The 50,060-nt window shown below is 69.5% G+C and carries 47 protein-coding genes; 15 read left to right on the top strand and 32 right to left on the bottom strand.

Going from position 1 to position 50,060, the window contains the following annotated elements; all coding sequences use genetic code 11:
• Window positions 1-250: 250 nt before the first annotated feature.
• Window positions 251-1,585: a helix-turn-helix domain-containing protein gene (locus tag ACZ7SW_RS44945; protein ID WP_470236498.1), complete on the top strand. Its 1,335-nt coding sequence runs from the start codon at window positions 251-253 to the stop codon at window positions 1,583-1,585.
• On the opposite strand, the gene ACZ7SW_RS44940 is transcribed toward ACZ7SW_RS44945, so the two are convergent.
• Complete coding sequence (locus ACZ7SW_RS44940) at window positions 1,582-2,295, bottom strand: hypothetical protein (RefSeq protein ID WP_470236497.1); 714 nt, start codon at window positions 2,293-2,295, stop codon at window positions 1,582-1,584. The genes ACZ7SW_RS44945 and ACZ7SW_RS44940 overlap by 4 nt on opposite strands.
• Between ACZ7SW_RS44940 and ACZ7SW_RS44935 the strand changes: the two genes are divergently transcribed.
• Window positions 2,268-6,023 carry a TIR domain-containing protein gene (locus ACZ7SW_RS44935; RefSeq protein WP_470236496.1) on the top strand — a complete coding sequence of 1,252 codons (3,756 nt, stop codon included), beginning with the start codon at window positions 2,268-2,270 and terminating at the stop codon, window positions 6,021-6,023. The two genes, ACZ7SW_RS44940 and ACZ7SW_RS44935, sit on opposite strands and share 28 nt — an antisense overlap.
• A gap of 278 nt (window positions 6,024-6,301) precedes the next feature.
• On the opposite strand, the gene ACZ7SW_RS44930 is transcribed toward ACZ7SW_RS44935, so the two are convergent.
• Window positions 6,302-7,213, bottom strand: a complete 912-nt coding sequence (locus tag ACZ7SW_RS44930; RefSeq protein WP_470236495.1) for a LysR family transcriptional regulator — start codon at window positions 7,211-7,213, stop codon at window positions 6,302-6,304.
• Window positions 7,214-7,327: 114 nt separating this feature from the next.
• Here ACZ7SW_RS44930 and ACZ7SW_RS44925 point away from each other — a divergent pair, with 114 nt between their 5' ends.
• The 6 genes from ACZ7SW_RS44925 (at window position 7,328) to ACZ7SW_RS44900 (ending at window position 15,934) form a co-directional block, all read left to right on the top strand.
• Window positions 7,328-8,401: a tartrate dehydrogenase gene (locus ACZ7SW_RS44925; protein ID WP_470236494.1), complete on the top strand. Its 1,074-nt coding sequence runs from the start codon at window positions 7,328-7,330 to the stop codon at window positions 8,399-8,401.
• Window positions 8,402-8,425: 24 nt separating this feature from the next.
• The gene (locus ACZ7SW_RS44920) at window positions 8,426-9,730 is read left to right on the top strand and encodes a 2-hydroxycarboxylate transporter family protein (RefSeq protein WP_470236493.1); all 1,305 of its coding nucleotides are present in this window, start codon (window positions 8,426-8,428) and stop codon (window positions 9,728-9,730) included.
• A 15-nt stretch (window positions 9,731-9,745) separates the two neighbouring features.
• The gene (locus ACZ7SW_RS44915; protein ID WP_470236492.1) at window positions 9,746-10,834 is read left to right on the top strand and encodes a glycerate kinase; all 1,089 of its coding nucleotides are present in this window, start codon (window positions 9,746-9,748) and stop codon (window positions 10,832-10,834) included.
• 80 nt (window positions 10,835-10,914) lie between these two features.
• A complete protein-coding gene (locus ACZ7SW_RS44910) occupies window positions 10,915-11,781 on the top strand; it encodes an aminoglycoside phosphotransferase family protein (protein WP_470236491.1) in 867 nt (288 codons plus the stop codon).
• Window positions 11,782-12,740: 959 nt separating this feature from the next.
• The gene (locus ACZ7SW_RS44905; RefSeq protein WP_470236499.1) at window positions 12,741-14,078 is read left to right on the top strand and encodes an amino acid permease; all 1,338 of its coding nucleotides are present in this window, start codon (window positions 12,741-12,743) and stop codon (window positions 14,076-14,078) included.
• Window positions 14,079-14,152: 74 nt separating this feature from the next.
• A complete protein-coding gene (locus tag ACZ7SW_RS44900; RefSeq protein ID WP_470236490.1) occupies window positions 14,153-15,934 on the top strand; it encodes a serine/threonine-protein kinase in 1,782 nt (593 codons plus the stop codon).
• On the opposite strand, the gene ACZ7SW_RS44895 is transcribed toward ACZ7SW_RS44900, so the two are convergent.
• From ACZ7SW_RS44895 to ACZ7SW_RS44885, 3 genes are all read right to left on the bottom strand, one after another.
• Entirely contained in the window at window positions 15,931-16,737 is an 807-nt protein-coding gene (locus tag ACZ7SW_RS44895) for a M15 family metallopeptidase (protein WP_470236489.1), read from the bottom strand. The two genes, ACZ7SW_RS44900 and ACZ7SW_RS44895, sit on opposite strands and share 4 nt — an antisense overlap.
• Window positions 16,738-16,811: 74 nt before the next feature.
• Window positions 16,812-17,711: an MBL fold metallo-hydrolase gene (locus tag ACZ7SW_RS44890; RefSeq protein ID WP_470236488.1), complete on the bottom strand. Its 900-nt coding sequence runs from the start codon at window positions 17,709-17,711 to the stop codon at window positions 16,812-16,814.
• Between the two features lie 109 nt (window positions 17,712-17,820).
• Window positions 17,821-18,729: a hypothetical protein gene (locus ACZ7SW_RS44885; protein ID WP_470236487.1), complete on the bottom strand. Its 909-nt coding sequence runs from the start codon at window positions 18,727-18,729 to the stop codon at window positions 17,821-17,823.
• Window positions 18,730-18,979: 250 nt separating this feature from the next.
• Between ACZ7SW_RS44885 and ACZ7SW_RS44880 the strand changes: the two genes are divergently transcribed.
• Window positions 18,980-20,590: an amidohydrolase gene (locus ACZ7SW_RS44880; RefSeq protein ID WP_470236486.1), complete on the top strand. Its 1,611-nt coding sequence runs from the start codon at window positions 18,980-18,982 to the stop codon at window positions 20,588-20,590.
• 21 nt (window positions 20,591-20,611) lie between these two features.
• Entirely contained in the window at window positions 20,612-21,025 is a 414-nt protein-coding gene (locus ACZ7SW_RS44875) for a GNAT family N-acetyltransferase (RefSeq protein WP_470236485.1), read from the top strand.
• Window positions 21,026-21,027: 2 nt separating this feature from the next.
• Here ACZ7SW_RS44875 and ACZ7SW_RS44870 read toward each other — a convergent pair whose 3' ends face one another.
• The 5 genes from ACZ7SW_RS44870 to ACZ7SW_RS44850 form a co-directional block, all read right to left on the bottom strand.
• Window positions 21,028-21,651: a response regulator gene (locus ACZ7SW_RS44870; RefSeq protein WP_470236484.1), complete on the bottom strand. Its 624-nt coding sequence runs from the start codon at window positions 21,649-21,651 to the stop codon at window positions 21,028-21,030.
• Window positions 21,648-22,919 carry a sensor histidine kinase gene (locus tag ACZ7SW_RS44865; protein ID WP_470236483.1) on the bottom strand — a complete coding sequence of 424 codons (1,272 nt, stop codon included), beginning with the start codon at window positions 22,917-22,919 and terminating at the stop codon, window positions 21,648-21,650. The genes ACZ7SW_RS44870 and ACZ7SW_RS44865 overlap by 4 nt, the downstream gene beginning before the upstream one ends.
• Window positions 22,920-22,922: 3 nt before the next feature.
• Entirely contained in the window at window positions 22,923-23,657 is a 735-nt protein-coding gene (locus ACZ7SW_RS44860; protein WP_470236482.1) for an ABC transporter permease, read from the bottom strand.
• A 10-nt stretch (window positions 23,658-23,667) separates the two neighbouring features.
• Window positions 23,668-24,576 (bottom strand): ABC transporter ATP-binding protein, encoded by a 909-nt coding sequence (locus ACZ7SW_RS44855; RefSeq protein ID WP_470236481.1) that lies wholly within the window; start codon window positions 24,574-24,576, stop codon window positions 23,668-23,670.
• Between the two features lie 107 nt (window positions 24,577-24,683).
• Entirely contained in the window at window positions 24,684-25,763 is a 1,080-nt protein-coding gene (locus tag ACZ7SW_RS44850; RefSeq protein WP_470236480.1) for a cation diffusion facilitator family transporter, read from the bottom strand.
• A gap of 116 nt (window positions 25,764-25,879) precedes the next feature.
• Between ACZ7SW_RS44850 and ACZ7SW_RS44845 the strand changes: the two genes are divergently transcribed.
• Window positions 25,880-26,260 (top strand): ArsR/SmtB family transcription factor, encoded by a 381-nt coding sequence (locus tag ACZ7SW_RS44845; RefSeq protein WP_470236479.1) that lies wholly within the window; start codon window positions 25,880-25,882, stop codon window positions 26,258-26,260.
• A 1-nt stretch (window position 26,261) separates the two neighbouring features.
• On the opposite strand, the gene ACZ7SW_RS44840 is transcribed toward ACZ7SW_RS44845, so the two are convergent.
• Complete coding sequence (locus tag ACZ7SW_RS44840; protein WP_470236478.1) at window positions 26,262-26,648, bottom strand: DUF2267 domain-containing protein; 387 nt, start codon at window positions 26,646-26,648, stop codon at window positions 26,262-26,264.
• Window positions 26,649-26,710: 62 nt separating this feature from the next.
• Between ACZ7SW_RS44840 and ACZ7SW_RS44835 the strand changes: the two genes are divergently transcribed.
• Window positions 26,711-27,067, top strand: a complete 357-nt coding sequence (locus ACZ7SW_RS44835) for a hypothetical protein (protein WP_470236477.1) — start codon at window positions 26,711-26,713, stop codon at window positions 27,065-27,067.
• Between the two features lie 65 nt (window positions 27,068-27,132).
• Window positions 27,133-27,489 (top strand): hypothetical protein, encoded by a 357-nt coding sequence (locus ACZ7SW_RS44830; protein WP_470236476.1) that lies wholly within the window; start codon window positions 27,133-27,135, stop codon window positions 27,487-27,489.
• A gap of 228 nt (window positions 27,490-27,717) precedes the next feature.
• On the opposite strand, the gene ACZ7SW_RS44825 is transcribed toward ACZ7SW_RS44830, so the two are convergent.
• From ACZ7SW_RS44825 to ACZ7SW_RS44815, 3 genes are read right to left on the bottom strand one after another with little or no spacing between them, the layout of a single operon-like run.
• A complete protein-coding gene (locus tag ACZ7SW_RS44825; protein WP_470236475.1) occupies window positions 27,718-28,929 on the bottom strand; it encodes a glycosyltransferase in 1,212 nt (403 codons plus the stop codon).
• Window positions 28,929-29,129, bottom strand: a complete 201-nt coding sequence (locus tag ACZ7SW_RS44820) for a hypothetical protein (RefSeq protein ID WP_470236474.1) — start codon at window positions 29,127-29,129, stop codon at window positions 28,929-28,931. Before ACZ7SW_RS44820 ends, ACZ7SW_RS44825 begins: the two co-directional genes overlap by 1 nt.
• 59 nt (window positions 29,130-29,188) lie before the next feature.
• On the bottom strand, window positions 29,189-29,365 hold the full coding sequence (locus ACZ7SW_RS44815; protein ID WP_470236473.1) for a hypothetical protein: 177 nt from the start codon (window positions 29,363-29,365) through the stop codon (window positions 29,189-29,191).
• Window positions 29,366-29,664: 299 nt separating this feature from the next.
• Between ACZ7SW_RS44815 and ACZ7SW_RS44810 the strand changes: the two genes are divergently transcribed.
• Window positions 29,665-30,162 (top strand): alpha/beta hydrolase fold domain-containing protein, encoded by a 498-nt coding sequence (locus ACZ7SW_RS44810; protein WP_470236472.1) that lies wholly within the window; start codon window positions 29,665-29,667, stop codon window positions 30,160-30,162.
• Between the two features lie 8 nt (window positions 30,163-30,170).
• On the opposite strand, the gene ACZ7SW_RS44805 is transcribed toward ACZ7SW_RS44810, so the two are convergent.
• From ACZ7SW_RS44805 to ACZ7SW_RS44770, 8 genes are all read right to left on the bottom strand, one after another.
• On the bottom strand, window positions 30,171-30,401 hold the full coding sequence (locus tag ACZ7SW_RS44805) for a DUF2188 domain-containing protein (protein WP_470236471.1): 231 nt from the start codon (window positions 30,399-30,401) through the stop codon (window positions 30,171-30,173).
• Between the two features lie 276 nt (window positions 30,402-30,677).
• Window positions 30,678-30,884 (bottom strand): hypothetical protein, encoded by a 207-nt coding sequence (locus tag ACZ7SW_RS44800; RefSeq protein WP_470236500.1) that lies wholly within the window; start codon window positions 30,882-30,884, stop codon window positions 30,678-30,680.
• Window positions 30,885-30,903: 19 nt separating this feature from the next.
• Window positions 30,904-31,464, bottom strand: coding sequence for a hemerythrin domain-containing protein (locus ACZ7SW_RS44795; RefSeq protein WP_470236470.1), 561 nt, complete (start codon window positions 31,462-31,464; stop codon window positions 30,904-30,906).
• A gap of 144 nt (window positions 31,465-31,608) precedes the next feature.
• Window positions 31,609-32,049, bottom strand: coding sequence for a fumarylacetoacetate hydrolase family protein (locus ACZ7SW_RS44790; RefSeq protein WP_470236469.1), 441 nt, complete (start codon window positions 32,047-32,049; stop codon window positions 31,609-31,611).
• Window positions 32,049-32,348, bottom strand: a complete 300-nt coding sequence (locus tag ACZ7SW_RS44785; protein ID WP_470236468.1) for a hypothetical protein — start codon at window positions 32,346-32,348, stop codon at window positions 32,049-32,051. The genes ACZ7SW_RS44790 and ACZ7SW_RS44785 overlap by 1 nt, the downstream gene beginning before the upstream one ends.
• An 11-nt stretch (window positions 32,349-32,359) precedes the next feature.
• A complete protein-coding gene (locus tag ACZ7SW_RS44780; RefSeq protein WP_470236467.1) occupies window positions 32,360-35,239 on the bottom strand; it encodes an FAD-binding and (Fe-S)-binding domain-containing protein in 2,880 nt (959 codons plus the stop codon).
• Complete coding sequence (locus ACZ7SW_RS44775) at window positions 35,236-36,549, bottom strand: MFS transporter (protein WP_470236466.1); 1,314 nt, start codon at window positions 36,547-36,549, stop codon at window positions 35,236-35,238. The genes ACZ7SW_RS44780 and ACZ7SW_RS44775 overlap by 4 nt, the downstream gene beginning before the upstream one ends.
• Window positions 36,550-36,628: 79 nt before the next feature.
• Window positions 36,629-37,795 (bottom strand): pyridoxal-phosphate-dependent aminotransferase family protein, encoded by a 1,167-nt coding sequence (locus ACZ7SW_RS44770; RefSeq protein WP_470236465.1) that lies wholly within the window; start codon window positions 37,793-37,795, stop codon window positions 36,629-36,631.
• 95 nt (window positions 37,796-37,890) lie between these two features.
• On the opposite strand from ACZ7SW_RS44770, the gene ACZ7SW_RS44765 reads away from it, so the two are divergent.
• Window positions 37,891-38,628, top strand: a complete 738-nt coding sequence (locus tag ACZ7SW_RS44765) for an IclR family transcriptional regulator (protein WP_470236464.1) — start codon at window positions 37,891-37,893, stop codon at window positions 38,626-38,628.
• Between the two features lie 90 nt (window positions 38,629-38,718).
• Here ACZ7SW_RS44765 and ACZ7SW_RS44760 read toward each other — a convergent pair whose 3' ends face one another.
• From ACZ7SW_RS44760 to ACZ7SW_RS44715, 10 genes are all read right to left on the bottom strand, one after another.
• Window positions 38,719-39,489, bottom strand: coding sequence for a maleate cis-trans isomerase family protein (locus ACZ7SW_RS44760; protein WP_470236463.1), 771 nt, complete (start codon window positions 39,487-39,489; stop codon window positions 38,719-38,721).
• Entirely contained in the window at window positions 39,486-40,532 is a 1,047-nt protein-coding gene (locus ACZ7SW_RS44755; RefSeq protein WP_470236462.1) for a 2,5-dihydroxypyridine 5,6-dioxygenase NicX family protein, read from the bottom strand. The genes ACZ7SW_RS44760 and ACZ7SW_RS44755 overlap by 4 nt, the downstream gene beginning before the upstream one ends.
• A gap of 117 nt (window positions 40,533-40,649) precedes the next feature.
• Window positions 40,650-41,498, bottom strand: a complete 849-nt coding sequence (locus tag ACZ7SW_RS44750) for an alpha/beta fold hydrolase (protein ID WP_470236461.1) — start codon at window positions 41,496-41,498, stop codon at window positions 40,650-40,652.
• Between the two features lie 20 nt (window positions 41,499-41,518).
• The gene (locus tag ACZ7SW_RS44745) at window positions 41,519-42,178 is read right to left on the bottom strand and encodes an isochorismatase family protein (protein ID WP_470236460.1); all 660 of its coding nucleotides are present in this window, start codon (window positions 42,176-42,178) and stop codon (window positions 41,519-41,521) included.
• A complete protein-coding gene (locus ACZ7SW_RS44740) occupies window positions 42,165-42,812 on the bottom strand; it encodes an SRPBCC family protein (RefSeq protein ID WP_470236459.1) in 648 nt (215 codons plus the stop codon). Before ACZ7SW_RS44740 ends, ACZ7SW_RS44745 begins: the two co-directional genes overlap by 14 nt.
• Complete coding sequence (locus tag ACZ7SW_RS44735; protein ID WP_470236458.1) at window positions 42,809-43,315, bottom strand: (2Fe-2S)-binding protein; 507 nt, start codon at window positions 43,313-43,315, stop codon at window positions 42,809-42,811. The genes ACZ7SW_RS44740 and ACZ7SW_RS44735 overlap by 4 nt, the downstream gene beginning before the upstream one ends.
• Complete coding sequence (locus ACZ7SW_RS44730; protein ID WP_470236457.1) at window positions 43,312-45,702, bottom strand: xanthine dehydrogenase family protein molybdopterin-binding subunit; 2,391 nt, start codon at window positions 45,700-45,702, stop codon at window positions 43,312-43,314. Before ACZ7SW_RS44730 ends, ACZ7SW_RS44735 begins: the two co-directional genes overlap by 4 nt.
• 58 nt (window positions 45,703-45,760) lie before the next feature.
• Window positions 45,761-46,639, bottom strand: a complete 879-nt coding sequence (locus ACZ7SW_RS44725) for an FAD binding domain-containing protein (protein ID WP_470236456.1) — start codon at window positions 46,637-46,639, stop codon at window positions 45,761-45,763.
• A 25-nt stretch (window positions 46,640-46,664) separates the two neighbouring features.
• A complete protein-coding gene (locus ACZ7SW_RS44720; RefSeq protein WP_470236455.1) occupies window positions 46,665-48,053 on the bottom strand; it encodes an MFS transporter in 1,389 nt (462 codons plus the stop codon).
• A gap of 40 nt (window positions 48,054-48,093) precedes the next feature.
• A complete protein-coding gene (locus tag ACZ7SW_RS44715; RefSeq protein WP_470236454.1) occupies window positions 48,094-49,362 on the bottom strand; it encodes an FAD-dependent monooxygenase in 1,269 nt (422 codons plus the stop codon).
• Window positions 49,363-50,060: the final 698 nt, after the last annotated feature.

The raw sequence follows: 50,060 nt of genomic DNA, 5'->3' as shown, positions 1-50,060 counted from the left end.
TACGAACGCAAACCCAGCCACTACCTCGCCTTCCTCGCCCTCGGCGCCGCCATCACCTGCTACAAGAAACTCACCAAATGAGACATGCTCTTAGCTGGGAATAATGTCCGTTTTCTCGTGTCGGTCGCCGACCGACGCAATCAGTGAAACGCAGTTCGCAGTTCTCCGCGAATGGGCCGCCTTCGCCATAAGGTACCGTCCTGACGCCCCGCCGACGGCGCGGGCTGCCGCGCCGCGAGGGGGAACAGGGATGGCCAGTGAAGACCTGCCAGCAGTGCTGGCAACTTCTCTTCCCGACAGCTTCGGCGCCAGGCTTCGCACGATTCGGCTCGCACGGGGGATATCGGTAAACGCTTTGGCGCGCCGCGTCCACTACAGCAAGGCACAGATCAGTGGAGTGGAAACTGGTGCGCGAGCACCGTCCGTTCAGCTTGCCCGGATGTGCGACGCCGAACTTAAGGCAGAGGGCGCGCTGTCCGCGTTGGTGCCGATGCGGGCATTGGCCGGCTCGCCAATACCAGCGGGAGCTTCCGGCGGCGAAGAGGTCTGGGCAATGACGATGCTGCCGGACGGAACCAGCTCCTTCGGCCTCGCCGACCGCCTCGACTCGCTGCCCGGCGCCACGATGTTCCAGATCGGCCCGATGGCCGCGGAAGCGGGACACGACGTCGAAAGGGCCGAGGAGCAGCTTCCATACCACCTCAAGATCCTCGACACGATGCGCGAGATGGGACAGACCTCGTCCCCGGCAGTCGTCCTGCCGCTCGTGGCCGCCGAAGCACATGTGCTGCGCGGGCTGGTGAGCGGGCCCGGAGCCAAGCCGGCCGCCGGTTTCACGACGCTGGCCGCGAGGGTGGCCGAGTACACCGGCTGGATGGCGCAGGAGGCAGGAGACGATCAGGCAGCGATCTGGTGGACTGAAAGAGCTGCGCGGATCGCCGCCGCTGCCGGGAACAACGACGCGATGAGCTACGCGCTCGTCAGGCGGGGGCTGATCGCGCTCTACCGGAAAGACGCCGCGGCCACGATCTCGCTCGCGCAGAAGGCACAGGCGAGGCCCGGCGTCCCGGACCGGATCCTCGGCCTCGCCGCTCAGCGCGAGGCACAAGGACACGCGCTGGCGGGAGAATACGACGCGTGCCTGCGCACCCTGGACCGGGCGCGCAGGCTCCTGCAAGGCGTCGTCGCACACGAACCGGCCAGTCTGATGATCGGCACCGCGCACCTGCCCGACCCGGTCAGCGTCGTCACCGGCTGGTGCCTGTACGACTTGGGCAGACCGCGAGCCGCGGCCGAGGTCCTCGACCGGGAGATCACCCGGATTCCGCCCCGCGCGGTACGAGCCCGGACCCGGTTCGGAGTGAGGCAGGCATTGGCTCACGCGGAGTCGGGAGAACTGGACCGGGCCTGCGACCTCACCCGCGTCGCGGTGAAGGACGCGGCACGGATCGATTCGGCGACTGTGCGTTCGGACCTCGCCTGTTTGGCCGCGACGCTGCGACGCTGGCACAAGCATCCCCAAGTCCGTTCCCTGGAACCCGAGTTGACCCTCGCTCTCCGGCGGCGCGCGCGGCAACCGGTCTAGCGGTCAGCCCGGCCGAAATACTCAAGGAGTTTGTGCTCGGCGCGCTTGCGCACCGCAGCGCCCTGACCCGGCGGATATCCGAGACCTGCGGCGACCGTGGACAGCGCGACTCCTTCGACCCGGGTTTGCGCGATCAGCTCCACCTCGGAGCGGGTCAGGAAATGGCGCTCAATCGCGTCGGCGAGAACCAGGTCCACATGGCCCGGGCACGGCACCAGCGACGTCGCCCGCACCGGCCGGTTGCCGTCGTAGCTGATCTCCAGCTTCGACGAACCCGCCATCGCCCGCGATCGCGCGATCCGTTTCAGGTGAACGGCCAGCCTCGGCATCCGGGGGTCGGCGATCTGCAGGGCCTCGAGAAATCCCGCCAGCAGATCTCCTTCCGCGTCGTCCCGGTCGATCCCCCGTTCGTCGGCGACCTTCCGCGCCAGGAAGCCGAGCGAAGGCACCACGAGGATCACCGCCGTGGCCCGCCAGGGCCACGGCTCGAGCTGTCCGCAGCGCACCACCTCGGACCACACTGCTTGTTTCGCCTCCGGGGAGATCTCCGCCGACTCCGCCAGATCGACGAGTTCCGCCGGCGAAAGAAGGCGCTTCGGCAGGTCGTCGGCGAGCGACCAGCCGTCGACCACGGCCGGCGACGCCGCGATCCTCTCGTACAACCGCCGCCGGATCTCCTGCAATGACCGCGCCCGGGGTGTCCTGTCCACGATTCGACCTCCTGTTCGGCAGACCGTTCTCGCCACGAGTTTCCCGCGCCGCCAGTGTTGCCAATAGGTGTTTCCCGTTTCCTGTTCCGGCCGAAGGAGTGCATCTCGGGAACCTTTCGTGGACCATGGGGCGGTCGGAACCCGGTCACGAAAGGACACGGATGGCCACGTTCGAAGGAACAGTTTTCGTGAACTACCGGAAAAGCGACCAGGGAGTCGCTGCCGCGCTGCTCGCCGAGCAGCTCAAGGTGAAACTGGGAGCGGCCGAGGTATTCCACGTTTCGCAGGAGGCGAAAGCCGGAAGCAAGTTCGCCCCGAAAATCGAAGCCGCTCTAGAGCAGTGCTCTGTCGTGATCGTGGTGATCGGGAAAGCCTGGCTGGGCAAGGACCGCCGGCTGCACGACCCCGAAGACTGGGTGCGCAAGGAGATCCGGATCGCGCTCGCCGCGGGGAAGACGATCGTCCCGCTCCTCGTCGACGGGGCTGTCCTGCCGAAACCGGAAAAGCTGCCCGCGGACATCCGAGGACTGCTGGACCATCAGTACCGGCTGCTCCAGACTCGCAGCATTCCGCAGGACATCGACCGAATCGTCGCCGATCTCGTCCACGAAGTGCCCGAAGTGGCCGCAATCCGGCTCCCCGGGACGCAGGAACTGTCCGCGTGGTGGGGCGAGTGGTGCCGCCGGACCGATCCGGTGCTGCCGCCCGGCGTGCTGCTCGCCGGGCGCGCGAAAGAGGTCGAAACGATTCGCGGTATCGTTCAGGGCGCGGCAGCGTGCACATCAGTTCAGGATCAATCCGAAGAACAGGCACTGGCTTTCCTCGCGGCTGTTTTCGGAGTCGGCTCGACTCGAGCGCTGGTGGTTTCCGATCCGGAAGCGTGGACCCGATGCGTTGCGATCGCGCGATCCTGTCTGCTGGTTCCTCGCTATCCCGACCCGGATGTCAGCGCAGCGCTCCGGCAGGGTCACCACGTCCTGCTTCCGACCGGCCCCGGCCGTATCCTGCCGACGGCCCCGGTAAGGCTGTCTCCCCTGCGACTCGACGAAGTCTGTTCGGCGTTGGAAGCGGCCGGCACGTCGCCGGAATACGCGCAGCTCTACGCCGCAGCGATCTGCCGCTCCGTTTCCGAGTTCCGGCACAGGTTCTGTGTGGACCGGCCGCCCGCGACGATCGCCGGCCCGGCCGCGGCGACCGACCGCGACGCACTGAGCGACGCGGTCAGCCGCGGGCCGCTCCGGCGTCTCGGGCTCGAATTGACGCACGCCGCGGCTGACGCGATGGCCGAAGAAGACCCGGCGGCAGCGGCCGACAACTATCGAGAAGCAGCCGATGGCCTGGTCGAAGCGGGTTTCGCAATCCATGCCCAGGACATCCGGTCGAGCCAGGCACGAGCACTCGTCCGGGCCGGCCGGATCGACGACGGCGCCGAAGTCCGGCTTGATCTGATGTGGACCACTTCGAACAGTGCCGGCGAGTCCGCCGAGCATCTGTCTTTCCTCGATGCGCGGGGCCCGACGCATGCCGAGGGATGCCGATTCGGTCGCGCCCTTGCCGTCGCACGGGCCGCCGAACAGGTCCTCACCGGGCAGACCAGTGTGCGGGGAGAACTGGCCGGCTCTTTCGACGCGCTCCGGGACGACGATCCGCATCTGCTGGACGCGGCGGTCTTCCTGGCTGAGCATGCCCTCGCGGACGGGGACAAAGGCGTGGTCGAAGCACGCCTCGGCCGCTTGAAGAAACTGGCTCTTTCGCTGGAGAGGTCCGGCTCTCGCGAGGAGCAACTGCTCGTCCGGCTGAGCATCTGCGTCGCCGAGGTCACCCATGAGTGGACGGAGCTGCACCACCGGGCGATGACCCAGTTCACTCCGCTCGACCGGATTTGGATCCTGGCACGGAAAGCCCGGTATCTGTCCTTCACGGACGACTTCGACGGCGCGGCCTGGTCCTATCGGAACGCGATCGCACTGGCGCTCGCCGAAGGCATGAACGACGAGGCGGCCGATTGGCTGTACAGTCTCCGGGCGCTCCGGGTGCGGCAAGGATCGTTTCTCGCCGCGGGAGATCCCCAGCACCCCTTCGCGCAACACCTGCGGAACGGGCCGCGGCTGCACCGCCTTCCCGGCAGCCCGACGGTGGAGGAGCGAGCGCTCCGGAGTCTCCGGGACAAAAGGGGCCAGGCGTCTGTGCGCTTGTTTTCCCAGTGGCGCTGGAAAGCCTACGTCCGGGCTGATCTGGCCGGGGAGAACGACGCGTCGCGCACTCTCGGCTCCGTGCTGGTGAGGAACCGCGAGCCGATGGCCGGTCTGACACAGCTCGTTCGGGCAGAATCCGGTCAGACCGCCGCGACCGCGGCCGCGTCGCTTCCCGATGCCCCGGTGCGCTGGCCGGCAGCCGCCCCGGAAAGCACAGCGGGGCAACTCGGCGCGGCTCTCGAAGTCGCTGCCGCAGCGGCCGACTTGCTCACCGACGACGATGCCGCCGCCTGGATTCCCGTCGCGCTCGACGCCGTCGAGGGCCGAGGTCCGCGCCCGACCTACTTCAGCAATCTGGCCACACGCGGCGTCCGGGCGCTCGCCGCGCTCGCCCCTTGCATGGACGAGTCTCAGGCCCGCAGGGCGTTAGCTGCCACGGCGCCCTGGATTCCGCGGGACCCGCGGACCGGCCGGGAGACGGACGCCGATCATGCGCGGCTCCTCGTCAGGATCGCCGGCGAACAGCCCGCTCTGGCCGAAGCGGCTGTCGACCAGCTGCTGGCAGGCATCCCGTTGAACGACCGCTTCGGCGACACGGCTTTGACCACGGGCCTGCCGTTCATCGAGAAGTACCGGGACCGCGCCATGACCGCGCTGACCGGCCCAGCCGAAGCCGGGAACCGTCATGCGTGTTCGGTGCTCGCCATGATCGGGGCCGCCACGGACCGAGTCCGCGAGCACGCGGCGGCAACCGCGCGAAAGGTGATCGCGCGTACAGCTCCGCAACCCGGCACGCTGTCCGTCTGGGGCTTCGACACCATGCTGGTCGCGACAGCCGATCTGCTGGAGGACGACCTCAGGATCGAACTCCTCTCGGCGCTGGTGCGCCAATCGCTCGATCGCTCGGATTCGGTGCTCAACCGGAGGAACGCGCTCACCGAACTCAGCAGCATCGCACCGGACCTGTCGCCGGTCGAGCGCAGACGGGCGTTCAAAGCCGTGCTTCCGCTGACCAGCGGCACGCGCTCGACCAGCGCCCATGACCAGCGGCTGGCCGGGTTGCGGCATCCGCTGAGCTTCTGCCGCGCCGACTTCGGGCCGGACACCACAGCCGACGCGGCCGTGCAGGCGTGCGCCGAGCTGGCCACGACCGACCAGAGCCGACGGACCGTCCGCAGCCGTGCGATCCAGTTGCTGAGCCGTCCGGGCGAAATCGACGTCACGACGATCGCGCGGGCCCTGTTCGCGCTGGACTCGTCGGCAGACGAGCTGCCTCCCGACCTCCTGGCGACGCATGCGCATCCGGACGTCCGCGCACTCGCCGCGGTCCTGTGGGCGCGGCATCCGGCCGTGCCTGAGACTGGCTTGTCGCTCGCGCGCGACCCGGCACGCATCGTGCGGGCCAGCCTGGCCGACACGCTCACCCTGCGGCCTGAACACTCGCCGGTGCGGCGGATCCTGGCCGACGATCCCCGGCGGAGCATCCGCGACGCCGTGGCACACCACGCACGAGCGGCAAGAAATACTCGCTGATCACGATTCCTCGCTCACTGGCATGGTCCGGCGTTGCTAATGTCGGCATCAGTCTCCCGGCCGGTGAGCCTTCCGCGGGCACCTCCCGCGGGAGGCTCATCGGCGTCAGGAATTCGCCGCGCAAACTCTGTTCCAGGAGAACACGCAGCTCGTCGTCCAGGTCTTTGGCCGAATGCGACGCCGTCCGGCTGCTCTCCCAGCAGCTTCAACCCGGGTCGACCCGAGTTTCGTCGCAGCTCGACAATCGCGAACGTCCGCGTCGGTGCCAGCCGGGTCCTCTAAAGCAGCGCCCCGAGCCGGTCCGCAAGTCCACTCGCGAGATAGTCGATAGCCATCCGGGCCCGATGCGGCACCGAATGCGCGGAGGGATAAACCGCGTAAACCGGAGCCTCCGGAGTAGGCACGTCGGCGAGGACTTGGACCAATTCGCCGCTCCGCAGCATCGGGGCGACATTCCACAGTGAACGCATCAACAGCCCGTGCCCGGCTAGGCACCACTGGGTCGCGATCTCGCCGTCATTGCTGATCATCGCACCCGGGACCTTGACCGCCGCTTCATCGCCGTCCGTGCCGAAGCGCCAGATCGCGTAGTCCGAGTCGTTTTCGCGGATCACAAGGCAATCGTGCCCTGGCAAGTCCTGAATGGACTGCGGCGGCGGACGGTCCCGCAGGTACTCGGGCGCGGCGCAGACCACCCGGCGGTTCGGGTGCAGCAACCGGGCGTGCAGGTTGGAATCCCGTTGCCGCCCGACGCGAATCGCGAAATCGAACGGAGTTCCCGCGATGTGCAGCGGCAGATGCGAAAGCTCCAGGTCGATCTCGACGCCGGGGTGCTGCCGCTGGAACTGTCCCAGCAGCGGTGCGATGTGCGCCCGGCCGAGCCCGATGGTCGAATGCACCGCGACCCGCCCGCGCACGCCGTGGCGGAGCCGGCCGACCTCGTCTTCCAGGTCGGTGATCTCGGGCAGCAGCCGAGCGGCGCCGGCGGCGTAGCGCTCCCCCTCGTCGGTGAGGTTCAGCCGGCGCGTACTGCGCGTGACCAGCTGCACGCCGAGCCGCCGCTCCAGCTGGGTCAGCCGCTTGCTGACCGCCGACGGCGAGACGCCCCAGCGGCGCGCGGCCTGCGTCAGCGTCTCCGAACGGGCGATCACGTCGAAGAACTGGAGATCGTCCAGTCCGGGCAGATCCATGCCGCTCCTTTCGCCTGACGCAACAGTGTCGTGCGAGTTCGGGGGTTTTTCCCAGATTTCGTGCTTCATACGATACGCACCACCCCCTGACCTCGACCCTCAAGGACTTCGACGATGACGACCACCCACCGGATCGCGGTGATCCCCGGCGACGGGATCGGCAAGGAAGTCGTGCCCGAGGGCGTGCGCGCGCTCGCCGCGGCGGCGAAAACCGGCGGCTTCGACCTCGACCTGGTCGAGTTCGATTTCGCGAGCGCCGACTACTACCTCGAACACGGCAAGATGCTGCCGGACGACTGGTTCGAGCAACTGCGCGAGTTCGACGCGCTGTTCTTCGGCGCCGTCGGCTGGCCGGACGCGGTGCCCGACCACGTGTCGCTCTGGGGCAGCCTGCTGCAATTCCGCCGCCGGTTCGACCAGTACGTCGCGCTGCGTCCGGTCCGGCTGCTGCCGGGCGTCGCCGGCCCGCTGGCCGGCCGCGTCCCGGGCGACGTCGATTTCCTGGTCGTCCGAGAGAACACCGAGGGCGAATACTCCAGCATCGGCGGCAAAATCTTCGAGGGCACCGACCGCGAAACAGTGGTGCAGGAAACGGTCATGACGCGCACCGGCGTCGACCGGATCCTGAAGTACGCGTTCGACCTCGCGCGTGCGCGGCCCCGGCAGCGGCTGACGTCGGCGACGAAGAGCAACGGGATCTCGATTTCCATGCCCTACTGGGACGAACGCGTCGAGCGCATGGCGGCGAGCTACCCGGACGTGGCGACGGACAAGTACCACATCGACATCCTCGCCGCGAATTTCGTGCTGCATCCCGACTGGTTCGACGTCGTTGTGGCCAGCAACCTCTTCGGCGACATCCTGTCCGACCTCGGCCCGGCCTGCACCGGCACGATCGGCGTCGCGCCCAGCGCCAACATCAACCCCGAGCGGACGTTCCCCAGCCTCTTCGAACCGGTCCACGGCTCCGCGCCGGACATCGCGGGCAAGGGCATCGCCAACCCGGTCGGACAGATCTGGTGCGCCTCGATGATGCTGGACCACCTCGGCGAACCCGCCGCGGGGGCTGCCGTCCTGCGCGCGATCGAGGACGTCCTCGGCCGCGCCGACGCCCCGCGCACCCCGGACCTAGGCGGAAACGCCACCACCGCAGACCTCGGCACCGCCATCGCCGACGCCATCCGCTGACCCTTTTTTTTGCTGGAGAACTCAATGACGAGCACATCCACGACAGACCGTCCGGACATCGAGCGAAGAACCTGGAATCCCTTCAAGGCCAAGGTCGGCGGCGTGCCGCTGCCCGTGCCGGTAATCCTCACTTCGCTCGTCGTCATCGCCGGTGCAGTGCACCGCATCCCGGAAGACATGATCGGCGGGCTGGCGGTGATCACCGGCTTCGGAATGCTGCTCGGCCCTCTCGGCAACCGACTGCCGGTCATCTCCAAGATCGGCGGCGGAGCGTTACTGTGCCTGATGATCCCGTCGGTGCTCGTCTACTTTGGAGTGTTCGACCAGAACATCCTCAACGCCACCACGGCCCTGATGAAGAAGGCGAATTTCCTCTACTTCGTGATCTCCGCCTTGGTCGTCGGCAGCATCCTGGGCATGCGCCGGACGACAATGCTCAAAGCACTCGTGAAGATCTTCCCTCCACTCGTGATCGGCACGATCGTCGCCGTCGGGGCTGGAATCGGCGTTGCCATGCTGTTCGGGTATTCCTTGCACCGGGCGTTCTTTTTCATCGTCGTGCCGATCATCGGCGGCGGCATCGGCGAAGGCGTCGTCCCACTGTCCGCGGGCTATTCCCATGCGCTAGGCGGCGAGCCCGCTTCCTTTGTCGCACAGCTGATCCCGGCCGCTGTGATCGGCAACATCGTCGCCATCATCACCGCTGGTTTGCTTCGCCGCTTGGGCAACCGCCGACCCCACCTCGACGGCGGCGGCGACCTGGTCAAACACAATGCCACCGGGTTCGAGGACGCACCCGTTGCCGTGGCGAATTACGGCACCGGAATCCTGGTCATCTGCACTATGTTCGTCACCGCGACCCTCTGCGCACCCGCGCTGCATTTGCCAGCGCCAGTCCTCACCATCGTTTTTTCCGTGCTGGCCAAGCTTTCCGGCGCGGTGCCGATCAGCGTCGAGCAAAGCGCCCGGGCCTGTTACGACCTGGTCGCCGGACATTTCATCTATCCGGTCATGGTCGGGCTCGGCATGCTCTACGTCCCGCTCGCGAGCGTCTTCGGCGTGCTCTCCGTCGGTTTCGTAGTCACCTGCGCGACGGTGGTCCTCGCGATGGCCGCTTCCGGTTTCCTTGTCGGCAAACTGCTGCGGATGTACCCGGTCGACGCCGCTTTGGTCACCGTGTGCCACAGCGGGCTCGGCGGCACCGGGGACGTCGCCATCCTGTCCGCCTCCGACCGGATGGTGCTCATGCCGTTCGCGCAGATCTCCACCCGCATCGGCGGCGTCGTGACCGTGATCAGCGCGGCGTCGCTCATCCAAGCTTTCCACTGACCTCTGAGGACGGCCATGAAGGTCCTGCTGGCTCCGGACAAGTTCAAAGGCAGCCTCAGCGCCGCCGAAGTCGCCGCCCATCTGGCCGACGGCCTGGCCGACCGCGGGATCGACAGCCGCACCCTCGCGCTGGCCGACGGCGGTGACGGCAGCGTCGCCGCCGCCCTGGCCAACGGCTTCCGCCCGGTGCCGGTAACCGTCTCCGGCGCGACCGGACAGCTCCGCCGGTCGACCATCGCTTTCGACGGCACCACCGCCGTCGTCGAGGTCGCCGACACCTGTGGTCTGCAAACCCTGTCCGCTGGGCTCGCTCCGCTTTCCGCCTCAAGCCGCGGTTTCGGCGAGGCGCTGCGACGCGCACTGCAGCTCAACCCGCGTCGCGTCGTACTCGCGCTAGGCGGCTCCGCCAGCACCGACGGTGGCACCGGCATGCTGGCCGCTCTCGGTGCCGTTTTCACCGATTGCCATGGCCGGAAGATGGAAACCCTTGACGGGCGAACACTTCCCGCCATCGCCGCGATCGACCTGCCGCGCCTGGAGGTCGAGATCGTCGTCGCCACCGACGTCCGGAATCCCTTGCTGGGCCCGGCCGGCGCGGCGACGGTGTATGGACCGCAGAAGGGCGCGACCCCGGCCGACGTCGAGTGCCTGGATGCTGGCCTGCGCCACTTCGCCCAGCTCGCCGACGCCAGTTCTTTGGCCGACATACCCGGTGCCGGAGCAGCTGGCGGCATCGGTTTCGCCGCCCTCCTGCTGGGCGGGCGAGTGGTGTCGGGGGCCGACTTTTTCCTTGACCTGCTGGACTTTCCGACCGCACTGCACAGCTGCGACCTCGTCGTCACCGGAGAAGGCCGGATCGACAGCCAGACCGCCGAGGGGAAGCTCGCGGCTGCGGTCGCCCGGCGAAGCAACGGCGTGCCGGTGATCGCAGTCGTCGGACACTCCGACCTGGAGCGGGAGGATGCGTCAGCGCTGGGTTTGTCCGCGGTGCACGCGCTGACCGACCACAGCGCGGCCGATCCTTCCGCGGATCCGCAGTTGTCGGGTGAGCTTCTTCGGCAGATCGCGCGCACTGTCGAGCTGCCGGGGAACAAAAACCGTTAGACAAGCGCCGCACGGCCTGGTGTGATCAATGCGAACGTCCCGGCTTACCGAGAGATTTTCCTTTGCCTGCAACGCATCCCGTGTTGGTCAAGCGCCTCCTGGCCGCTCAGCTGCCGGAGCTGGCGGCGCTCCCGCTGACGCGATTCGACCCGGCCGGATCGGACAACGTCCTCTACCGGCTCGGGGCCGGGCTGTCCGTGCGCCTGCCGCGCGGCGAGTGGGCGGCGGGGCAGCCGGAGAAGGAAGCTTGGTGGCTCCCCCGGCTCGCGCCGCACCTGCCGTTGGCGATTCCCGAGCCGATCGCGCTCGGATCGCCGGGCGAAGGCTATCCGTGGCACTGGTCCGTGTCGCGGTGGCTGCCGGGCTCTCCGCCGGAGATCGGCGGTCTCCCCAGCCCGGACGAGACCGCTGCAGAGCTCGCGCGTTTCGTCGCGGCTCTGCACCGGATCCCCGCCGACGCCGCGCTCGCTCCGGGGCGGCACAACGGGTTCATCGGCGCACCGCTCGCCCGCCGGGACGCCGATACTCGCGTCGCGATCGCCAAGACCGCCGACGTTTTCGACAGCTCCGCCCTCACCGCGGTCTGGGACGCCGCACTCGCCGCGCCGCCGTGGCCGCATCAGCCAGTGTGGGTGCACGGCGACCTCCACCCCGGCAACCTGCTGATGGCCGACGGACGAGTCAGCGCTGTTCTCGACTTCGGCGGACTCGGCGTCGGCGATCCGGCGTGCGACGCGCTGATCGCGTGGACGCTCCTCCCGCCCGAGGCACGAGAGATCTTCTGCGCCGAGTCCGGTCTCGACGAGGGCGCCTGGACCCGCGGGCGCGGATACGCGTTGAGCACCGGGCTCAACGCCTACACCGCTTACGCGGCAACGAATCCCCGGGTGGCCGCGAGCACGAGGCACCAGATCACCGAGACGCTGGCGGACTTCCGGCGAGGCTGAACGACGGATTCCGCACCGCAGCTCGCCGATAACCGACAAATCCGGCGTGCACCGCTGCTCCATTCGGATGATCGACAACTCGCTCGCCCGGCATCCGCCCCCGCTCGCACCTAGCCTCGACGGACCCGGCGGCCGCACACTGTCCCCGCGTCAGCGAGGCCCAGCTCCGCGGCTGTTTCCGACAACGTTGTCGGCCGGGGGCGCGACCGCGGGACGGCACGGCCGAACGAGAGGAAGATCGATCGATGGCTGATCGGATCACCGGGCAGGGCCAGGGAAGCCCGGACACTCCGGGCGAGGCGACCTCGGGCGAAGCGGCCGCAGGAACGACGACCCCTGGTGAGGCGGCGGGGAGGGCGGTGCCAACGGAGGCGGCCGAGCGCACAGCCATCCCAACCGAGCCGACCCCGTGCAACCCAACCCCGGCCGACACGACCGAGGGCAAGGCCGCCCCAGCCGCGAGCCAACCGGCTCCAGCCGAAGCAACCGCACGCGCAGCAACCCCGGCGGAAACGCCCTCCAGCGGAGCACCCTCAGCCAAGACAACCGCCCACACAGCAGCCCCGGGCGAAGCGACCGCAGGCACGACGTCCCCCGGCGAGGTCGCGGCGAGGAGGGCAGTGCCAACGGAGGCAGCCGAACGCACAGCTACCCCAACCGAGCCGACCCCACGCAACCCAACCCCGGCCGAGGACAAGGCCGCCCCAGCCGCGGCAACCGCGAGCCGAACGGCTCCAGCCGAAGCAACCGCCCACACAGCAATCCCAGGCGAAGCGGCCTCAGGCACGACGCCCCCCGGCGCGGCGGCTGCAGGCAAGGCAGTCCCAGCAGAGACAACCGAACGCACGGCCTCCCCAGGCAAAGCGCCTGCAGGCGACGCGGTCCCACCCGAACCCACCCCAGCCGACCCCACCCCACCCCAACCGACCCCCGGCCCCAAAAAACTCCGTTCCCGCCACATCACCATGATCGCTCTCGGCGGGATCATCGGGGCCAGTCTCTTCGTCGGCTCCGGAAACGTCGTGCGCGCCGTCGGACCGGCAGCCGTCCTCTCCTATCTCATCGGCGGGCTGCTCGTCTTCCTCGCGATGCGGATGCTCGGCGAGATGGCCGCGGCGCGGCCGGCGATCGGGTCGTTCATGGAGTACGCCCGGGTCGGGCTCGGCGAGTGGGCGGGGTATCTCGTCGGGTGGCTGTACTGGTATTACTGGATCGGCGTGATCGCGTTCGAAGCGGTCGTCGGCGGTTCGGTGCTCGGCGGGTGGTTCCCGGCGGTGCCGCAGTGGGTGTTCTCCGTCGTGCTGCTGCTCTTCTTCACCACCACGAACCTGGTGTCCGCGCGGTCGTTCGGCGAGGTCGAGTACTGGCTGGCGAGCATCAAGGTCGCCGCGATCATCGTGTTCCTCGCGGTCGGCACGCTGTTCGCGTTCGGCCTGTGGCCGAAGGCGAGCTTCTCGATCCCGAACCTCTGGCAGCACGGCGGGTTCGCGCCCAACGGCTGGTGGCCGATCCTCAGCGGCGTCGCGATCGTCATTTTCTCCTACTTCGGCACCGAGATCGCGGTGATGGCCGCGGCCGAGTCCGAGGATCCGGCCAAGGGCGTCCGGCAGGCGGTCAGCACGGTGATCTGGCGGATCCTGCTGTTCTTCGTCGGCGGGGTCCTGCTGATCGTCACCATCGTCCCCTGGAACGAGCTGCCGAATCCCAAGCAGGAAGGGCCGTTCGCGCACGCCTTCACGTTGTTCGGGCTTCCGGGCGCCGGCCTGGTGATGAACGCGGTCGTGCTCACCGCCGCGTGTTCGGTGCTCAACTCCGGGCTCTACTCGGCCGGCCGGATGTTCTCCGCGCTCGCCGAGAAGCGGCTCGCACCGCGGGTGGTGGCCAAGAAGAGCAAGTCCGGCGTGCCGGTCATCGCGGTGGTGGCTTGCACGATCGGCGGGTACATCGCGGTCTTCGTCAACTTCGTCGCGCCGGACTCCGGCATCTTCGACTTCATCATGAACTCCGCGGGCCTGGTCGCGCTGTTCGTGTACTCGTTCATCGCGTGCACCCAGATGCGGATGCGGCACAAGATGACCCCGGAGGAACGCGCCGGGCTGAAGCTCAAGATGTGGCTGCACCCCTGGCTCGGCATCCTGACCGTCCTCGGCGTCGTGGCGATCATCGTGGTGATGCTGCTGACCGACGATTCCGCCCGCACCCAGGTGTGGACGAGCATCGTGTCGCTGGCGGTGATCGCGGCGTTCTGGCCGCTGGTGCGGCGGGGATTGCGGAAGGGCGCCGCGAAGGAGAGCTGAGCGGACCCGCCTGATCGAGAACTTTACGGCGCGGTCAGAGGGCATTCCGGGAAACCGCGCTTTAAGCTGTCGCCGTGGCTGCTCCGCAGGTGATCGCCGGGCGTTACCGGCTCGAGGAACGCCTCGGAGCCGGTGGGATGGGTGTCGTCTGGCGGGCCAGCGACCTCGAACTGCGCCGGACGGTCGCGCTCAAACGGTCGCTCGACGGCGACGAACCGCAAATCCGCCGCGAAGCCCGGCTCGGCGCGGCCCTGCAGCATCCGAACATCGTCGCGGTGTACGACTCCGTTTCCGACGGCACCGACCGGTGGCTCGTCATGGAGTACCTCCCGGCGCGCAGCCTGGCCGAGATCGTGCACACCGACGGCGTCCTGACCCCCGAGAAAGCCACCGCGATCGGCGCGCAGATCGCGTCCGCGCTCGCCGCGATGCACGCACGGGGCATGGTGCATCGCGACCTCACCCCGGGCAACGTCCTGGTCGCCGACGACGGCACCGCCAAGCTCGCCGACCTCGGGATTTCCCGCGGCCACGAGGTCACGCTCACCGACAGCGCCCGCGTCGGCGGCACCGCCGGGTACCTCGCGCCGGAAGTCGCGAACGGCGAGGCGGCCGCCGCCGCGTCGGACGTCTTCTCGCTCGGTGCGACGCTGTTCGCCGCCGTCGAGGGCGGTTCTCCCTGGGGCAGCGGCGAAAACGGTCCGTTCGCGCAGCTGCGCCGAGCGGCGGAAGGGACGCCCGAGCCGCCGCGCAACGCTCGCGAACTCGGGCCCGCGCTGCAGGCGATGCTCAGCCGTCAGCCGGAAAGACGCCCGGCTGCCCTCGAAGTCGAGAGGTTCCTGCGCGGCGGCGCTCCGGTACCGCGAGCGAAGAAATCCAAGCGGCCCTTGCTGATCGGCGCCGCCCTGGGCGCGATCGTCCTTCTGGCCGCGGGATTCCTCGTCTTCGATCGCGACGACGCGCCGCCCGCGAACGCGACCGCGGCCCCGCCGTCGCCGGACCTCGTCGGCGACCCGCACACCGCCGATCCGTGCTCGCTGCTTTCGGTGAATTCCCTGGGCCAGTACGGAAAAGTCTTCCTCGAACCGAATCTCGGCACGTTCGCCCGCTGCGACCTGGACACGAGCCTGCCCGGCAGCGGCACGATCGTCACCAGCCTCGAACTGTCCGAACCGGAGCAGTACCCGCAGGTGCCGCCGGTCCGGGGGAAGCTCGGCGAGATCCGGCGGCCGAATCCCGACTCCGGGAAGTGCCGCCGCTCCTTCACCCTGCCGGAGCTGTCTGTCGTCACGGTGAGTTCGGTCCGCTCCGACGGCGCCGCCGCCCCTCAACTGTGCGCGATGTCGGACGCCGTCGTCGGCGACGCCTACGCGCGCGTCGCCCGCGGCCCGATCCCCCGCCGCGCCCGGCCGTTCCCGCCGGGTTCGCTGGCGCGAGTGGACGCCTGCACGCTGGTCGACGACGCCACGCTCCGCCGGACCGTCGGGCGGGACTACCCGGTCGACCGGCATTTCGCGAACTGGGCCTGTTCATGGGGCCCCGACGCGAAATCGGTCGACCTCTACTACGACCGGCAATGGCCGCTCGCCGAGGATCCGCCGGACGGCCAGACGCGCACGACCGTCGGCGGACGCCTCGCGTACGTCGATCCGCACGAGCGCGCTGGCGACACGTGCGACGTCACCGTCGTCTACCGCACGTACTCGCCGTCGCTCCCGCCGCTGGAAGGAACGCCACAGCAGCGCGACGAGGTCGTACTGGTCGAGATCACCGACGAAGCGAACAAAGGAAACCTGACCGCCATCTGCGACACGGCGAAATCAGTCGCGGGAGTCGTCGCGACCCGCCTGCCCTAGCCCACCGGGCAGTGCAGCGACCTCCGCCAGACGGGGAAATTGAAATAGGTGTCCGGGAACGTCTCCGGCTGGAACGTGTAGTGCCACCATTCCTCGGGCAGGTTCTTGAACCCGGCCCGCTGCAGCCCGTGGAGCAGGAGCATCCGGTTCTCCCGCTGTTTGCCCACGATCCGCGGGTCGAGGGTGTGCGCGAGCGTGTCGAAGCAGTCGAAGCCGGTGCCCATGTCGAGCGAGTTGTCCGGGAACCGCTCGGCTTTCGGGCCGTAGCAGGGCTTCAGCGGTTCGCCGGGGTGATACGGCCGCGTCGGGAACGCCGGGAGGCGGACGAGCGTCAGGTCGACCGTGCTTCCCCGGCTGTGACCGGATTTCGCCGCGATATAGCCGTCCGCGAAGAGCCGATCCTTCTCGACGCGCGGGTAGAACTCGGCTTTCATCCGCAGGTCGGACAGGTCTTCCGCCCAGCGTACGAAGTTGTCGACCGCACGCTGCGGACGGTAGCAGTCGTAGACCTTCAGCGTGTAGCCCTGACGCAAGAACGACCGCTGCGCTCGGTGCAGCGCGACGGCGGCGTCCCGGGTCAGGATGCACATCGGCTGCCGGTAGCCGTCGACCGGCGCGCCGGTGAAGTTGTGCGGCGTGAGGTACCGGATTTCCTGCACGATGGTCGGATCGACGTCGCGCAGGGCGACGAATTCGGGCGGTGCTTTCGGCTCCGGTGCGGCCGGCGCCGGCGGTGCGGCGGCGAGACAGGTCAGCAGGCTCATCGCGGCGACCGCCAGGCCGCGCGTCATCTTTCCGCGCATAGCCGGATTGCTTACCATAAGATCGCGCCGAAGTCCCCGGGCGCGGCGCTGCACCGCGCCCGGGGAAGGCAGGCTCAGTAGTCCCACACCGCCGGCACGAAACGGAACGCGTTGCCCGCGACCGCCACGTGGCAGACGGACGGGAACGGCAGGTGCGTCGCCACCAGCTGCTCGCCGCTGGCCGCCAGCTCCCGCAGAAGCCGGACGCGGACGCGCGCCGATTCCTCGGGATCGTGCTCGAAACCGTTGTACCAGTCCGGATTCTCGAACCCGGGCTGGAACACCGCGTCCCCGGCGAAGGTCAGCCGGTCTCCGCCGGACTCCAGCCGGACGATGCTGTGGCCGGGAGTGTGCCCGCCGGTCCGGCAGAGCCGCACGCCCGGAGCCACCTCGTGCTCGGTTTCGAAGGGCCGCAACTGGTCGCGGTACACGTCGAGGAACCGCGTGGCGGTCGTGCGCAGCACCTCCGGGATCGGCTCCGGCATGACAGTGCGGGAAAAGTCGGGCGCCTGCCAGAATTCCGCCTCCGCCGACGCGAGGTGGACCCGCAGATCCTCGCGCAGGCGGCCCCGCAGCCCCTCGACGAGCAGCCCGCCGATGTGGTCCATGTGCAGGTGGGTGAGCACGACGTCGGTCACCGACGACGGGTCGATCCCGCCCGCGACGAGCCGCGTCGCCAGCTGCCCGGCGCGCGGGAAGCCCGGGAATTCGGTGCCCAGCCCGGAATCGATCAGGATCGTCCGGCCGCCGCTGCGCACCACGGCGACGTTCAGCGGCCAGTCGATCATCTCCGGCGGCAGGAACATTTCGCGGAGCCAGGCCGACAGGTCGGCCCGGTCGGCGTTCGTGGCCAGCGTTTCGGCGGTGATCGGCAGCACGCCGTCGCTGATCACCAGCACGTCGATGTCGCCGACCTTCAGCGCGTACCGCGAAGGAACCGCCTCGTCGAGACGGGCGGAAGGGGCCAAGCTCATGGGTTCTCCTCGGGAGTAGCACAGCCAGATCGTCGGCTAAGACCGGACAGCCGCCCGGTTTGTGACAACCCGCCGGAAAAAGGCGCGCTCGTCCCTGGTCCAGCGACAGTCAGGCTTGCGGCGCCTTCGACACCTTCCGCACCACTCGCCGCCGCCCGTCCGCGCGCAGCATCGGCCCGAACCTCAGGCGCGCTTCCTCCGCCAGCTCGGCTCCGAGGTCCACCTCGTACCCGCTCGCCGACGCAGCGACGCGCAGCCGGTCACCCCGCCTGGCGAGCCCGGTGATCCGGTCCCGGGCCACCGCCAGCAACTGCACCCCGTGCGTCAACGGCCGCCGCCCCAGCACATGCCGCACGACCACCAGCTCCTGCCGCGTCAGCACGACGAACGCCGCGGGCCGGGATTGCTGCCACAGCCATCGCCGCGGCAATTCCGGTTCCGCGCCGAGGTAGCGCGCATGCCGGGGATGTCCGAGCGCCACCAACGGCGACACCGGAAGCCGGTCCCAGCCAAGAGCAGGCGGCCCCGCGTGCGCTGGTTCCGCCGCCCCGGGCCGATGCGCGCGCGACCGCGCGTGCGTCAAGAGATCCGCCACCGCGGGCCACGCCCACGAGCGGTAGCGGAAAACCAGTGTCGTGCGGACACCGGTCAACACCAGGCAGGCGTGCTTGCCCGCCATCGCGTGCTCGACCGCGATCAGCTCCGGGTACGGGATCGCGCCGACGATGCGCGGATACGGCAGCTCGTCGACCCACAGCGCCACCCCGCGCGCGCCCGCGCCCAGCGCCTGCTCCGGCGTCCACGCCACGCCGTCGCCCGACGGCCGGGTCGCCGACGGGGCCAGCACCGCCTCGCCCGGGCCGACCAGGTCCGCGAGGTCCTCGGCCGCCGCGCCCGGCCGGGACCAGCGGGAAGGCGGTTTGGTGTCGAGCCGGTCGGCGAGGTCGCGGCCGACCTGGATCTCCCACGGCTCGGCCGCGGCGGTGAGCGCGGCCCGCGCCGAACCGGTGCCGGACATGCGAGCCTCCTGCCGCCGCGGGAGCCGGGCCGGGTGCCCTGTGCTTCCAGCGTATACACCGCCGGGGAGCCGGTCAGCATTCCGGACTTCCCCCGGGTGGGACCCAGATCACCCGATTGCCGCAACCCCGCTTCGGCGATGCGCCCGCACCCGCGCCGCCCCTAGAATCGGCAGCGCGGCACCGTGGCCACACTGTCCTTTGTGGACATGGCGTCGCGCGGCAGCCTGCTTCGAACCTGGAGGGAACCTCGTGTCCGCACCGGAATCCGTGCAGATCGTCACCGCCCGGCGCATCGTGACCATGGCCGGGGCCGAACCCCCGGCCTTCGCGGTCCGCGGCGAATGGGTCGTCGCGCACGGCGCCGTCGCCGACCTGCGCGGCGAGTTCCCCTCGGCGGAAGTGCACGATTTCGGCGACGCCACCGTCATCCCCGGCTTCAACGACGCCCACCAGCACCCGACCGTCGTCGCCGCGCAATCCCTGCAGGTCGACCTCTCGCCGTCCCGGATCCGCTCGACCGCCGACCTCACCGCCGCCCTGCGCGAACGAGCCGCCGCGACGCCGCCCGGAGAATGGGTCATCGGCTGCGGCTACGACTCGTTCCGCAGCAACGGCGGCCGCGAACTCACCCGCGCCGAGCTGGACGATGCCTGCCCGGACCACCCCGTCCTGGTAGTGCACGTGACGCTGCACGCCGGCGTCCTCAACGCCCCCGGCCTCGCCCTGTCCGGCCTCACCGACGCCAGCGAGCCCCCGCCCGGCGGCCACCTCGGGCGCGACGCGGCCGGCCGCCTCGACGGCGTCATCCACGACCAAGCCCTCTACGACCTGGCGTTCCCGGCCTTCACCCCGCGCCCGACGATCGTGCGGGACCCGCCCACCGAAGTATTGGCCGCCGCCTTCACCCGGCACGCCGCCGACCTGCACGCCGCGGGCATCACCTCCGTCGGCGACGCGCTGGTGGGCCGCACCGAATGGCAGATGCTCCGCCACCTGGCCGACCAGGACCAGCTGACTCTCCGGGTGAACGCCCTGGCCGCCTACGACCACTTCGACTACTTCCGCGCCCTCCCCGACACCCCGCTCACTCCGGAAACCCGGCTGCGCCTGGGCGGGGTCAAGACCTTCGCCGACGGTGCCGTCAACGGCGGAACCTGCCTGGTCGAACAGCCCATCGAGGGCACCGACAGCTACGGGCTGGAGCGCGTCTCCGCCGCCCAGCTGGCCGACACCGTGCGGCACGTGCACGACGCCGGGTGGCGAGCCTGCGTGCACGCCAACGGCGACCGCGCGATCCGCCGGGTCCTGGACGCCGTCGACCAGGCGCAAGCCGCCAACCCGCGGCAGGATCCGCGGCACCGCATCGAACACTGTTCCATCATCGACGACGAGATCCTGAAGCGCATGCGCGACCACGGCATGGTCGCGGTGCCGTTCGCGAACTACGCCGCCGCGCACGGGGACAAGCTGACCCAGTACTACGGGGCGGAGCGCGTCGAGCGGATGTTCGCCCACCGGTCGATGCTCGACGCCGGGGTCGCCGTGGCCGGTTCGTCCGACCATCCGTGCGGGCCGTTCCCGCCGCTGTACGCGCTGCGCAGCTGCGTGACGCGCCGCGCTCCGGACGGGGAGCTGTTCGGGCCTTCGCAGCGGATCAGCGTCGAGGCCGCGCTTGGCGTGTATACGACGGGGTCGGCTTACGCTTCCGGCGAGGAGACGACCAAGGGCCAGCTCGCGCCGGGATTCCTGGCCGATTTCGCGGTGCTGGCGGAGGACCCGGGCGAGGCGGATCCGGAGGCGCTGGATCGGGTTCAGGTGCGGGAGACGTGGGTCGGCGGGGAGCGGGTTTGGTCGGCCTAGCGGTTGCGTGGCGGGCGTGCCGTGAGGGCCACCTTCACGGACTCTGAGTCCCTCAGGGTTCCCCTCACGTCCTCCTGGCCACGCCGCGAAGGCCCTGCCTACTACGCGGAGCTAGTACGCCGGAGCGATTCCCGGTGCCTGCTGGCGCTCTCCGCCGCAGGCTCAGCGATCGGCCGCCTGATCGGCCGAATCCGCGCCGCCGACCCGCTCCGGCCGGGGGCGGTGGTCGGCGTGCTGGAGAGCATGCGCGTGGAGCCCGCGCACCGCGGCACCGGCGTCGGAACGGCCTTGACGGACGAGTTCTTCGCACGGGCCCGGGAATCCGGCGCGAATCAGGTCAGCGTCACGGCGTTCGCCGCCAACGAATCCGCGATCAGGTTTTATCGCGGGCTCGGGTTCGCCCCATTCAAACTCACCCTCCACACACCGATCTAGCCCTACAACGTCAAATACCCCTGCGCGAACCCCGCGGCCACCGCCGCCGCGCGGTCGTTTACGCCGAGTTTCGCGTAGACGTGCAGAAGATGCGTCTTCACCGTCGCCTGACTGATGAACAGTTGCTCCGCCGCCCGGCGGTTCGTCGCACCATTCGCGATCAGCTGCAGGACCTCGACCTCGCGGTCCGACAACGGGTCCGCCGCTGGTTGCCGCAGCTGCCCCATCAACCGGGTCGCGACCGTCGGCGACAGCACCGCCTGGCCTTGCGCCGCGGCCTCGACCGCGCGGAAAAGCTCCTCTCGGGGCGCTTCCTTCAGCAGATACCCGGTGGCCCCCGCTTCGATGGCCGGGAGGACGTCGCTGTCGGTGTCGTATGTCGTCAGCACCAGGATCCGCGCGGGGACACCGCGTTTCGCCAGTTCCTTGATCGCCGTCACGCCGTCTGTGCCCGGCATCCGCAGGTCCATCAGGATGACGTCCGGGCGGAGCTGCGCACCCGCGGTGACCGCCGACGCTCCGTCGGCGGCCTCGCCGACCACCTCGAATCGCGGGTCGGCGCCGAACATGCCGCGCAGGCCGTCGCGCACCACCGGATGGTCGTCGACGATCAGCAGCGAGATCATCGTTCGCCTCCGGCCGGAATGGCGGGCACGGCCGCCGAGATCGCCGTGCCCCGGCCCGGTTCCGATTCGACGTCCAGCCGTCCCGCGAGGCGCTGCACCCGCTGCCGCATCCCGGCCAGTCCGAAGCCGCCGTTCGTGGAACCGTTGGCGCGCTTGGCATCCGGCTCGAAGCCGACGCCGTCGTCGCGGACGTCGAGGGTCACCAGGTCCGGCATGTACGACAGGGTCAGGCCGACCCGGTTCGCCCGCGCGTGCTTGGCGACGTTCGACAGCGCTTCCTGCGCGGTCCGCAGCAACGCCACCTCGACGTCGGGGTGCATCGGCCGGGCGTCGCCGGTGGTGGTGAGCACGGCGTCGACGTCGTTGGCCGCCGACCAGTTCCTGGTCACCTCGCCGATCGCCTCCGGGAGCCGGGCTTCGGCGAGCACCGACGGGCCCACGGACTGGACTGTCCGGCGCGCTTCGACCAGGCTCTCCCGGGCCAGGTTCGTCGCGGTCGCCAGGTGCCGGCCCAGCACCGCCGGCTCGGCCGCGGTTTGTTCCGCGGCTTGGAGCTGAGTCAGAATCCCGGCCAGGCCTTGGGCGAGGGTGTCGTGGATTTCCCGCGCCATCCGCTGCCGTTCGTCCAGCACCCCGGCCTCGCGGGCCTGGACCAGCAAGCGCGCGTGCAGCCCGGCGTTCTCGGCCAGCGCGGCCTCCAATTTGAGGTTGACCTCGTGCACTTCCGCCAGCGCCTGCTTCTGCAGGTCATTCCGCCGGTAGGCCATTTCCACGAAATAAAACACCGCACCCGCCAGCGCGACCGAAACCACGCTGACGCCCAGCCACACCCACCACAGATTCTCGGCGGTGATCTTGGCGATTCCGCCGAGGAAAGCCATCGCCGAGATCACCGCGGTGGCCGCAGCGCCTGCGTAACGCCAGTGTCCCGTCAGGTAATCGAAAGCCTGCGGGTAGCCGACGAAGACGAACAGGCAGTACCACGGAGCGAGGGCCGCCAACCCCGCTGATATCGCCAGCAGACCGGCGTAATAACCCGCCATCAGCGAGAGATTCCGGTGCCATTCCCGAGGAAACGAGCGAGACCACAGCAGCCACAACGCGGCCGCGGCGGAAAGCCCGAGAACGACCGGGAACCGCGCTGGCGGCTGCAGCAGAGTAATGGCGACACTCACCGCGAGAAGAACATAAGGCAGCGCAGTGAAGGTCGCCGTCTGTGCTTGTTCCCAGCGGTCGAACTCTTCGCGCAGGTCGCCCTCGATGCCCACCAGTTACTCCCAGCGGAAGTATCGCGCGGCCAAGCCCCCGGCCACGACGAGCCACCCTAGCATGACGCCGAGGTGCAGCAGCTGCGGCCAATTCCCGGAAGCCGTGTCCTGCAAGGCTTGTACGCCCGCGCCGAGCGGCGTCAGGTCGCTGATCGTCAGCAGAACCCGGTTCATGCTCGCACGCGGCACCCAGAGCCCGGCGAAGAACACGAGCGGGAAGAACACCAGCGAACCGACCGCGCTGGCATTCTTGGCCGACGGCGCGAGCGCCGCGACCAGCAGCCCGATCGCGAACAAAGCCAGTGCCAGCAACGCAAAGCTGAGCACGTACGCGGGCAGTTGCCGAGGCAGGCCGACGTCGAACGCCAGCCGCCCGAGCACGAGGATGACCAGCGTCGACGCCGCCGACAGCACGACAGCCATCAGCAGTTGCGCGCCGAGCATGACTGTCGGCTTCACCGGCGTGAGCCGCATCCGCCGCAGCACGCCCTTCTCCCGATACGAAGCGAACAGCTGCGACAGCCCGCTGAGCGAGAACAGCGAAACCCCCATCGCGACCACGATCGGCAGGTACCGGCTGATCATCCGGACGCCGTCCGGACCGGGTTCGCGCAGAGCCGGGACCAGGCCGAGAACGCCGAACAGGATCGGCGAGAACGCGAGCGCGAAGAACACGACGATCGGCTCGCGGAAGAACAGTTTCGTTTCGGTGGCGGCGAGCCGGAACAAAGCGGGCACCGGGATCTCCTCAGGCTTCGATGGGACGGCCGGTGAGCGCGACGAACGCGTCGTCCAGCGTGGTCTGGTCCACTCGCAAGTCCACGACGGCGATCCGGTGGCGGGCGAGCGCGCCCGTCACCGCCAGCAGCAACTCCCCGGATCCGGTGACGACGATCTGGCTGCCCGCCCGCTCGACGGCGGCGACCTCCGGCAGCCCGGTCAGCAACGCGTCGTCCAGTGGCGCGGACACGCGAAACCGGATCCGCTGCCGGTCCTCGACGCGTGAAACCAGCCCGGCCGGACTGTCCACTGCGACGACCTGACCGGCGTCGATGACCGCCAGCCGGTCGCACAGCCGCTCCGCCTCTTCCATGAAGTGCGTGACCAGCAGGATCGTCACGCCCCGCGCGCGGATCCGCTCGACCAGGCCCCAGACGTCGCGGCGGGCCTGCGGGTCGAGTCCGGTGGTGAGTTCGTCGAGCACCGCGACCTTCGGATTGCCGAGCAGCGCGAGAGCGATCGACAGCCGCTGCTTCTGGCCGCCGGAGAGGCTGCGGAACTGGGTGCGGAGCTTGCCGTCGAGAGTGAGGATCTCGGCCAGCTCGCGCCAATCGGCCGGGTCGCGGTAGAACGAGCTGTAGAGCCGGAGCGCCTCGCCGACCTTGAGTTTGTCCGGCAGTTCGCTTTCCTGGAGCTGTCCGCCGAGCACCTGGCGCAGTTCGCCGTCGTCGCGCCGCGGGTCGAGGCCGCAGACCTGGATCGACCCGCCGTCCGGCCTGCGCAGCCCCTCGACGCACTCGACCGTCGTGGTCTTTCCAGCGCCGTTCGGGCCGAGAATCCCGAAAATCTCGCCCGGCTCGACGGCGAAGCTGACGCCGTCGACCACGGCCTGCCCGCCGTACCGCTTGACGAGGTGGTCCACCTCGATGATTGCCATGCCGTCAACCGTGCCGGGCGGTGCCGGTGCGGCGAATCGGCTGCGTGGCCAGACTTTCCGGGCAGCACGGGCGGAGCGGCGGATCAACCGATCGGTCGATGCGCGCCTCAGCCGAGGTGAACGGCCTCCGCCCCGATCGCCGGTTCGACGTGCACCGCCGCCGCGGTCAGCCGGGGGACCACCGCGATCAGCTGGTGTTCCAGGCTGTGCGCCAGTTCGTGCGCTTGCTCGACGGTGAGAGTGTTGCCGACCTGGACGGCGAGTTCCGCGCGCAGGCTGTGGCCGATCCAGCGCATCCGGACCTCGCGGACACCCTCCACTCCGGACACCGCCGCCGCGGTCCGCTCGGCCAGTTCGACGGTCGCCGGGTCGACGGCGTCCATCAGCCGCCGGAAGACTTCCTTGGCCGCGTCGCGCAGAACGAACAGGATCGCGACCGTGATCAGCAGTCCGATCACCGGGTCGGCCGCCGGGAAACCGAGGGCGACACCGAGCGCGCCCAGCACTACCGCCAGCGAGGTGAAGCCGTCGGTGCGGGCGTGCAAGCCGTCGGCGACCAAGGCGGCGGAGCCGATTTCGCGGCCGACGGTGATCCGGTACCGGGCGACGAGTTCGTTGCCAGCGAATCCGACCACGCCTGCCGCGGCGAGCACCCAGAGCTGTTGCACGGGGTGCGAGTGCAGCAGCCGGTCGATCGCCTCGTAGGCGGCCAGCGCGGCTGATCCGGCGATGATCAGCACCACGACGACTCCGGCCAGGTCCTCGGCGCGGCCCAGACCGTAGGTGTAGCGGCGGGTCGCGGCGCGGCGCCCGAGAACGAAAGCGATGCCCAGGGGCAGGGCGGTGAGGGCGTCGGCGAAGTTGTGGATGGTGTCGCCGAGGAGAGCCACCGAGCCGGTGACTGTTACCAAGGCCAGCTGGATGACGGCGGTGCCGAACAGGGCGGCGAACGACCAGGTCAGCGCGCGGATGCCGCGACGGCTGGTTTCGAGGGCGGTGTCGAGGCGGTCGGCGCTGTCGTGGCTGTGCGGGGTGAAGAGGTGCTTGACGCGGTGCCGCCAGGTCGCGTGACCGTGCCCATGGCCGTGACTTGCGGCGGGGCCGCCGTGCCCATGGCCGGAAGCCTGCTCGTGCGCAGGACCAGGGCCGTCCCCCGGCTGCGGACGGTCGCGGCGCGGCTCTGCCATCAGGTACTCCCGGGATGCTCGATGCCAGTCGAGCGGCCGCGTGCGGAGGGCCGCTCGACTGTCAGCATACCTGCGCAGATGCGCAGATAGTCGAGAAGGGACGGTAGCATCGGGACATGCACTCCTCCCTGCCGGACTTCGACATGCCCTCCGACGAACAGGTCCACCTGGCCGCGGAAAGCTTCCGCCTGCTGTCGGACCCGACGCGGATCAAGGTGCTGTGGGCGCTCCTGCAGGGAGAATCGTCGGTGGCCTGCCTCGCCGAACTGGCCGGGGCCGCGCCGACGGCGGTCAGCCAGCATCTGGCCAAGCTCCGGCTCGCGGGCCTGGTGAAAGGCCGCCGCGAGGGGACGTTCGTGTACTACTCCGCCGCCGACGAGCACGTCCGCGGGCTGCTGGCCCAGGCGTTGCACCACGCCGACCACGTGGACCGCGACATCCCGGGCGAACCGGGTGACCACGCCCAGCCGCACCGGCCCCGGATGCGGAACGCCTGAGTCACGCGACCCGAAGCCGCTCCGCCTCCACCAGCTGCCGCAACGGTTCCGGCAGCACGTCCCACACCTCGTCCGCGACGTGCACCGTCTCCCGGCCCAGCACCTCTAGCACCACACCGGCCAAGTGCACGGCCTCCGGATCCGTCAGCTTCCCCCGCTCCGCGATCCGCCCGACGAATTCCGCCAGCTCGAAGCCTCCCTCGACCGGACCGCCGCCCGGGCGCAAGTCCTCGGCCAGCTCGGCCGGCAGCTGCGCGGCCAGACTCGCCGCCGCTTCCGCCGAAATCCGTTCGGACAGCGTCCGCAGCACCACGTGCGCGACAAGTTCGGCGGCACGGGATTCCGCGAGGCAAGCCCGTCTGCGGATCAGCTCGACGATCTCGTTCATCGTCCCCGAATACCCTCCGCAACCGTCCGGTTAGCCGGGCCGCCACCGGGTATCAGCGAGGCATGGACCATTCAGCGACGTCTCCCGCACCGGCCGAGCAGGCGCAGAACGCGCTGCGCCGGCTCCGTCGCGAAGCCGGTGCCGGCGGCTACGAATCCCCCGCGGAGCTGTACCGGACGCTCGGCTCGCTGAGCCTCCTCGCCGACGACCTCTCCGAACTGCTCCCCGACCTGTGCGGCCAGCTGGAGGACGCGCTGCTCGCCGGGCGCGTGCGGCATCGCGCGGCCGATCCGCAGGAAGCCTGCGACGCGGTCGCCTCGGCGGCGCACAGCATCTCGGTCGCCCGCTTCACCGCGCTCCTGGTCGGACAGGAAATCGAGAAAGCGCAGAGCGCGATCCGCGATCTCGCCGCCGCCTGACGCCGTTTTGCCCCGTTCCAGACGGGTACCCGGCGAGCAAAGCGCTGCACGGAGAAAGGAGCACGATGACCGACAGCGATCCCGCCGAGCCCGAAACGCTCGAGCAGTCCGAGTCCCTCGACGAGGACGAACTGCGGGTCGACCCGTTGGAGGAGGGTGTCGAACCCGCTGAACGCTGGAGCCCGGCGGTCCAGCAGGCCACGACCCCCGCCGAGGCGCGCGAAGGCGCACCGCTCAGCCGCAGGCTTGCCGAGGAACGGCCAGACGTCCAGCCCGTGCCGAACCCGCCTGACGACGAAACGCTCGCCCGCGCGGAAGCGGCCCCGCCGGAGGATCTTCCGCAGCGCCGGGCGGACCCGGACCCCGGCGAGCAGGCCGACGAAGCCGGGGGTTCCGTCGCGAAGTCGCTTCGCGAGCAATAGCAAGGGAATCCGCAGGGGCCGTGGCGGAAAGGAGACCTCGTGCTGACGGTCGCCACCCGTCCGGTCGTCGCCGTGCTCAAGCTGAGCTACCTGGCATCGCGGGGTTCTTCGTGCGGGAAACCGCGCACGGTGGGCACGACGCGCGTCGTCTGGCCGTTCAGTTCGAGCACGGTGCTGAACAGACAGGTCGCCTTGGTCATCGCGCTCAGCGGAGGCCGCCCCCGCGGCTCACCGCACAGCGGCCAGCCCCGACTCCCCCACCGGCATCGCCTTCTCGTAGACCCGCACAGTCTCCTGCGCGATGCGGTCCCACGAGTACCTCGCCCGGACCCGCTCCTGCCCCGCAATCCCCAGCGCCTCCAATTCGGCAGGCTCGTCCAGCAAAGCCCGCAACCGCACCGAAAGCCGGACCGGATCTCGCGGCGGCACCAAGCATCCGGTGATCCCGTCCACCACCGTGTCGGTCAACCCCCCGACTGCCGCGGCGATCACCGGCACCCCGCACGCCATCGCCTCCAGGGGAACGATCCCGAACGGCTCGTACCAAGGCGTGCACAGCACCGCGTCCGCCGAACGCAGCAACGCTGGCATCTCGTCCCGGCTGACCTGACCCGTCAAGTGAACCCGGTCCGCCACCCCGAGCCGGTCCGCCAGCCGCCGCAACCGCTGCGCTTCCGGGTCCCGCGCGAGCGCCTCGGAAGGCGGTCCGCCCGCGATCACCAGTTCGGTGTCCGGAACCCTCGGCAAGGCAGCGATGGCCAGGTCGAAACCCTTGCGCGGCACCAATCTCCCCACCGACACCAACCGTTTGGGCGCGCTTCGCGGGGCGACCGGGCCGCTGACCCCGAACCGGTCCGGATCGACCCCGCACGGCACCACCGAGATCCGCTGCCGGGGCACCCGCTGCCGGGCGAGTTCGAACACCTCGTCCGAGCAGGTGGCGAGAATCCGGTCGACCTGCTTGCCCACCATCCGCTCCAGCCGCGTCCGGTCCGGCGGGCTCGTGTCCGCGTCCCCCAGATGCCGCCGCTCGACTACGCCCAGCGTGTGAAAGGTCTGCACCGTCGGCACCCCGGCCTCCCGCGCGGCGAGAACGGTCGCCACGCCGGACATCCAGAAGTGCGCGTGCGCCACCTCCGGCGGCTCCTCAGTCCACCGATCCCGCAGCCAGCTCCCGAATTCCCCCATGTGCGGCAAAAGCTCGTCCTTCGGCAGCCGGCGCGCGGGGCCGGCCGGGACGTGGACAACGCGATAGCCCGCCGGCGTTTCCACCGAGGCAGGCGCGTCCGGATCGGCGCGTCGCGTGTAGACAGTCACTTCGTGGCCGCTGCGCGCCAACGCCGCCGACAGGTCCGCCACGTGCACGTTCTGGCCGCCCGCGTCTTCCTCTCCCGGCGCGACGAGCGGGCTGGCGTGTTCGGACACCATCGCGATCCTCATCAAATTCCTTCCACAGCGGGGACGGGTTCGGGGTGCCCGGCACCTGCGGGCAGCACGTCGGCACCAGGCACGCGGACGCTGCGGCGCGGTTCGCCGATCATCGCCGCGCCCGCTCGCCATACGGGCTCGGAATACTCGCGCCCGTCGTGGACGAACGCGTCAGCCCACGATCCGGGCACGTGCCAGAGCGGGATCCTCATGGGCCGGGTTTAGCCGCGCGGATCCGACGTTAAACCAGACCCCGTCCTGGGTATCCCGGTCAGTTCTCGCCGCGGAAGTTGTCCCCCAGTTGCGGATGCCCGCGCTTCGACCGGCCCTCCTCGTCCTCCAGCGGACTCTCCGGTCCGGGCCACCGGGGCGGACGTTCTTCGTCGTGGTCGGCCTCGGCGCGGCGCGGGTTCGCGGGCCGCGGTTCCGGGGGACGCTCGTCGGTCATGCCGCCTCCAGCACAGACGGTGAGGTCCGGAGCGCTCGCGATCCAGGTCGGAGGCCCGCGAACCCCGGCAGAACCTCCTCCTCCCGGCCGCGTACCCACGAGATCCCCGGCGAAACCTCGAGCCGCCAGTCACAGAAGGTCGCGCGGAACCCTCCGATGCCAGTTCCTCGACACCAGCCGCCGCTCGCCCTAGTACCCGTCCAGCCAGTCTCCCGCTCGAAGGTCACCGTCCACGACGTTTCCGCGGCGGGGAACAGAAGTCGTCCGCGGTCCACGTGCAGCGCTCGTGCACGTCCCGGGTGATCTCCAAGCCGATGTCGTCGTACCGGATGGCGCCGGAGTTCCTCACGACGTCCAGCGCCGAGTGGTACTCGACCAGATCCCCGCGCCACCGCCCACTTCTGCTCCGGCCGGCTCACCTGCGTGGCCGGGATCGGCGGAGCCCCCTCCGGCTGTCCGGATATTCCGCCGGTGCCGCACTCGCGCTGTCGATCGCGAGGCGCCGGGACGAGGGCAAGCCGCAGCCGAAACAGACCATCCTGATCTCGCCGTGGCCGGACATGACGCTGCGAGATCCGATCTCGGTCGTGCCGGACGAGCACGACCCGATGCTCGGCATCACCGGCCTGCGCGAGGCGGGCCGGAGGTACGCCGATCCGCACGACCCGCGGATCAGCCCGCTGTATGCGGATCTGACCGGGCCCGGACCGTTCAGCCTGTTCATCGGCACCCGAGACGTCCTCCTGCCCGAAGGCCGCCAGGCCCGCAGCCATCTGGAACGCATCCTCCGCCGCTGACCGCGGGGTCACTCCAACGGCAGCGGCACGCCGCGACGACTTGTCCGGTAGTCGTCGCGCCGTGCCACTGACCCGTCCTCGTTCCGGACAATGTGGACAGACCGCCGAGCTTTCGCCATATGCCGTCCCGTTTTCACCGCTTCCTCACGGGACTTCGCCGTGTTCGCCGCGCGCTGGCGCCCCTCCACGCGGTTCTTCCACAGATGGTTCTCATACCGCGTCTCGACATCGCCGTCCACCTTCGGTCCTTCCGTTCAGTCCTCGAACTCGAAACGCAGCCGCTCGCCTTCCTCCGGCGTCCTCGAAGCCCTGCTTGTCCCGCACGGGAAACGCCAATTCCGACGAAAAGCCCTTCACCGGCTTCAGCCACATAGGGAAGTCCACTCCCGGCGGCGGCCGCGGATCCCCGTCCAGGTCGACGATGCCGAACGTCTCGCCTTCGAGCACCGCGGCACCTGCGGAAGGCCGTGTTCCCCGCACAGCAGCGGTGCCATGGTGGCGGCCGGAAAGTCCCACTAGGACACGATCGCGGCCGGTTCGCCGTCGAAATCGGTCAGCTGCTGGCGGGCTTTCTCCCTCAGGTCCGGGAAGTCGATCTCCCCGTGCCGCAGTTCGTCCGGGCTGAGCAACGGGCGGAACCGCAGCCCGGCCGCGGACGGGAGTCTTCTCAGGATGCGCTCGTTCTCCTCGTCAAGACCGAGCACGAACACGTCGTCCGTCATTTTCGGCTCTTCCGGCCAATCAGCTCTTCCGGCCGGTCAGCGCGTCGCGGATCTTGTCGACGAACGCCGCGCCCGGCGCGAGGACCAGGTTCGCTGGCGGCTTGCTCGGCGCGTGGGGATGCGGCCGGGTCGGCGCGATCTTCTTCGCCGCCAGCACCCGCTCTCCCAGCCGGTCCAGCTCCTCGGCCGAACACGCGTCGCGCAGCCGCGGCAGCAGGTCGTTTTCCTCGTCCTTGATGTGGTGCCGGACGTCGGCGATGAGCTTGCCGAGCAGCTCCTCGAACTCCGGCTCGCCGGGGTTCTTGCGCTCCAGCCGCTTCATCACCTTCTCGGCCTCGGCGTGCTCCTCGATCTCGTGGTCGGCGATCTCGTCGCCGTCGTCGAGGTACTCGCGCGCGGCCGGGTACATCAGCTGCTCCTCGGCGACGGAATGCCGGACCAGCTCGGCGATCACGTGGTCGACCACGTCTTTCCGGTTTCCCGCCTCGGGTTCGCTCTCGAGTTCGACGAAGACCCGCTCGACGTCGCGGTGGTCGTCGGTGATCACGGTGATCAGGTCGGTTCGGGTGGGTGCGGCCATGCTGCCTCCTCGGTGTCGGGAAAGCTCCGGTTACCCGTTGCGCCGCAGGGCAATCACCGAACGCGAAACTGCCGGATCGCTGCCGAGGGTCTCCAGCGGCTCCGAAATCCGGCGAACCCCGCGTCGCGGAGCCCCCCGGCGCGATCAGGACCCGCCGGGCTTTCCCCGTTCCCGCACCGTGTTCCGCAGCGAACCGATCCCGGAAATCGCCACCTCCACCACCTGCCCGGGGGCCATCGGCCCGACCCCGGCCGGGCTGCCGGTCAGCAGGACGTCACCGGGCTCCAGGGTGATCCAGCGGGTCACGAACGCCAGCAGCTCGCCGACCCCGAACACCATGTCCCCCGTCGATGCCTCCTGGACCAGCTCGCCGTCCAGCCAGGTGGTGACGGTCAGCGCGGCCGGATCCGGCACCTCGGTTTCGATCCACGGCCCGAGCGGGCAGAACGTGTCCGCGCTCTTCGCGCGCGCCCACTGCCCGTCGCCGCGCCAGTCGGCGGCGGTGACGTCGTTCGCGCAGGTGTAGCCGAGCACGAACTCCCGGAACCGCTCCGCCGGGACGTCCCGCGCGGTCCGGCCGACCACTACCGCCAGTTCCCCTTCGTACTCCAGGCAGCCGACCTCCGCCGGGCGAGGATCTCCCCGGCCGGGCCGAGCACCGCATTGGGGGCCTTCAGGAACAACGCGGGCCGCTCCGGCCACGGCCGTCCTTTCTCGGCGATCTGGCCCGCGTAATTGCTGCCCGCGCACACGATCGTCCGAGGAACGCAAAGCGGCAGCAGCGGCACGTCGGCCAGTTTCACCACCGCGTCGCCGGGGCCGTCGCCGGAAAGCTCGTGCACCGTCTCCCCGACGACGACACCCCGGCGAACCTCGTCGGCCAACCTGTAGCGGATTATTCGCACGGCTTCATCGCTTCCCGGACGAGTTCGACCGGATGCCACGCCGTCCGCCCGGCGCCGTGAAAGATCTGCTGCCGGCAGGAGACCCCGGTCGCGGCGACGACGGTGTCCGGGTTTTCCTTGGCCAGCGCGGGAAACAGCCGTTCTCCCCCGATCCGCATCGACGTCTCGTAATGCTCGGCCTCGAACCCGAACGACCCGGCCATGCCGCAGCAGCCCGAGTCGATCTCCTCGACCTCGGCACCCGGGATCCGGCACAACAGCGCCATCGTCGCCGCGGTGCCGACCTCGGCTTTCTGGTGGCAGTGGCCGTGGAACACGATCCGGCGGCCGGCGAGCCACGAATCCTCCCGCAGCGTCAGCCGTCCCTCGTCGATCGCGGCGGTCAGCAGCTCCTCGACCTGCCGCACCCGGTCCGCCAGTGCCGGTCCGGACAGCATCGCCGGATGCTCGTCCCGCAGCATGAACAGGCACGACGGTTCGCAGCCGACGATCGGCGACCCGGGCGGAGTGTTCGCGCTGATCGCCTCGACCAGGCCCTGCGCCTTCTTCTTCGCGTCGTCCACCAGGCCTTTGGACAGGCTCGACCGCCCGCAGCACCCGCCGCCGGCCAGTTCGACCTTCCAGCCGGACAGTTCCAGCAGCTCGATCGCCGCGCGGCCGACGTGCGGTTCGGTGAACGTGGTGAAGGAGTCCGCGAGCCAGTTCACCGTGCCCAGCGGGCCGGGAACCGCGTCGCGGCGACGGAACCAGCGCACCAGGTTCCGCCGCTCGAAGCGAGGCAACGGACGTTCGGCGGTGATCCCGAGCGCCCGGTCCGCCAGCCGGCGCAGGAAACCGATCCGGCCGGGCAGGTTCGACAACGGCGCGGTCGCCGAGCCGAGCCGGTTGAGCGCGCGGATCGAGCCGAAAACCCGCGACCGCAACGGAACGCCGTGGGTCTCGTGCTGCTGGGAGAGCGCCTCGGCCTTCAGCGAGGCCATGTCGACGCTCATCGGGCATTCGCTCTTGCAGGCCTTGCACATCAGGCACAGGTCCAGTACCTCGTGCAGCCGCCCGTCGCCGAGCGCCGCGCGCGGGTCCGGCTCGGAGAGGGCCTTGACCAGCGCGTTCGCCCGGCCGCGGGTCGAGTCCTCCTCGTTCTTCGTGGCCATGTAGGACGGGCACATCACCCCCGACCCCGATTTGCGGCACAACCCGATGTTCATGCACCGGTCCGCCGCGCCGCGCATCCCGCCGACGACCTCGAACGGCAGCGAGGTGCGCAGCGGCGCGGCGGGCGGGAGGCTGTCGCGGTCCCGCAGGTTCTCGGTCATCGGCGGCGCGTCCACGATCTTGCCGGGGTTCAGCACTCCCGCCGGGTCGAAGAGGCCTTTGACCCGTCGCATCGCCTCGTACAGCTCGGGACCGAAGATCTCCCGGTTGAATTCGCTGCGGGCGAGACCGTCGCCGTGTTCGCTGGAATTGACGCCGCCGTATTCGGAGACCAGGTCTTTGACCGCCTCGGCGACCGCGCGCATTTTCACGACCTCGGCGGGCTTCGTCAGGTCGACGAACGGCCGGATGTGCAGGCAGCCCACCGAACAATGCCCGTAGAAACCCGCCTCCATCTCGTAGTCGTCCAGGATTTCCTTGAACCGCTTGGTGTAGTCGGACAGATGCAGCGGATCGACGGCCGTGTCTTCGACGAACGCGAGCGGCCGCCGGGTGCCCTCGCCCGCGGCCATCAGCAGGCCGAGGCTCGACTTGCGCACCTTCAGCAGCGCGCCCTGTTCGGCGGCGGTCACCGCGCGAAGCGTGTGGTACCCGTGCCCGTTGCGCCGCCACAGCTTTTCGAGCCGGTCCAGTTTCGCGTTCAGTTCCGCCTCGTCGTCGCCGCTGAAGGAGACGAACAGCAGAGCGCCGGGGTCGCCGACGAGGCTGTTCCCGAGGTCCGCGTACTCCAGTTTCCGCCGGGACAGTTCCAGGATCGTCCGGTCCATCAGCTCGACCTGGTGCGGATCGCAGCTCAGCGCGTCCGTGGTGGCCGCGATCGCGCCCGGCGTGTCGGCGAAGTGGCCGACGGCGTAGAACGTGTGCGCCGGCTTCGGCACCAGATCGACCAGCGCGTGCGTGGCGATCACGAGCGTGCCCTCCGCTCCGACCACGAACTTCGCCAGGTCGAACGCGCCGTCCACCAGCCGCTCGAGCCGGTAGCCTCCCGCGCGCCGCCAGAACACCGGCATGTCGGCGGTGATGACCTCCCGGTTGGCCTCGACCAGTCCGGGCAGGTCGCGATAGATCCGCCCGGCCAGGGTGTCCGGCCGGGCGCGGCGGTTCCGTTCGTCCTCGTCGACCGGTTCGAACCGGGTCCGCGTCCCGTCGGCGAGCACGACGTCCAGCGCGCGCACGTGGTCGATGGTCATCCCGTAGGTCAGCGATCCGCTGCCCGCGGAGTTGTTCCCGATCATGCCGCCGACGGTCGCGCGGTTGCTCGTGGAGGTGTCCGGGCCGAACATCAGCCCGTGCTCGGCCGCCGCCCGGTTCAGCTGGTCCTGGACGACGCCGGCCTCCACCAGCGCGGTGCGCGCGACCGGGTCCAGGTCGAGGATTTTGTTCAGGTGCCGGGAGAAGTCGAGCACCAGGCCCGGCCCGACGGTCTGCCCGGCCAGGCTCGTCCCCGCGCCCCGGGGCACGACCGGCACCCCGTGCTCGGCGGCGATCCGGACGGTCACGGCGACATCGCCGGCGTCGAGCGGGAACACCACGCCGAGCGGCATCATCGAATACATGCTGGCGTCGCGGGAAAAGAGATGGCGGGTGTAGTCGTCGAACGAGACTTCACCGGCCACAGCGGACCGCAGCGCCCGTTCGACCGCAGCGGAGTCAGTCATGAGATTCCTTTCGACACCGGCGACTTCACCGGCCCGCCGGTCGGCGCGTCGGCGCGCATTCGCTTGCGCAGCGGGAAGATCAGCAGCGCGGCCATCGCGAAGACCACGCCGAACAGCACCTGGGTCAGCACGTATCCGCCGCTCACGTCGGTCAGCCAGCCGCCGAGGTACGGGCCGAAGAAGCTGCCGAGGTTCCCGATTCCGTTGATCAGCCCGATTCCCGCGCCCGCGGCCGCCGCCGGGGTCAGCTTGGTGACGGTCGCCCAGAACGGGCCGTACCACGCGATGGACGCCGCCGTGCCGAGCACCATCGCGCCGAGCACCAGCCATTTCTGCTGCGCCGAGATCACGCTCGCCCCGCACAGGATCACCGCCCCGGCCACCAGGACCCAGCAGGCGTGCGACACGTGCCCGCCGCGCCGGTCCGCCGAACGGCCGACCATGATGATCGCGATCCCCGCCGCGACCTGCGGCAGCATCGCCGCCAAACCGACCTGCAGGTCAGTGTGGAACGCCTGTTTCAGCACACTCGGCAGCCACAGGCTGAAGCCGAGCAGGCCCATCTGCGTCAGGGTGTAGACGAGCGCGAACCGCCACACGATCCGGCTGCCGAGCGCGGCCCTGATCGACGGCCGTTCCGCCGGTTCCCCGGCGACCTTCCGCGACTGGTCGAGGTACGCGCGTTCCTCCGGCGACAGCCATTTCGCCTTGGCCGGGCGGTCCTGCATCACCGCGAGCCACGCGATGAGCCCGACGATCAGCGGCGCGCCGCCCTGGATGACGAACATCCAGCGCCAGTCGGCGACGGTCAGCAGGATCCCGGACAGCGGTGCGGCCACGATCGCCGCGATCGGCGTGTACAGCTTGAAGATCGCGAACGCCCGGCTGCGTTCGGCGAACGGGAACCACGCGCGGATCGTGGCCATCAGCGCGGGCTGGACGCCGCCCTCGGCCACGCCGAGCAGGAACCGGGACAGCAGCAGTTCGCCGAAGGTGGTGGTCACGCCCGAGGCCATCGCGGCGAGGCTCCACAGCACCATGAGGATCGCGACCCACCGTTTCGCGCTCCAGCGCTCGGCGAGGTACCCGCCGGGGATCTGCAGCAGCAGGTAGCCCCAGAAGAAGATGCCGCTCGCCAGTCCCTGCTGCGAGCCGCTGAGGTGCATGTCGGTCTTGAGGTGCGGCAGCGCGAAGCTGATGTTGGTCCGGTCGATGTAGCAGATGACGTAGATGAACACGATGACCGGCAGGATGTGCGTCCATCGCTTCTGCCGCGACAGCCGCTGGAAAAAAGACGTCCGCTCGTTCAACGGCCTACCTCCTTGTAGGCGGCGCGGCGCGGATTCGCGCCGGCCGGTTGCCGTGCGTCGGGTCTTCGGGGAAGGCGGGTCAGCCCGCGCGCAGAACCTCCAGAGCGGCGGTGAGACCGGCGTCGTCGACGCGGACCCCGGACAGCTGGAGTCCCATGTGGACCCCGGCGAGCGTGCCCGCCAGCGTCAGGTCGCCGAGGTCGCCGAGATGCCCGATGCGGAACACCCGGCCGGCCAGCTTGCCCAGCCCCGCGCCCAGCGACAGGTCGAAGCGTTCGAGAATCGTCCGGCGGATCTTGTCCGCGTCGTGCCCCGGGCCCAGGAGGACCCCGGTGAGGACTCCGGAGTGTTCCCGCTCGTCCGCGCACAGCACTTCCAGCCCCCAGCCGCGGACCGCCGCGCGCGTCGCCGCCGCGAACCGCTGGTGCCGGGCGAACACCGCGTCCAGACCCTCTTCTTCGAGGATCGTCAGCGCTTCCCGGAGGCCGAACAGCAGATTCGTCGCGGGGGTGTAGGGGAAGTAGCCGTTGACGTTGCCGTCCAGGATCGGCTGCCAGTTCCAGTACGCCTTCGGCAGCTTCGAGTGTTCGGCCGCCGCCAGCGCCTTCGCGCTGATCGCGTTGAAACCCAGGCCCGGCGGCAGCATGAGCCCCTTCTGCGAGCAGCTGATGGTGACGTCGGCGCCCCACTCGTCGTGGCGGTAGTCGAGCGAGCCCAGCGAGGAAATCGTGTCGACGAACAGCAGAGCCGGGTGCCCGGCCTCGTCCATCGCGGCCCGGATCTCCGGGATCCGGCTGGTGACCCCGGTCGAGGTTTCGTTGTGCACCACCATCACCGCCGCGATGGCGTGCCCGGGGTCGGCGGCGAGCCGCTCCGCCACCGCCGCCGGGTCGACGCCGCGCCGCCAGTCGCCCGGGACGAAGTCGACTTCCAGGCCGAGCCGCTCCGCCAGTTCGCGCCACAGAGTCGCGAAGTGGCCGGTTTCGAAGGCCAGCACCCGATCGCCGGGCGACAAGGTGTTGACGAGCGCGGCTTCCCACGCGCCGGTCCCCGAGGACGGGTAGACGACCACCGGGCCCTCGGTGCCGAAAACCGGCCCGAGCCGGCGCAGGACGTCCAGGGTCAGGTCCGCGAAATCCGGGCCTCGATGGTCGATGGTCGGGTGCGCGATGGCGTGCAATACGCGGTCCGGGACGTTGCTCGGCCCGGGAATCTGCAGGAAATGGCGTCCGCTGCGGGTCGTCATCGAGATCCTCACTTCCCATCCGTGCCGGGAGATGGCACACTATGCCGCGAAACGGCCACGAGATGGTAGGTAGGCTCGATCAGGGAGTCAAGGCTGTGCGCAATGTCGTCAACACACTGCGGGTTCTCGAGGAGGTAGCGGCGAATCAGCCCGCCGGGGTCGGGGAATTGGCCCGGCTGCTGGACCTGCCGAAGAGCACCGTGCAGCGCGCGCTGCTCGCGCTGCACGAAGCGGGCTGGATCCGGCAGTCGGCCGGGGAGTACACCCGCTGGGTCGTGACCACGAAGGCGCTGACGGTCGGTGCCCGGGCCAGCGGCGAACTGGGCCTGCGCGGCGCGGCGGTGCCGATCATGGAGGAACTCCGCCGCGAGACCGAGGAGACCATCCACCTCACCGTCCCCGAGGACAACCGGATGGTGCTGATCGAACGGCTGGAAACGACGAAACCACTGCGGGTCGGCATGGCGCTCGGCCACGCGCTCCCCCTGCACGCGTCGGCGAACGGCAAAGCCGTGCTCGCCCACAGTTCCGAAGAGGTGCTCAAACCGCTTCTCGCACAGGAACTTCCGCGCTACACCGACACCACCGTCACCGACCCGGACCGGCTCCGCGCCGAGCTGGCCGCCATCCGGGAGCGGGGTTTCGCGGCCAACCACGGAGAATGGCGCGCCGATGTGGGCTCGGTCGCGGCCGCGGTCCTCGGCAACGGCGACCAGCCGGTCGCGAGCCTGAGCATCAACCTTCCGATCACCCGGCTGACGGCCGAATCGGAGGCCGTGTTCGGAGCGGCGGTCAGCCGGGCGGCGCGGGAACTCGGCCTCCAGCTGCGGTGAACGCCCGGGGGATGTTCACGCGGGAAGCGGCCGGCCGGCCGGAAACAGCGGCGAACCCCGAGGACCGGCTCCGGCCTCGGGGTTCCGCCGTTACGCGACCTGCTTGGCGGAAACCTTCCCGCTCAGCAAATGCCCCGAGCCAGGCACCTCCGGCCGCACGCCCAGCTCGCTGAGAATCCGGAACGTCGTAGCCGTGGCCGCCGACAATACCGGGATCCCCACCGCGTCCTGAACCGGCTGGATCGACGGCAGCGACGGCATCTGCACGCACGCCGACAGCACCAGCGCGTCCGCCCGCGAAAGGTCCAGTTTCCGGTAGTGCGCAAGGAGATCCGCCGGATCCAGCCGCGCCACCGCGAGGTTGTCGGGCACCTCCAGCGAGAGCGAATCGACCACCTCGACGCCCGCGTCCTCCAGGTACTCGATCACCGCCTGGGTCAGTGGTTTCATATAGGGCGTCACGATCGCGACCCGCTTCGCCTCCAACGCGGCGATCCCGGACAGCAGCGCTCCGGCCGACGAAACCACCGGCGCGTCCGAGCCTTCCGCCCGCAACGCCGACGTGATCGAGTCCTCGGCAGTGCAGTGATATCCCGGCCCCTGCGCCATGATCGCGACCAGACACGCAGTCGCCACGACGTCCGGCCGGGCGTCGGCCAGTTCCGCGGCCGCGCGTTCTGCCTGCGCGTTCATGGCGCGCAACTGCTCCGGCGTCACGTGCTGCATGCGCGCTCGGGCGGAGTGGAAGACGAACCGGTCCTCCGGGTACAGCTCCTCGCGGGCGCGCAGCATCCGCGGCAGCTCGGTTTCCATGGTCAGGTTGGAACTCGGGACGATCATCCCGATGCGGTGGTCGGTCATCGTTTCGCCGCCGGGCGCATGTCCTTCACGGTCAGCTCGCCCGCGTCGACGATCAGCTCGTCGTCGAGGTACAGGCTGTTGCCGCGCATCGGGATGTCGAAGTGGCACGCCGTGTCGTTCGGGCCGCCGAGTTCGTTGTTCGGGCCGATCGAGAACATCACGTTGCCGTAGAAGCTCCGCAGCTCCATGCCCATGCCGCCGGGGAACTGCGTCAGGCCGTGCCAGTGCGCCCGCTCGTCGAGGCCCCAGCCGACGTGCGACATGCCGTAGCCGCGCGGGTCGTGGAAGGACTCGATGTAGCTGCTCAGCAGATCGGCGTCGAGGCCGGACGAGCCCGCGCCGCCGCGGATGTCCCGGATGAAGCCCTTTTCGATGGTCAGCTCGACCGGCGTCTGCACGTAGGTGTTGAACGGCAGCAGCACGTCGCCGGGCGCGAGCACGATCTTGCCGTCCACGCCGTCGTCCGAACCGCCGGTGAAGACGAACGCCGCGGGCCAGTGGTCCCAGCGGCCGGGCTGGTCGGTGTAGCCGTATTCGCTCATCGTCGGGTACACGCCGAGCTGGTAGGTGACGTCCGTCCCGTGTGGACTGGTGATCCGCATGGTCTTGGCCTTGGCCAGCAGTTCCGCGCCGATCTCGACGCGCTCGCGCAGTTCCTTCGTCGGCATCAGCCGGGCCAGCAGCTCAGGCGGCTCGACGGCGGTCAGGATCCGGGTGCCGGCGGCCTGGATCGCGAACTGCTCCTCGCTGAACAGCAGGAACGTGCAGTCCACGACCATGTCCGCGGCCTTCAGCGCCTCCACCGCGAGCGGCAGCTGGTCAAGGCCGGAATCCCCGACCGCCCACGAGCCGGACGCGCTCGCCGGCGACGGCAGCCGCATGTGATAGGTCGCCGCGCCGAGCTGCTGGGCGGCCCAGAGGAAGGCGTCCGCGTACTCCGCGCGCTCGGCGCCGCGCGTCAGCACGACGACCGTCTCGCCCTCGTGCACGCCGGAAAAAGTCAGCTGCCGCAAGCAGATGTCGTTGAACAGGTTCTGGTCCATGGCGACCTCCTTGATTGTCCGAATACGGATTATCCGAGTACGAGAAAGTGCCGGAAGTCCGTGAGGGGAACCCTGAGGGAATCAGAGTCCGTGAAGGCGGCCCTCACGGAACGCCGGTCACGTGCGAGCGGCGAGCAGGTCTTTCAGCGCCGAGCGCAGCGCCTGCAGGGCGGGCTGGGGTTCGTCCCAGAAGATCATGTGCCCGGCGCCCGCCACGGCCGCCAGCGGACGCGTCGATTTCTCCAGCACCGCGACGTCCGCTGAGGTCACCACCGGGCTCTCCGCGCCGTACAGCAGCGCGGCGGGACCCGGAAGATTTTCCCACAGCGGAAGGAATTCCTCGGATTCGAAGCCCGCGTGCGTGGCCGCGATGGCGGCACGGGAGCACGACGCGAGCCAGCCGGCACGCAGTTCCTGTTCCCGGCGCGGCCAGCGCGGCCACGAGGCGGCGACCTCGTCCGCAGTGGTCCCCCGCTGCGCTTGGTCCAATTGGGACTCGAAGACAGCCAGCGAGGTCGGGTACGGCCGTCCGGGTCCGCTCATCGGCGGGTCGGCGAGGACGGTGCCCGCGATCCCGCCGGACAGCGCGGCTTTGGCCGCGATCCGCGCGCCCATCGAGTGGCCGAACAGCAGCGGCGCGGACAGGTTCAGCTGGTCGATGACCGCTTCGACGTCGGCGGCATAGGCCTCCAGGTCGTAGCCGGGCCCGTCGTCGGACAGGCCGCGACCGCGGATGTCGAGCACCAGCGGGCGGACCAGGTCGGTCAGCTCGCGGGCGACGAAGTCCATGGTGATCGCCGGGCTGGTGATCCCGGGCAGGATCACCAGCGGGACGCCGTCGGCCGGGCCGTAGTCGAGGACGTGCAGCCGGACTGAACCAGACCGCACCCAGACGCTCTTCGCCGGGACGTTCGCCAGTTCGGCGAGCGCGGGCTGGGTCAGCACCCGGTCGGAAACAGAGGACATACGAGAACTCCTTCCGGGGTTCAGCGGGCCTTGGCGAGCAGCTCGACGCCCTCGCTCAGGCCGATCACATCGGCGTATTTTGCTTGCAGGTCAAAGAGAGCGGCGTCGTGCGGGCCGCGTGCCCGGTCGCCGCAGGCGTCGCGGACGACGAGCGTATTGAAACCAGACTGGACAGCGTCGACCGCGGTGGCGCGTACGCAACCCGAGGTTGTCGCACCACAGACCAGCACGGTGCCCGCGCCGAGGCCGGTGAGCAGTGCGGCGAGGCTCGTTCCGTGGAACGCGGACGCGCCTTTCTTGACGATCAGGTGGTCGGCCTCGTGCCGTTCCAGTCGCGGGTCGAGCGCGACTTCGGCGCTTCCGTCGCGGAGGCTGCGCATGCCGGGTGCCTTGCGCAGCCACGCGATCGCATCGCCGTCCGCCTCCGCGGGGTTGTAACTGATCGCGGTGTAGACGACCGGAGCGCCGCTTTCGTGGGCGGCCCGGACCAGCGTGGCAGCGGCTTCGACTTCGGCGGAAAGGTCTGCGCCGGAAGGGAAATCCGGTTCGGTGAAGCCGCGAGTCAGGTCGACCACGACCAGCACCGGCGCGGTTCCCCTCGGCACCGCGGCACCGAAACCCGCGCGGGCGTAGGTCTGCTCGGTCTCGGTGCCGTGCAATCCGTTCTCAGGCGCGCTCACGCAGCAGCTCCTTGATCAGTTTGTTCTGCGACCGCACCCGGCCCAGGAGCCAGCCCTGGAACAGCCCGAGCGCGCCCGCCGCGACGACGGGGAGATAGCGCTTCGCGTTGGGCGGGAGCAGCATCGCCAGGCCGTCGAGCGAGTCAGTGGGAGCAGCGGCAGTCGTGGCCGACGGCGCTGGTGCGGTGCCGCCGTTTTCCAGCAGCGCTCCCAGATTCTGCGCGAACTGCTGCAGGATCCGGTTCGACACCGTGCTGATCGCGCCCTTGCCGAACTGCGCGATCTTGCCCCGCACCACGAGATCCGTGTGCAGATTCAGCGACGAGCCCTTCGGACCGGGCACCAGGGTCAGCGTGACGTCCGCTTCCGCGTCGCCGTTGCCGTGGCTGTCCGCGCCCCGGGCCGACAGCCGCAGCCGTCGCTCGCCCTCGGCGATCTCGGTGAACCGGACCTTGCCCGCGTAGGCGGCGCTGACCGGGCCGACCTTGAACTTGACCTTGCCCAGGTAGGACTCGCCCTCCCGGCCCTCCAGCACCGCGCCGGGCAGGCAGCCCGCGACCCGTTCGACGTCGTTGAGCAGCGCGAACACCGTGTCCGGATCGCCGGGAAGGTCAAGGGTGTTCTCAAGAATCATCGGACCGCGTCCTCTTTCTCGCCGGTTCCGGCGGACCGCTGCGCGGCGGTCGCCTCGATCGCGTCCACAATGGTCTGATATCCGGTGCAGCGGCACAGATTCGACGACACCGTCTCCCGGATCGCCTCGCGCGTCGGCGACGGCTCCTGCGCGAGGAATCCTTCGGCGAGCATCAGGAACCCAGGGGTGCAGAAGCCGCACTGCAACCCGTGGTGTTCCGAAAACGCCTGCTGCAAATCGTTCGGCTCCTCCGGGGTGCCGAGGTCTTCGACGGTCCGGATCGCGCAGCCTTCCGCCTGCACGGCGTACATCAGGCAGGCGCGCACCGGTTCGCCGTCGACCAGGATCGTGCACGCCCCGCACACGCCGTGCTCGCAGCCGACGTGCGTGCCGGTGAGCCCCGCGTTGTGCCGCAGCACGTCGAGCAGCGTCCACCGGGGTTCGACGAGGAGTTCGTGCTCCTCGCCGTTGACAGTCAGGACGATCAGCTGTTTGTCGGTCACGCGCCGGTACCCGCTTTCTCCCGGTCGGCCGCGGCGAGCGCGGCGAGGACGGCTTCGGGGTGGATCGGGGTCTGCTCCAGCTGGACCCCGGTGTGCCAGAGGAGGTCGTTGACCGCGTTCAGCACGGCGGCGGGCGCGCCGATCGTGCCGCCCTCCCCGGCTCCCTTCGCGCCGCTTTCGGTGAAGGCGCAAGGGGTTTCGAGGTGGTCGACGGTGATGTCGGGGATCTCCGCGGCGGTCGGGACGAGGTAGTCGATGAAGCTCGCCGCCGACGGTTCGCCGTTCTCGGCGTACGTGACCTCCTCGAACAGCGCGCCGGCGATGCCCTGCGCGATGCCGCCGCGCGCCTGCCCGTCGACCACTTTCGGATTGATCACCACGCCGCAGTCCTCGACGCAGGCGTAGCGGAGAATCTTCACCTGGCCGGTGCCCGGATCGGCTTCCACCACCACCGCGTGGGTCGCGTTCGAGAACGTTCCGTCGCCGGGGACGTCGAACGCCGCGGTGGCGGTGAGCGTCGGCTCGGCTTCCTTGGGCAGCAGGTGGCTGCGCAGGTACGCGACGTCGGCGATCTCCTCGAACGAGAGCCGCTTGCTGGGGTCGTCGAGCTGGATCACTCCCCCGTCGCCGTCGAGTCCGACGTTCTCGACGCGCGTGTCCAGCAGGTGCGCCGCGATGACGCAGAGCTGCTCGCCCAGCCGGGTCGCCGCCGTCGCCACCGCCGAGCCGCCGATCGTCACCGATCGCGAGGCGAAAGTGCCCCAGCCGTAGGAAATCCGCTCGGTGTCGCCCTGGCGCAGCTTGACCTTGGCGAGGTCGACGCCGAGCCGTTCCGCGACGATCTGCGCGAACGTCGTTTCGTGGGACTGCCCGTGGTTGATCGTGCCGCTGGTGACCACGACGGAGCCGGTGAGGTCCATCCGGATCTCGCTCACGTCGAACCCCGGGACGACGGTCATCTTCCGCTTCGCGAACGCCTCGGAGCCGTAGCCGGTGCGCTCGGAGAAGCAGCTGTAGCCGATGCCGATGTGCGGATTCTTCTCGCGCAGCTCGTACCAGCCCTCGTCGCGGAGGATCTTTTCGCCCAGCTCCAGCGATTCGAGGTAGCTGCCCGGGTCGTAGGTGACCTTGTTGATGCCCGTATACGGGAACTCGGTGATCACGTTGCGACGGCGGATCTCCACCGGGTCGAGGCCGAGCCGGCGCGCGGCCAGGTCCATGACCCGCTCCATCACCATGACGTACTGCGGACGGCTGACCCCGCGATACGGCGCGGTCGGCGCTTTGTTGCTGGTGATCGCGCGCGCCCGCACCCGGTAGGCCGGAACCTTATACACCGACGGCATTTCCGCCGCCGCCATCAGCGGTTCGATGCCGACGGTGAACGGATAACACGAGTACGCGCCCATATCGCAGACAATGTCGGACTCCAGGGCGGTCAACTGACCGTCCGGAGTGAACGCGGCGCGCGTGCGATACCGCTGCTCGCGCGCGAGGAAGCCGGACGCGAGGGCTTCACTGCGGTCCTCGATCCACTTCACCGGACGCCGCAACAGTTTCGCCGCCGCCGCGACCGCGATTTCCTCCCGCCCCACAACGCATTTCTGCCCGAAGCCGCCGCCCATGTCCGGCACCACCACCCGAACCGACCGCTCCGGAATCCGCAGCGAACGCGCCAGCACGGTGCGAACCTGGTGCGGCACCTGGCTGCAGGTCTGGACGAGAAGCTGCTCGTCGCGGTCGTCCCAGGACGCCACCGCGCCGCGTGTCTCCAGCGGCAACGCGTTCTGCCGCCCGCTGCGGGTGACGAGTTCGATCACGCATCCGTCCTCGAACGCTTCGTCGACGCCCGGGGTGTCGAACGAGGTCACGTCGAGCAGCACGTTGCTCGGCGCGTCCTCGTGCACCAACGGCGCGTCCTCGGCGAGCGCGGTCTCCTCGGACACGACGGCGTCGAGGACCTCGTAACTCACCTGCGCGGCCTCGATGCCGTCCTCGACCGCGTACGGATCCTTCGCGATGACGAGCGCGATCGGCTCGCCGACGAACCGCACCTTGCCGCGCGCGAGGATCGGCATCGTGGTCGGGGTGAACTCCTCGGGCGGGCGGTCCAGCAGCGCGACCATGTCGCCGAGCTGGAGGTCTTCCGCCGAATACGCGGCCACGACGCCGTCCGCCTCACGGGTGGCGCCGAGGTCGAGTTCGGTGATCTTGCCGTGCGCGACGGTCGCGCGCACGAACCCGGCGTGCAGCATGCCGTGGAGGTGGATGTCGTCCACGAACCGTCCCCGGCCGGTGACCAGCCGAGGGTCCTCGCGGCGGCGCACGGACGCGCCGATCCACTTGCCGCCCCGGCCGTCGAACCGGGGTTCTTCGGAGGCCCTCACCGGTCTCCCCTCTCTCGCGTCTGGCTTCGCGCCGCTACGGCCTCGGGTTCGCTCGCCATCACCGGTCCCCCTTCTCCCACGCCTGGCCCAGACTTCGGGCCACCAACGTCCGCGTCAGCGCTCGCCGATAATCCGCGCTGCCCTGCGCATCACCCCGCGGATCGATCGCCTCCGCCGCCGCCCGGCCGCAAGCCGCGAACAACTCCGGCCCCGGCGCCCCGCCCGCCAGCACCGCCTCGGCCTCCGGCACCCGCAACGGCGCAGGCGCGACCCCGCCGAGCACCACCCGGCCGCCTTCCAGCGAACCGTCCGCGCGAGGTTCGAGCGTCACCGCCGCCGCGACCGTCGCGAAATCCCCGGCGCGCCGGGAAAACTCGGTCAACGCGGCCTTCGGCGCCGGCCGGGTGAACCGGACCTCGGTGACAACCTCGTCCGCCTCCACCGCGGTCGCGTAGAAGCCGTAGAACATCTCTCCTGCCGGGATCTCGCGGCGGCCGTTCGGGCCTTCGGCGACGATCACCGCGTCCAGCAGCAGCGCGAGCATGCACCACTCCGCCGTGGCGTCGCCGTGCACGAGGCTGCCGCCGACCGTGCCGCGAGATCGGATCGGCAGGTGCCCGACGTACCGCATCGCCTCGGCCAGCACCGCGAAATCCGGGCCAAGCTCGGCCAGCTCGACCCGGCGATGCGTCGTCATCGCACCGATGCGGAGTGCCGAACCGCTGCGGGAGATCTCGGTCATCCCCGGCAGGTCCCGCAGCCGTCCGAGATCGACCAGGTCGCTCGGGCGGGCCAGGCGGAAGCTCATCATCGGCATCAGGCTCTGCCCGCCCGCGATCGCTTTCGGCTCCCGCCCTCGCGCGGCGAGGCCGGAAAGCAGGCCGACGGCGTCGGCGACGTCGTGCGCCCGGTGATAGGCGAACGCGGCGGGCTTCATGAAACTTCCTTTCCGGTAAAGCGGATCAGACTGCGTCCATTTCGGACTGTTGCGGCACGGTCTCGTCGTCGATCCGGTCCAGCTCCCGCCCCCGGGTCTCCGGCGCGCAGAAGACCATGAACACCACGGCCCCGACGACGAGCAGGCCGAGCAGCGTGAACGTCAGCGGCAACCCGAGCACCGGCCACAGCACACTGCCGAACAGCAACGGCGCGAACCCGGTGACCGCCCGGCTGGACGACGACGCCCAGCCGAAGCCCGACGCGCGCAGCTCCGTCGGGTACAGCTCGGACACGAAGGCGTACATCACCGGGATCACGATGAGCGAGAACAGCCCGAACGCGCCGATCGCTACCACCGCGGCCCCGGCCGAACCGAGCACCAGCGAGAAAATCACCAGCGTGACCGCAGCGAGCGGCCCGGCCGCGGCGATCACCCGTTTGCGGCCGATGCGGTCCACGAGCAACACCGCCACCACAACGCCGACGATACCGAGCGCGTTCATCAAAGTGGTCGAAGCGAACGCGGCGATCTCCCCGAAGCCCTGTGCCTTGAGGATCGAGGGCATCCAGCTCAGCGCGGCGTAGTACACCAGCATCACCGTGATGAACAACGCCCAGGCGACGCCAGTGACCTTCGGGTTGTACGCCCACACCCGGCGCAGCTGATCGACCGCCGCGAACAACCCGCCGCCTCGCTTGTCTTCCTGAACCGCAGGCGGAATCCGGTACTGCTCCTTCGGCGCGCCGGTGCGCTCGACGAGATCGTCGATAACCAACCGGGCTTCCGCCTCGCGCCCCTTGCGCACCAGATACAACGGCGACTCCGGAACCCCGCGCCGCGCCCAGAACAACAGCACCGCCGGGAGGATCATCAGCACCAGCATCCACCGCCAGTTCCCGGAAACCGGAACCAGCAGCGTCGCCGACGCCCCCGCCAGCGTCGTGCCGACCGGCCACCAACCGTCCATTGCGGACAGTACCCGACCGCGCTGCTTGCGCGGCGAGAACTCGCTGACAATGGCGTAGTCCACCGGAATGCACCCGCCGAGCCCGACCCCGGCCAGGAACCGAAGCAACAGGAACACCTCGATATTCGGCGACAACGCGGCGAACACCGAGAAAAACGCGAACAACAGCAACGTAATGCTGAACGCCCGCTTGCGCCCGATCCGGTCCGCGACCGTCCCCCAGACGACCGCCCCCACCGCCATGCCGATCAGATTGGCAGTGGCGACGAACCCCCGCTGCGTGGCCGACAGCCCGAATTCCGTGCCCACCAACGGGGTGAGGAATCCGTTCAGCGCCACGTCCCAGGCGTCGAACATGTAGCCGAGCCCGCCGATGAGGAAGATCTTGCCCTGGACGCGCCAGCGCCACGGCAGGTCTTGGACCACCTGGTCTCCGGTACGCATAGCTTTGCTCCTTTGCGAAGTCTGCGTGTGCCGTTTTGTGCTATCGGGCGAACTGGTAGTGAATCGATTCGTTGTCCGGGTCGTTGAGCGGAGTTCCGTTCCACAGCCAGTCATAGGACACATCGGACTCGCCGTCGAAGCTTCGCAGCTTTTCGTCGCGCTCGCGCTGCTCCGGACCGTCCGGAAGATGGTAGAAACTCATGTTCTGCAAGGACGCGTCCTGAACCATCCCAGCATGCTTCGCGCGCCGGTGCACATACCGGGTCAACGCGTTGTCGATCCCCTCGCGGGTAGCCTGCCCCAGCTCCTCCGCGAGAACCGCCCCGTCCTCCATCGCCTGCGACGCCCCTTGCGCCTGGTACGGAAGCATTGCGTGACAAGCATCCCCGAGCAACGCGACGCGCCCGTCCACCCACACCGGATCGCGGCGCCTGCGGTACATCGCCCAGACCGAGACGTCGTCCTTGGCCTTCGACAGCATCGTCGGCACCCGATCGTCCCAATCCGAGTACTCGGCCGCCAACTGCTCCGCGCTAGCCGGCGCACTCCAGTTCTTCTCGACTTCCTCCGTGCACGGCACGATCGCCACCACGTTCAAATACTCGCCGCCGCGGATCATGTAATGAACGAGATGCTTGTCCGGCCCGTACCAAATCGTCGAATGGTACCGATCGACCAGGAACCGGGTAGCCGGATCCGCCGCGATCGAATCCCCCGGAATCAACGCCCGATACGCCATCTCGCCCGAGAACGCGAGCGTGTCGTCAAACCCCGCGAGATCCCTTACCGCAGAACGAATCCCGTCCGCCCCCACGACAAGGTCGCCCTCAAACCGACGCCCGTCCGCGGTGATCACCGCGGGCCGCTCCGGATTCCCGCGATCAAGGTCGACCACCTTCGCCGCAGTCGCCACCTTCACGACCGGCCCCGCACCATCGGGATCAATACACGCCCGCAAGAGAACGGAATGCAGATCCGCGCGATGGTAATGCCAATACGGCGCCCCATACTGCTCGACGACCCGCTGCCCGAGCGGCAACTGCGCGATAATGCTCCCGTCGGCCCACCGCCGCCGAACCTGATCCTGCGGTTCGCACCGCACCTTCTGCAACTCAGCCCGCAACCCAAGCCCGATGAGAATCCGGCTGGCGTTAGGAGCGGTCTGAATCCCCGCCCCGATCTCCCCGAGCTGCGGCGCCGCCTCAACCACCGTGACCCGCAACCCGCGCTGCCGCAACGACAAGGCAGCACAAAGCCCGCCCAACCCGCCACCGGCGACCACTACCTCGAAAGACTGACTCGCCGCCACCCGCTGACCTCCTACCCGCTAGCCGCCTCCGGCCCGGCCGTTCACCCGGACGCGGTTAATCCGAACACGGATTATCCGAACACGCAATAGTCACCGGGAAATTCGGTTCGCAGCGAGGCGTTCCAGGCGCACTGGGCGCCGAGACAGTCACCGAACGAGGCGAGACAGCAGCACACGACATCCCCGGCCAGGTTCGCACCACAGCCGGTCGCCATCGAGGTCGGCTTTGCATAGCCCGCCCCGGCCAACTGGCGCTAGCCCGCACGCAGCGCACTCAGCGCGACTGCCGCCGCACCATCAGCCCACTCGACGAAGCCCCTCCACGACAGCGGCCACCAAGCCCGCGACGCACAGCAGCGGGCCGCGAGGGAGCCCCTGGGGAATCTGGTTCCCTCAAGGACCCCCTCACGACCCCGCGACGGCCGCGAGGCCCCCTACTTGGGCACAGATTCCCTCAAGGACCCCTTCACGGCCCACCCCCGCCCGCCATCGCCGCGATGACTCCAACGTGGCGACGGATGCATCGCACGCACCCAATGCGGCACTCGGTATGCCAGATGCACCCAACACCACATTGGGGCACTAGCCCCACTCCCCCAAAACCCGCACCAGCGCACCCAGCAAACCATGCACCCACACCACCCCCGCACCCCGATACGAAGCCAAAAACACGGCGCGGAGGTGCTTGTCAAGGCATC

Source organism: Amycolatopsis sp. NPDC114484, assembly GCF_055633755.1.
This window is presented reverse-complemented; position numbering and strand designations above follow the sequence as displayed.

Bases quoted from the DNA above. Each gene is read 5' to 3' on its own strand.
- ACZ7SW_RS44945 (WP_470236498.1), top strand. From the start codon at position 251: ATGGCCAGTGAAGACCTGCCAGCAGTGCTGGCAACTTCTCTTCCCGAC.
- ACZ7SW_RS44935 (WP_470236496.1), top strand. From the start codon at position 2,268: ATGACCGCGCCCGGGGTGTCCTGTCCACGATTCGACCTCCTGTTCGGC.
- ACZ7SW_RS44930 (WP_470236495.1), bottom strand. From the start codon at position 7,213: ATGGATCTGCCCGGACTGGACGATCTCCAGTTCTTCGACGTGATCGCC.
- ACZ7SW_RS44925 (WP_470236494.1), top strand. From the start codon at position 7,328: ATGACGACCACCCACCGGATCGCGGTGATCCCCGGCGACGGGATCGGC.
- ACZ7SW_RS44920 (WP_470236493.1), top strand. From the start codon at position 8,426: ATGACGAGCACATCCACGACAGACCGTCCGGACATCGAGCGAAGAACC.
- ACZ7SW_RS44915 (WP_470236492.1), top strand. From the start codon at position 9,746: ATGAAGGTCCTGCTGGCTCCGGACAAGTTCAAAGGCAGCCTCAGCGCC.
- ACZ7SW_RS44895 (WP_470236489.1), bottom strand. From the start codon at position 16,737: ATGCGCGGAAAGATGACGCGCGGCCTGGCGGTCGCCGCGATGAGCCTG.
- ACZ7SW_RS44890 (WP_470236488.1), bottom strand. From the start codon at position 17,711: ATGAGCTTGGCCCCTTCCGCCCGTCTCGACGAGGCGGTTCCTTCGCGG.
- ACZ7SW_RS44885 (WP_470236487.1), bottom strand. From the start codon at position 18,729: ATGTCCGGCACCGGTTCGGCGCGGGCCGCGCTCACCGCCGCGGCCGAG.
- ACZ7SW_RS44870 (WP_470236484.1), bottom strand. From the start codon at position 21,651: ATGATCTCGCTGCTGATCGTCGACGACCATCCGGTGGTGCGCGACGGC.
- ACZ7SW_RS44855 (WP_470236481.1), bottom strand. From the start codon at position 24,576: ATGGCAATCATCGAGGTGGACCACCTCGTCAAGCGGTACGGCGGGCAG.
- ACZ7SW_RS44850 (WP_470236480.1), bottom strand. From the start codon at position 25,763: ATGGCAGAGCCGCGCCGCGACCGTCCGCAGCCGGGGGACGGCCCTGGT.
- ACZ7SW_RS44845 (WP_470236479.1), top strand. From the start codon at position 25,880: ATGCACTCCTCCCTGCCGGACTTCGACATGCCCTCCGACGAACAGGTC.
- ACZ7SW_RS44840 (WP_470236478.1), bottom strand. From the start codon at position 26,648: ATGAACGAGATCGTCGAGCTGATCCGCAGACGGGCTTGCCTCGCGGAA.
- ACZ7SW_RS44835 (WP_470236477.1), top strand. From the start codon at position 26,711: ATGGACCATTCAGCGACGTCTCCCGCACCGGCCGAGCAGGCGCAGAAC.
- ACZ7SW_RS44830 (WP_470236476.1), top strand. From the start codon at position 27,133: ATGACCGACAGCGATCCCGCCGAGCCCGAAACGCTCGAGCAGTCCGAG.
- ACZ7SW_RS44825 (WP_470236475.1), bottom strand. From the start codon at position 28,929: ATGAGGATCGCGATGGTGTCCGAACACGCCAGCCCGCTCGTCGCGCCG.
- ACZ7SW_RS44820 (WP_470236474.1), bottom strand. From the start codon at position 29,129: ATGAGGATCCCGCTCTGGCACGTGCCCGGATCGTGGGCTGACGCGTTC.
- ACZ7SW_RS44815 (WP_470236473.1), bottom strand. From the start codon at position 29,365: ATGACCGACGAGCGTCCCCCGGAACCGCGGCCCGCGAACCCGCGCCGC.
- ACZ7SW_RS44800 (WP_470236500.1), bottom strand. From the start codon at position 30,884: ATGACGGACGACGTGTTCGTGCTCGGTCTTGACGAGGAGAACGAGCGC.
- ACZ7SW_RS44795 (WP_470236470.1), bottom strand. From the start codon at position 31,464: ATGGCCGCACCCACCCGAACCGACCTGATCACCGTGATCACCGACGAC.
- ACZ7SW_RS44780 (WP_470236467.1), bottom strand. From the start codon at position 35,239: ATGACTGACTCCGCTGCGGTCGAACGGGCGCTGCGGTCCGCTGTGGCC.
- ACZ7SW_RS44770 (WP_470236465.1), bottom strand. From the start codon at position 37,795: ATGACGACCCGCAGCGGACGCCATTTCCTGCAGATTCCCGGGCCGAGC.
- ACZ7SW_RS44760 (WP_470236463.1), bottom strand. From the start codon at position 39,489: ATGACCGACCACCGCATCGGGATGATCGTCCCGAGTTCCAACCTGACC.
- ACZ7SW_RS44755 (WP_470236462.1), bottom strand. From the start codon at position 40,532: ATGGACCAGAACCTGTTCAACGACATCTGCTTGCGGCAGCTGACTTTT.
- ACZ7SW_RS44750 (WP_470236461.1), bottom strand. From the start codon at position 41,498: ATGTCCTCTGTTTCCGACCGGGTGCTGACCCAGCCCGCGCTCGCCGAA.
- ACZ7SW_RS44740 (WP_470236459.1), bottom strand. From the start codon at position 42,812: ATGATTCTTGAGAACACCCTTGACCTTCCCGGCGATCCGGACACGGTG.
- ACZ7SW_RS44725 (WP_470236456.1), bottom strand. From the start codon at position 46,639: ATGAAGCCCGCCGCGTTCGCCTATCACCGGGCGCACGACGTCGCCGAC.
- ACZ7SW_RS44720 (WP_470236455.1), bottom strand. From the start codon at position 48,053: ATGCGTACCGGAGACCAGGTGGTCCAAGACCTGCCGTGGCGCTGGCGC.